The following is a 45,540-nucleotide window of genomic DNA, read 5'->3' as shown; positions in this document are numbered from 1 at the left end:
GATCCTAGAAAAAGCTCTCACTGTTCTGCGTAAGAAAGAAGCATTCATGAATAAATGAGGAAAACTAATGATTTCCCGAAGGGAGAATAAGTTGCCATCGAAAAACTAACATAGGGTTTGGTGTATTGTTTGAAACTACAAAACGATCAGTTTAACTCTGATTAATCATTGACAAAAGTCTCATGCTTGCCGGTTATCATCATCTTGCATAAATCACATAGAACGGATATTTTATTTTTTTCTTGATATGAAATTGTTTAATTATTAATATATAAAAAAATATAAATATATCTTGGGGTAATTTTCTATGGATTTCGAGATAATTGCAAGAACCTTTGACGCTTTAGAAAAAATTTCATCAAGGATCGCTTTAACTAACGCTCTTGTAGACTTATTCAAACAAACTTCTAAAGATGAAGTAAAGATTGTAGTTTATTTAATACAAGGAAGATTATGGCCAGATTGGAAGGGCATGCCAGAAATAGGTGTTGCTGAAAAGCTTTTAATTAAGGCAGCTAGTATAGCACTGAATGTAAAAGAAGAACAAATAAATAAAATTTACAAAGAAGTTGGTGATCTTGGAAAAGCTATTGAGCAGATTAAAGCAAGCAAAGATGCTACTGCAGGTACATTGACATCATTTTTAGGAGTTCAGAAAAAAGAAAAGCTAAGCGTGAAAAAAATATATGAATCATTTGTGAAAATAGCTACTGCGGAAGGGGAAGGCAGCAGAGATATAAAACTTAGAGTTCTTGCTGGGCTTTTGAAAGATGCGCAACCTATTGAAGCTAGATTTATTGTGAGATTTGTTGAAGGTAGATTGAGAATAAATATTGGAGATGCAACAGTTATGGATGCTTTATCGATAGCCTTTACTGGAACTGATGCAAACAGACCCATTATAGAAAGAGCTTATAACTTGAGAGCAGATCTAGGAGATATAGCAGAGATTTTAGTCAAAGATGGCATCAATGCTTTGCAGAATATTACTCCTAAAGTTGGCATACCGATTAGGCCGATGTTAGCAGAAAGACATAATGATCCAAAAGTTATGTTAGAAAAGGTTGGCGGAAAAGCATATGTTGAATATAAATATGATGGAGAAAGGGCACAAATACACAAGTCCAACGATGAAATTACAATCTTTTCTAGAAGACTTGAGAATATAACGCACCAATATCCAGACGTAGTAGAGTACTCAAGGAAATATATTAAGGCTAATGAAGCTATAGTTGAGGGAGAAATAGTTGCCATTGATCCTGATACAAGAGAGCTTAGACCATTCCAAATACTCATGACAAGGAAAAGAAAACATGACATTACAAAAATGATGAAAGAAGTACCAGTGAGTGTTTTCTTGTTTGATGCTATTTATGTTGACGGCAAAGACCTTACTAACTTTCCTCTTCCTGAAAGAAGAAAGTATCTTGAAAGCGTTATTGCTCAGAGTGATGATATGCAAATTGCTCAATACAAATATATAGATAATGCGGAAGATCTTGAAAAGATGTTTTATGAAGCTATCAGTAATGGAGCGGAAGGGGTAATGATAAAATCAATAAGCGAAAAGAGCATTTATCAGGCTGGAAACAGAGGATGGTTGTGGATAAAGTATAAAAGAGATTACAGAAGCGAAATGAGCGATTCAGTCGACTTAGTTGTCGTAGGTGCATTCTATGGCAAAGGAAAAAGGGCTGGTAAGCTCAGTACAATCCTTGTTGCAGGCTACGATCCAGATGCAGATGTTTTTAGGACTGTCTGTAAGGTTGGAACTGGGTTTACAGACGAAGAACTAGATAAAATGACAGAAGAGTTCAAGGGCTACATCATTGATCATAAAGATCCTAGAGTTATAAGCGAGATAACTCCTGATGTATGGCTGATACCGAAAAAAGTCGTCGAAGTCATAGGAGCAGAATTAACTTTGAGTCCATTGCATACTTGTGCAAAGGGAGAAATAAGTAAAGAGGCTGGCTTAAGTATAAGATTCCCTAGATTTATTAATTGGAGACCAGATAAAGGTCCTGAAGATGCTACAACTTGCAAGGAATTGGTTGAAATGTACAGAATGCAACTCAAGCAAGTCGAAGAGGAGCAAAATCCATAAAGTTATTCCGATATTTTATTTATATTTTTATAATAATCTGTAATAAAAAGCTTTAAAGCTTCAGAAATTCCCTTTATCGATAAAGGGGTCAATTTTTTTATTTCAATAGAGATTTCCTTAACAAGGTTCCTATCTTCAATAACAGAAGTTTTCGCATCTTCTGCTATAAGTTCAATATCTTTTTTCAGTTCCTTAAGCATATCTTCGTTTTTTTCTACATCGAATAGCGGTCTTAATTTTATATAAGAAGACGACATAGAAATGATAGCTATAGATTTTTTATTAACTTTTATCTCAACGCTTTCTTCCTTTTCTTCTTGATAATTTTGTTTTTGAGAAGAGATTCCTGATTCAAGAATCGCGAGCAAAAATTCGTAATATTCCTGCTCTTTTTTCAACTGTCCAATTTTTTCTTCTAGAAATTTTTTTAGTTCGCTTTTTTTGTCATTACTCATTATATTCATTCCTTTAAATTTTTAATTATTCAAATCTAAAATATTGAAAATAACTTGTTTAGAATATTAAATAATAACGGATATAAAATTTTAACTATATTGGAGGAATAAAATTGAGGCATTATAGAAATAAGTCAGAAAAGTTTTTCGCTTTATTCTTTACGTCATTGTTCATTCTGTTTTTAGTCGTTTATCCAATAATAACTAATGCATCTGAGATAGCAGGAAAGAGCATTGAAATATTTGTTCCGGCAGTGACTGAAAAAGGCGGAGTCATTTTAAAATTAAAGATATCTCTTATTCCAAATGGTTCTGGCAACATTTACATTAAAGGAGCACTTTTTGCTGGGAACGATACTCTCAATTCTGCTGCAGTAGCATTCTACGTTGGGCTTTTGATGGCGAATAAAAATCCAATGAATTATAATGGAATTATTGAGTTCACAAGTCCCTTAACACAAATTGAGGGGCCAAGTGCAAGCCTAGCTATAGCAGAAGCTTTTTATATGCTCGCTAAAGATATGAACCCAACTTCTCTTTCTTCCAGTGTTATAACTGGTGCAATAAATATCGACGGTCTGTCTGTCATCATAGGTGGAGTAGAGGATAAGCTTAATGCCTCAATAAATAGTGGTGCCTCTTATTTTTACCTTCCATATTCAAACTACAACTTACTTGCTGAAACCAATAGCATCCAAAATATCGGAAATATAAACATAATTGGAGTTGGTGGCATAGCTTCTCTTTCTAACTCTTTAAGAGGCATTAATGCTTTACCTTCAATATATATGAACGCTGTTATGCCAACTGATATTTCAAACTATATGGGAGAAGTGGCTTTATATTTTATGAATAAAACGAAAGAAATTTCTTATAATTTTTCAATAAGCAATTTTACCGATATAACTAATCTCGTAAGTCAAGGCGAAAATTATACAGCATCGAGCTTGTCCTTTACCCTTTACATAGATTCACTGTATTATTACTTGCAGCAATCTTTGAATAATAAAACATTAGTAGAGGAGTACATCAAAAAAGTAAATGAAACTATCAATGAATTAAAAGAGAAAACTTTAGAAGATGAAAATAAATTAACCAATAACGATAAAATACCGATCAGTTTATTTGAAATCTTCTCAACCGAAGAAGAAAGGATATGGGAGGCGCAAGGCTATTTAAATATGGCATCACAATCCCAACAGCAAAATGATACCGCCTATTATTTAGCATATGCTATTGGCAGACTGGAAACAGCGAAAACTTGGTACGATATGAGTAAATTGAATATAAGTGAAGGACAATTATTGAATTTAGAAGCTTTTCAAAATTCTATGAAACAGTATATCGATTTTTTGAGTATAATCTTGAACTATATTAATAGCATTATTTCTCAATCTTCAGATGCATCCGTCCAGAACTATTATAAAGAGCTATTAGATATATATAACAAAATTTGCTCTAATTCAACAGATATATTTCTAAAGTATTCTTTAGCTTCAGTACTTACATACGATGCAACGTCTCTATTATCGTCCATGAATTATATAGATGAATACACAATGCAAGAATATTATAATGAAGATCTTTATAATTTTGAAATCTTTTACTCAAATCTTCTTTCAAATGGCATTTCACTATTTATTCCATTAGCTTATTATCAATATTCTAGTAGCAATTTGCTTACTTATGATAATAGGCTATACCTTTTGGAAAACTCGATATCTTGTATTTTGCCCTTTTTATTCTACTCTTTTAATGCAAATTTATTATATTCAACAAGTCCTTCTTCGCAAGTAAAATTGGTAATACCTAGCCAAAACATAATTTTTGAGACGCTATTATTTTGGGGAGTAGGTAGTGCTATTGCAGCATTTTTCTCCCTCCTTATTTATCATACGAAAAAGAAGATTAATATGTAAGCAAAAGCATTCCTTGCTTCAAATGTTAAGAAATCAGCTTTTTAGGTACATATCTAAATCTTCCTTGAAAACTTCATACAATCGGGGATTTCTCAAAATCATTGCAGGATGATAAGTAGCATAAGTCTGGAAAGTTCTATCATAGGCTTTGAAATTTCCTAATTTCCCTCTGATTTCCGAGATCTTTTTTTCTTTAGGAATTTTCTTATAAGGAAAAGATTCATCGTACAAATATTTTACAGCTGTACTACCTAAAAGGACAATTTTTAAAGGATTTATATACATCAATTGAAATATCAAATAGGGTAAACATGAAAGAACTTCATTTGTTTTTGGCTTTCTGTTTTTTGGCGGCCTGCATTTCACAACGTTTGTAATGTACACATTAATTCTATCAACCTTAATCTCATCTAGGGCTCTGTTTAATACTTTGCCTGCCCTTCCAACAAAAGGCCTACCATAAATGTCCTCATTTTTACCCGGCGCCTCTCCTATTAATACAAACTTAGAATTTAAGTTACCTTCTCCAACCACTGGTTTAGTTCTGCTGAGATAAAGCTCGCATTTTTTACAGTTTTCAATTTGTTTTATAAATTCATCATAGGAAATAAAGCTCATCATACTGGAACCCTCCTTTTACTGAATTGGCTATTTAGTCCAGAATCTTCAATCTTCCAAACATAATGTTCACTCAACAGATAATTTGCTACGAAACCAAAAATTATGCCGACCAAATTTGATATTAAAGGTTCCACTTTCAAAATAGTGCTTAAAAACAGTAATATGACATAGTTAATAGAAATTCCTATTGCAGAAGAAATATGATATCTAAAAAATTTTTTAAAAGTGATGCTTTTTTCAGAGCTTTTAAATGTATAAATAGAATTCAATATGAAATTGTTAATTATGCTTAGTTCTATAGAAAAAGCGCCAGAAATATATAATGGTAGATGGAAAATATAGTGAAATATCCACAAAGCTGCTTCATTAACAGCAGTTCCGGACAATCCCACTAGCATAAACTTAAGAATTCTATATTCATTTAAAGACAGAAGATGGAGAATATAATTGATATACTCTTTTAAACCAAGCTTACTTTTTCCCGCATATCTTTTCTCAAAAACGTATTCTATCTCTCCAATATCATTTTGCTTTACATGGCTTTTTACTATAATTTCTAGAAGTATCTTATATCCCTTAGGATTCAGCTTATCTTTCGTTTCTAAGTACACTTCCCTTTTAAGCGCAAAAAAGCCCGACATAGGATCGCTGACATTTTTTAGTTTTGGCAGTAATAGCTTTGCAAGCCCTCCAGCTATTTTTGAAATTAATCTTCTATATGTAGGCATGTTTTTGTAACCATTTTTCCCCATTCTTGTAGCTATTACAATTTTATAATTTTCAATAGCTATTTTCCTATACAGATCTGGAATTTTCTCAGGAGGATGTTGGAGATCGGCATCCATTACGACAAGAACCTTACCTTTAGCTTCATTCATTCCTCTTAGCACCGCTGTTGATAGCCCCCTTTCATTATTCCTTACAATAACTCTTACGTTTTTTTCAATATCAAGTCTTTTTGCTTCTTGGACAGCTACTTTCGAAGTATTGTCCGGGCTGTTATCATCTACTATGATGACTTCATAATCATAATTAGCTAGAGAGGCTGCTATCCTCTCAAAAAGTGCACCTATGTTTTCCGCTTCATTAAAAGTAGGAATTATAATTGAAATTTCTTTTAATTCTTCCAAAACTTCTCACTTTTAAATATGTATCCCAAAAGATTCTTCAATAGCTTTTAGCGTTGGGAACTCAATAAGGTCTTTATTGTATGTATCAATTATGATTGGGACTATCTCATCGATTATTCCATATTCTCTAATGATCGGTGAAAGATAGTTTTCTCTAATAAGTGAGATTGGGTTTCCTGATTGATAGTAACCTGCAGCGGGAATCACTATTACGTTGCTACCATTTTTTAAGGGAACCTTCAAGAAGCAAGGCATTTTTACAACACTTCCTATTTCGTCTTTTATAGTAAAAGAAGGATGTTCATGCCCTATTATAATATTTTTATAACTAAAGATCTCTTCTGTCAATTTGTGTCCATGTAGCAAAATAGTCATATTTGAAAGCTTATAGCTTTCAACAATGGGTACATTCATTTTTTCAGCAATTATTGAAACATAATTATCATGATTACCCCTTACTAAAATGACTTCATCGTAGAGATCTTTTGACTTCCCAAAAAATCTTATTATTTCTTCTCTCTCTTGAATTGTCAGTCTATTGAAGCTGTTTTTTATGTCTCCATTAATAATGAGTTTTTTAGCTTTAGTTAATTCCTTTAACCTTATTATCAAATCAATTGCTTTTTTCAATTGCATCTTAGGGAGAAAGACTCCACTCTCAGCCGCTTCATCCTCGAATCCTAAATGCAGATCTGCAATTATAATGCTCTGAGAAGCCTCATGGAATATCGCTGGCTCTCCAGCTATTATAGAAAACTCGCCTAAATTGAGCATTTTTGTTCCTCTTAATAATTTATTTGTGGCAAAAAATATAAAATTTAAGAACTCTTGCAACAACTTAAAAATTTTTCGATAAAATTATGAATAAAAGTTTTTCAAGCTCATTTACAGCAAATTTCGTAGCTCGATAGTAATGATAATTTTGTTCACATTAATGTTATATATGCGGATAAAAATTATTTCACAAATATACACAGAGAACTAATTAAGTTTTATAAATAGATCTAGCTTAGAAAGACCGTATTTAACTTTATAATTTGCTATTTTATTAAATCATATAGACGATGATGATGTGGGCAGCCCTTGACCGAATGGAGTGATGCCCCTATCTCACACTGAGTTATTTAAGTAGTGATTATATGACAAGCAAGTTAACATGGGGAAGTATAGTAATTGCAGATTTGGATAACTTTGAAGAAGTAGTTAGAGAAAAAGGTTTAAATGAATACGTTAAAAATTCTATAACAAACGCATTAACAGAGGGTGTAATTTTTTTAGCAATAAAATTCAGAGGAATAATTATTTACGGAGTAAATAAAGAAAGAGGGACAGAAGAAGCAGTTTTAGAGTTTCCTATGATGAGATGCTCAGATTTAGAATCAGATCTGTATTCTATAAAAGAAGAAATAAACAAAAACGGTGCAAATATTACAGTCGTATGCTTAGAAGGCTACGTTTTAGGAAAAAATGCAAATAGTAGAAAGGAAGCATATTATGGAACTCCATGGAGATCATTTGCTAGAAAGATTTTAGAGGAAGCAAAAAGGAAAGGCGGTAATAGGATAATAATTATTTGATTTCTAAACTGGAATTGCGATTAAAATCCCGTCTTTATCATGGATAATTTTGGCATAGACGATATCCCCTATGCTTAAGCTTTCTCTTCTGCTTATCAAAGTAAAAACTCTATCTTTTTTTGGTGGTATAGCAAGATATTCGTTTTTAAGTAAGCCCTTTTCTACTAAAGATAACTTCACAATCTCCCCTTTCTTATATCCGTTCGGTATCCTTTCAGATTTTTCTAGTCCGTAGTCTTTAGGGTCTAATAGGAGCTTTATCTTATATCTATCTTCAAGCTTTCTCATCCATTTTTCAAATTCCTTCCATGATAATGCCATTATTCCTGGGACTTTTCTTCCGTATTTATGAGAAACATACTTTTGAATTCCTAATGGGGGAAACTTTTCACCTAATCCAATTTTTATCGCAAACTCTATTATTTCTTCAATATCCTCATCGTTAACTGTTGGAATCCAAACTGGTGCTAAATGAATAGCAATTCCAAGTTCTTCATGAGCATATTTAATGAGCTCTTTAACTTTTTTTACCGAATAAAAATTATTTCCAGAAAGCAATTTTCCTTTTTCCTCGTTTAAAGTATCTATACTTACATTTAGCCTGTCAATTCCAGCATCTTTTAGTTTTTCCAATGTTTTAATGTTTGCTGGAAATAACCTAGTTTCTACTGTTATCGATTTTACATTTTTCATTTCCCTTACAGCTTTGACAAACTCTGGAAGATCTTTATGAGTAATAGGATCGCCCATCCCGTCAAAAATTAAATGAAAACTACTTTTAAAATTGCCTGCATACTTAATCCATTCGTAAAGCCATTCAGGATCCCTTAGGATAAACTCTCTTTCCCTATTTGATTTTGGACCCGCTGAAACGCTACAGAAAATGCATGATAAACTGCATAACGTTGTAATTCTTACCTGTAAGTTATTGTAGCCTCTATCAATTATTCCAAACGAAATATGACCTATAAGAGGGAAAGGTTTCCTTATTTCTAAAACTTTTCCAACTTTTGTAAGTCCAAGCTTAGATTCTAGGATAACCATAAAACCTTCTTATCCTCCAAGCAGATGGATTAGAAATTCCTATAAAATATAAAAATATACTCCTGATAATACCTTTTTCATCTTCTATTCTTTTCATAAGAATTGGAATCCAGCCTTCTATCGAAAAATCTAACGTTACGATCTTTGTTCCTTCTTTGAGCTCTTTATCGAGCTTTAGCGAAATCTCTCTCAAAAAAGATGGAAACATGTATATGTAAATAAAGTCAAATTCGCTGTAGTCGATCTTTCTCGCATCTTCGCATATGACTGAAAATTTATCGTTTACACTATTATAAATAGCGTTGCTCAATGCCAAAGCGCATAAATCTTCCCTTTTTTCTACGCACGTAGAACTGCAACCGAAATACTTTGAAGCAATTATTGCAACTCTCCCATCTCCACAACCAATATCGCATATTTTAGAATCTTTATTTAGTTTTGCAATCTCAAAAGAAAAAATTATGGGTTTAATGGAGGAGGGTATCCAGGGAGCGTCAACCTTTTCTTCTTTAGGCCATATTGGAATATCTTCCCTCATAGACGACCCTTTTAGAGATGGTTAACTTTATATATAATTCCCTTAGTATTAAATTATAGTGCATACAAATAAATTAATTAGTAAAAAGGTGGAATGTATGGAAAAATTAAAGATTTTTTCTCTCCTTTTAATAATAACATTAGCTTTTGGTATAGCAGCGCCAGGAATCTTGTCTAGCGCACAGACAGCAAACTCGATAACGTTGATTGAATTTAGCTCTTCCGGAGGACTTTTCATGAGTCCATGGAATCCAGTGCTAGGATTTACAGACGTATACAGCTACGATCTTTGGATACACGTTAGAGAGTGGGGAGTGTATCCAAGTCCATCCACAGGAATGCCAGTTCAAACAACAGCAACTTATCAATACATAGGAAATTATACGGTTAATCAAACCACAGGAGTAATAACTCCTTATCTTACCATACCGAGCAATGCTCTAGTATTTGATCCAATTGCTCTTCAATGGGTTCCAATAAATCAAGCTGCTCAAAATTCGACATACGCTTCATTCGTAAATTCTCAGCTTCAAAGCTCAGGAGGAACCCCACCTGGGTTTTATCAGTCGCTAGCATCTTATATTCAGAACAATGGAAAAGCACCTGTTGAAATAATATTCAACTTCGAGCAAGTTCCATGGCATGATGGCATAAACTTTAGTGTTGCAGATGTGCTTGCGTGGCTAGCCTTCATGTGGAGATGGAGTACTGATACAAGCTATATAACAAATCAAACAGATCAGTATTACGACGAGACATTCTCTTCGGAGTATGGACCTACAATAGGAATGTTTGAAGGTGTCCAAATAATTAATGATACGTCCTTAGCGATTTACACAACTTATGTTGATGTTGATCCTTCATTAATTGCTTATACTGTAGATCCATATCCAGGAGTTCCTTATGATTTACTTGCGGCAATGGAGCTTGCAGTAATGAATAGTACTAACTTATGGTGGGAGAGTACAACAACTTCAAAGGGAACAGTCAGCGGAATTGATATGCTCATAAATGCGCAACAAATCAAAGCTGCTGCCTTAGCCCTAACTCCATCTAACGTTTATTACTTTAATGGGTTGTCAAAATATGGATATAATTATGGAAGCGATCTCTCTCAGAGAGTAAATGCTTTGGTGAACTGGATTAACACTCATGGAGTCGCAGCAGTCAGCAACGGACCATTCTATGTAGACTCTTACAATGCTCAATCAAACACTATGGTTCTGAAGAGCAGAACATTCTTAGGACTACCAAAGATTCACTATATATGGAACAATTTAACGGTTCCAAGCCTTGATGAAATATTTGTAGAGTCAGTTACAACGGAAGATGCGGGCATACAAGCTGTAAAGAGCGGTACAGCTGACATATTCTTCTATAGTGAGCCAACAAACAAGATAGGTACAGTTCCCTCAACTGTAACATTAATCCCAACAACAACGAACTATAATGACCTTGGAGTTAACCCAGTTAACAATGTTTACGATCCTTCGCAGCCAGGAACTATTCCACTAAAGGATAGAACTCTCAATGGCACAATTGTTCCAGGATTAGTACTCTACAACCCAAGCTCGACATTAGGAATAGACCTGTCTAAATACGGACATCCTGACTGGGTACCAATCAACTTGATAAACTCTACCGTAATGGAAAGCAATTACTTCCAGTTCAACCCAATGGCTCTTCAGGGAGTGAGATTTGCATTAAACGTTTTGATCAATAGAAACTCTTTGGTACAAAACGTTTACCAGGGTAGCGCGGTGCCATGCTACAGTGCGATAATTCCAGGATCCCCAGCATATAAAGCATTGAATGTCAGTACATATGAGCAGCAACTTGGTCTTTATGGGAATGGAGATCCTACAACTGCGGTAGCAATTTATAACCAGTCAATACAGCAGGCCAACCAGAGCTTGAATAGCTATGGAATGTCACTTAAATATATCACAGATTCAAGCGGAACATGGCTATATCTGATATTACCCGATGGAACACAGAAGAAAGTTACAATATACTTTGAGGTCAGAGGTGACGATCCGTTTAGAAAAGCTATAGGAGATCAGATAACTCAATGGATTGAACAGTATTTCCACATATATGTACAGGAAGATTACATAACTAGACAAGTAGCAAATACAGCTGTTTATGGAACTGATATGGCGTCATTCTCTATGGGGAACCATCCATGGACGATGTATACTGAAGGTTGGGTAGCCAACTACGATGAGCCTATATACTTCGCGAGATATGATGTAGCTCAGATGTATGCTCCGTTTACATACGGATTCCAGCCTACCCCATCGAATAGCCAGCAGTGGTATCCATGGAACCAGACAATCTTTCAGCTAGGTCAGAGTTTGGCATTTGGTATATACACTCCACAACAGGCAAATCAATTACTTAATGACATAGTAAAGCTTGATGTAATGGGAATGCAACAGTCCTGGAGAATATTCTTAACGCAGGGATTGCAGTACTATATGGTTAATGGAGCCAGAGTAGTTATTCCATACTATGGCGTTCAGACAGGATTAGGGAGCATCTGGGCTCTTAATACTGCATATGTGGTCAGCGGAACTACAACATCTCCGTCTACAACTACTACAACAACTCCAACTACTACAACAACTCCAACTACTACAACAACTCCAACTACTACAACAGCACCTTCAGGTACGTCATCTGCATTGCTCTGGGGAATAGTGATTGTAATTATCATAATAATCGTTATATTGGCATACTACCTCACAAGAAGGAAGAAATAAAGTATAATAATTGAATAAAAATAATAATTTTTTTTAAAAAAATTTCATTATTTATTTCATTTTTTAATAAAAATTTGTTCTATGGCATTCTCATTTTTCTTTAATAAACTTTAAATATAACAATATTTTTCATATTTTTAGTTAAGTAAAATTATGTATGGTTGGATTATAATGGCGAGCCTGAGCAGAACTATAACTTTACAAATAATTAGCAATATAGCCGCATTAATCATAATAGTCGCAATCATATCTGCGTTATTGGTTTTTTATAGTCAGACAACTTTACAGGGTATAGTTGTTGAAATGGTGCAGGATTTTGCAAGGCAACTTGCAAAGAATCCAACTATTCCTCCAGATCAAAGACAACAACTTGTTAATATGTATCAGCAATCATTAATGGTACGTTTTGGACTTGTCGGAAATCCGTTAACGAAAGTTTATCATATGATGATAAATATTTTTACGTTGAATTTGGGCAATTCAAGGCAATCATATATGGCAGGCACTACATCAATTTCGGGTCAAGTTATTTTTGCTTTGAAGAATACAGTAATTCTGTTTCTCACAGCAACGTTAATTTCAACCTTATTAGGTTTGGGTCTTGGTATGTACGCTGCTAGAAGACCGCACGGAATAATAGACAGCTTAGTTTCGTTTTTCGCAATACTATCATCGAGTTTGCCGATGTGGTGGGTAGGAATGCTTATGTTGCTGGCTTTCGCTTTTAACTTGCACTGGTTCCCTACACAGAGCCTTCCAGTATATTTTGCTATTCAACAATTGCATGCTCAATATGCTTCTGGAGCAATAGGATTTTTTACTTATGTATTTGACTACATACAAACGTGGCTTTATTATATGACATTGCCGCTTATTACCGTAGTTTTAGTAAGCATCGGAGGATGGGCATATATAGTTAGAAATGTTGTTATAGGAAAAATGGCTGAAGACTTTGTTATGACTGCTAGAGCAAAAGGAGTGCCAGAAAGAAGAGTTTTATTCGGGCACGTCCTCAGAGCAGCAAGTCCTCCAATTGTTACTACAGCTGTTCTGAATATCATAGTAAGCCTAGGAGGAGCTATAATTACTGAAACAGTATTCGGATGGCCTGGAATGGGTCTTTTGTTCTGGATAGCTATAGAAAACAGTGAGCCAATGTTGATTGCAGGGAACGTGTATATTACAGTATTATTGTTTATAATTGCAGTAATTATCCTCAACATACTTTACGTGTTCCTTGATCCGAGAGTGAAGACATCTGGTGGACAACAAATTTTCTAAGGGGGGAATAATTTTGAGTAAGAGATTTTCTACAAAAGGCTTAAAGAGGTTTTTCGGTGAATTAAAAAGATCAAAAGTCGGGATTGCAGGATTTACTTTATTTTTAATTTTTTTATTATTAGCTTTATTATTTCCATATATCGGAAATATGAACGATATAAAAAACTGGGATAATTTGCAATATTGGCAAGACAACCCTAAAGCCGTCCCACCCTGCTGGGCAACAAGTAATCAGTTTTCCACAGTAAGAGTCGTTGGTGAAGAAAAATCTGATAACTTAATCGTGAGAACTGGCGAATTTGAGAACTTTACCTATAAAGAATATTCGTTTATGTATGAATTGAAGAACGTTCCTCCTAACGAAATAATATTTTCATTCAATATAAATTATAACAGTCCAGTATATGTCATGCTGGTGTTGACAAGACCTGACAATAAAACACTGTATTTAACTGGAAATCCAATCAGTGGACAATATACATCAATTACAAATTTATTCGGTGTTAGTCCTAACAGCTATACAGGTTCAATAAGACTTCCTGTTTCCACCTATATAAACAACATGGTAACTGATAACACATACATACTTCCATGGTTGCAAGAGAATAACATAACTCTTCCTATTCAAGATGTATATAGACTACCGAGCCTGGCTTTTAATGCTATTCATGAAGTCCTATCTCCAAACATGCTTGAAACAACAAGTCCTACATACTTGACAGGAACTTATAACTGGACAATAATGTTCTATAGCACAGGCAACTTTACAGTAAATGTCAAAGAAATAACAGCATTAGGTGGGTGCTATGGAATATTTGGAACTGACAATGTGGGCAGAGATTTATTTATGGGTTTAATATACGGAATTAGGTGGGCACTGATAATCGGTTTTAGCGTCAGCGTGATTTCGGTTCTCTTCGGAGGGCTTTATGGAGTAATAGGTGGGTACTTAGGCGGAAAAACTGATGAAATATTGTTAAGAGTAGCTCAGATATTCTACTCTATACCAATTCTACCAATATTGATATTGTTAGCAATAATATTTAGACCTTCAATATGGAACGTAATTAGTATGCTAATTATATTTGGCTGGCCATCAACCGCTATAGTTACAAGAAGTATGGCTTTACAAATTAAAGAGGAAACTTATGTTGAAGCAGCTAAAGCGCTAGGTGCTAGTTCCTCTAGGATCTTGCTAAGATACATCTTTCCACAAGTGCTTCCATATCTATTCGCTAGCATGGCTTTAAGCGTTCCCGGCGCTATACTTACGGAAGCAAGCTTGAGCTTTTTAGGATTAGGCGATCCTAGCATTGTAACTTGGGGGAGAATATTAAATGAGGCGGAAATTGCTGGGGCGACAATAAACGGATATTGGTGGTGGGTAATTCCTCCAGGATTAATGATAACATTGATAGGATTGACATTTATATTGATTGGGCAGGCATTGGATACCATACTTAATCCAAAGCTAAAGAGGTGATCATAATGTCAGTTGTATTAGAAGTTAATGATTTAGAAACTCACTATTATACGTCAAGAGGTACTGTAAAAGCTGTTCACGATGTGAGCTTTAAATTAAATAAAGAGGAAGTGCTTGGAATTGCTGGAGAAAGCGGATGCGGAAAATCTACACTTGGGTGGAGCATAATGGGAATGCCTCCGCCACCAGGGAGAGTTGTAAAAGGTAGCGTGAAAGTCGATGGTATCGATGTTTTAAAACTATCAGATGCCGAAAGAAGAAGAACAGTGTTATGGAAGAAGATTAGCATGGTATTTCAAGGTGCTATAAACGCTTTCAACCCGGTATATACAATAGGAGATCAATTAGCTGAACCACTAATTATTCATGAAAACTATACTAAAAAAGAGGCAATAGAAAAAGTAAAAGAATACTTAAAGATGGTAGGGTTGAATCCAGATGTAGTAAAAAGGTATCCTCATGAATTAAGCGGGGGAATGAAGCAGAGAGCTGTAATTGCGATGGCACTCATATTAGAGCCAACTGTTTTTATTGCCGATGAACCTACAACTGCTTTAGATGTAGTAGTTCAAGCCCAGATATTAAACTTAATGAAGGAGCTGAAGAAGGAGAAAAAACTGAGCTTCATATTAATTACTCATGATATGAGCGTTATTGCAGAACTTGCTGATAAAGTAGCAATAATGTATGCAGGCGAAATCGTCGAGCTTGGAACATCTGAGCAGATCTTTCTAAATCCAATGCATCCTTATACGCAAGCATTGCTGAGGAGTATACCGAGGCTGAAAGGTGATATTAAGAAGCTTGAATATATACCTGGAGAGCCGCCAAATCTAATCTTTCCACTCAAGGGATGTCCGTTCAATCCTAGGTGCACTAAAGCGGTGGATATTTGTACAAAAGAAAGGCCTCACTTTGTTGAAGTAGAAAAGGATCATTATGTGAAGTGTTGGCTTTATGAAAAATGAGTAATGGTGAGAAATAAATGACCGAAATTAAAGAGCTTGAAAAGTTCTTTGAAGATCATCCTGAAAATTTGTTGATAGTCAACAACTTGATGGTATGGTTCCCGATCAAAAGGGGTATAGGGGAGATTTTCAGAAGAAAGCCCCAAAGATACGTGAAAGCAGTAGACAATGTTTCATTTAACATTAAAAAGGAAGAGACATTTTGTCTAGTAGGAGAATCTGGTTGCGGAAAGACAACGACTGGTAAATCATTATTAAGATTGGTTCCAATTACAAGCGGTGTCGGGTTATTCCGACCTAGTGATATAACTATTGAGAGGCTGAAGAAAGAAGGAATAAAAGTCAACAACGGATATGTCAATATCTATGGCTTACCTCCAAAAAAGGTAAAACCAATTAGAAAAGATATACAAATGATTTACCAAGATCCGTTTGGTAGCTTAAATCCGAGATATAAGATAATGGACATTCTTACAGAACCGTTAAAAATACATAATATTGGCTTGAGTGAAGAGGAAGAAAGAGAGTTAGTATATAAAACTTTAGAAAAGGTTAAATTAAAGCCACCTGAAGATTTTGCTGATAGGCATCCTCATCAGCTTAGCGGAGGACAAAGGCAGAGAATTGCTATTGCTAAAGCAATGATAATGAGCCCAAGATTAATAGTTGCAGATGAACCTGTATCTATGTTGGATGTTAGTATCAGGGCCGAAGTACTTGAATTATTGATGAACTTTAAGAACGAGAATAAATTAAGTTATCTTTTTATAACTCATGACCTTGCAGTTGCCCGATACATATGTGATAGAATAGCAGTAATGTATTTGGGAAAAATTGTCGAAATGGGAAAAGCTAGAAACATTATAGAACAGCCGATGCATCCTTATACAAGGGCATTGGTTGCAGCTATACCTGAGCCTGATCCCTCTAATAGATTAAAAGTCAGAAAGCTATTTATAAAAGGAGAGGTACAAAGTGCAGCTAATATTCCCAGTGGATGCCGCTTCCATCCTAGATGCATGGCTTACGATGAAAATAAACCAATATTAGGAGACATATGTGAAAAAGAGGATCCAGGGTACTATATAACTGAAGATGGAAGGCTAGTTAGTTGCTGGTTATATAAAAATCTTAAGAAAGCAGAGAAATTTGAAGATTTCTACATGTAAATTCTTATAAGTTATCTTTTTGAATAGAAATTTTTTCCTTTTTTATTAGTAGGTTAAGCATTTTCTCAATATTTTTGAGTCTTTCATCAAGAATACGAACAGCATTTAAGTTTTTATCTACTTCAGCTTTTACAAAAAATCCATCTTTTCTTATAATAGAGAAATCTTTACCAAAAATCTCATCGTAAATTCCTAGGAGAAAATAATCTTTAGAGATTTTCCCTCCTTTAGGCATATTGTATTTGTTAAATATTCCACCTAAAAATATTCTGTTTAGTTCTGTAGTTAAAAATTTCTTCACATATCCACCTTCTTTTTTCGCATCGTTATATCTGTCTTCACTTGCCTTATTATACCAATTTTTTACATGCGTTTCAATGTCTTTATAATTTATGCACATAGATAAAGTATGTTCAAAACCAGAATTAAACCAAGTTACGTTTATCTTTGATACATCTAATGGACTAATTTTTGAGGCAAGAATAATCCTTTCCTTTTCATCTAATTGGCACAAATAATGATTTTCCATAACATAACTGCTTATACGTTCATTATCTTTTTTTACCTCAAAGAAAATCATAGGAATAATAACGTTTGCATGACTCAATATTTTCACCACTTAATATTATTAGTTAAAACATAGACTTATCTAATTTTTATTTTTGATATAGTCTTTTGTCTAATTTTATTTTAGCAATAGTAAAAAATTTTAATAATAAAAGTTAAAGTTAATTTGGTGAAAATTTTGATAAGGATCTTTCCAGAAAGTAAGGCAGGAATTATTGGATGGGGAGCTTATATTCCAATATATAGAATTAAAGTTGAAGAAATAGCTGGTATGTGGGGCAATGATTTGGAATCGATTAAAGGTCTAAATGTCGAGGAAAAAAGCGTCGCTGGTATAGATGAAGATGCAATTACTATGGGATATGAAGCAGCAAAAAATGCCATCAAGAGGGCATTAATTAATCCAAAACAAATTGAGGCTGTGTTCTTTGGAAGCGAGTCAAAGCCATATGCTGTTAAGCCTAGTGCAACGGTTATTGCAGATGCATTAGGGATAACTCCCACTACTATGGCAAGCGACTTAGAATTTGCGTGCAGGGCTGGCAGCGAGGGAATTCGGGCTTCTATTGGACTAGTCTCTTCACAAATGGTTAATTATGCGCTTGTTATTGGAAGTGATACTGCCCAAGCTAATCCTGGCGATGTACTTGAATATACTGCTAGTAGTGGAGCTGCGGCATTCGTTATAGGTCCAAGTAATGAGGCAGTAGCAGTTTTTGAGGCATCATATACTTATGTAACTGATACAACTGATTTTTGGAGAAGAAGTTTAAGTCCTTACCCTCTGCATGGGGAGGCATTTACGGGGGATCCCGCATATTTTGATCATATTGTAGGTGCTGTAAAAGGCTTGCTAAATAAAACAGGTTTAAAGGTAGAGGATTTCGACTATGCGATTTTTCACCAGCCAAATGGAAAATTTCCATTAAGAGTAGCTGAGAAGCTCGGTTTCCCAAAGGAAAAGGTGTTTCCCAGTATTGTGGTTAACAAGATAGGAAATACGTACAACGGATCTGCTTTACTGGGTCTTAGTAAGATCCTTGATAGTGTAGATCCTGGAAAAAGAATTTTGGTTGCTCCATTCGGAAGCGGTGCGGGAAGTGATGCCTATAGTATTGTAACTACAGATAAGATTAAAAACAAAAGAGACCTAGCTAAAAAAGTCTCAGATTATATTGAAAAAAAGACTTACATAAATTACTCAACATATTCTAGATACAGGAACTTGATAAAAAAGATTGGTGTGTGATTTATATGAGTGCATTTATAACAGGATTTGGTCTGACTAAAATTTCAAGAGACTTTTACAGTACGATTGAAGATATGGTATATAATGCTGTGAAAAAAATGCTTGATCAATTTGGGAATTTATCTTTCGTTGATACAGTTATAGTTGCAAACGCGTTTGGATATTCTATGCAAAGACAAAACATGTTTTCATCTTTAATATCTGAAGAGCTTGGAATAAAAGGTGCAAGAACCTTCAATGTAGAAGCAGGACAAATAAGTGGTCACTCTGGTTTAATCTTAGCTGACAGTTTAATAAAATCCGGTTATTCAAAACATGTCCTTTTGATTGGGTTTGAAAAAATGTCCGATTATAATTCAGAAGTTTATAATTCACTGATTTCTCAACTTACGAACATAGAATATGAAGGAATCTACGGCTCTACTTTAGCATCTAATTTCGGTATAATTGCTAGATATTATCAAGAGAAGTATGGATTGAAGGAGGAAGAATTTGCTAGTTGGCCGATTCTTATGCATGAAAACGCATCTGAAACGTATCATGCTCAGTTGAGGTTTAAAATCTCTACTAAGCAGGTGCTTGAATCAGAAGCGGTTTCTCTTCCAATCAGGATGTTACATTCGCCACCAATTAGCGACGGTGCTGCTGCATTGCTTATTAGTGGAGAGGATCGGGAGTTAGTGGGTAAAGAAAAAAGGGTAGTAGAAATAAGAAAAGGATGCATTAGTTCGGGAACATTTGAGCTTTCTTTAAGAGAAAGTTTGTTGTTTTTTGATTCGTTAGAATATGCAAGACAATGCTATGGGATAAACGCTTTTGCGGAAGATATAGCTAAAACCGAATATATAAGCATGTCTGATGATTATACAATAACTGCTGCTGTTATTGCAGAAACTATAGGTTTATCTAAAAAAGGTCAATTTTTTGCCGATATTTACAGTGGGAAGTTTCGGATCGGAGATAAGCAAATGATAAATATAACTGGAGGTACAAAGGCAAGAGGGTACCCGATTGGTGCATTGGGGGTTTATGAAGCTGCAGAAATTTCCGCTATGATGTCGGGAGAAAAAATAAGAAGTAATCAAATTGATTTAAATGATGCTATTATGATTGGAATAGGAGGAGCGGGCAGCTCTTCTGCTATTTTGCATTTGACAAAAGCCTAAAGGTGAGAAACATGGAAAAACTTTCAATTTCTAAATTTTGGAGGAAAAAATCACAATATTATAATTTAGTAGGAAAAAGATGCAAAAAATGCGGATATGTTTTTTATCCGCCAAAACATGTTTGCCCCAAATGTAACTCAAGTGATTTAGAGGACTACTTCCCCCCTGAAACGGGAACATTGATATCATTTACCAAGCTATATGAAACACCAAATACCTATAAATCTCAGAAGCCAATTTATTTGGGAATAGTCAAATTTGGAGAAATTAACGTTCTTACTCAAATAGTTGATGTGCAAAATGAGGATGAACTAAAGCCAGGAATAACTGTAGAAAGAGTCTTTAGGAAAATCAACGAAGATGGAAATTATGGACTGATATACTATGGGATTAAAGTTAGGCCAGTCGTATAAAAACGATATAGAAATCTTTATGCACAATACAATAGATTTTTTCTATATATAATATAATAAATGTTTATAAGTTCTTTTTATTTAAAAATATTCAAATTAAAAAATTTCAAAAGTGTAAAACTTAGATATATTTTCAATTTGTTTAAGAAAAACATGTAAAACAATGTTCAAAAAGAGGGTGTATATAAATATGAGCAAACCGAAAAAATTAATCTTAGTTTCAGCGGAACATCATCCTTATCATAAAAAATGGCTTCAGCTATCTCAAGAAGTAGCACAAACATTAGGATTAGACTTTGAATTAAAACTCGAAGATTACGTTTTCGCTATCGAACACGGAGTGACAGATGAGCTGGGAATGGCAGGCTTACCTCAGCTTTTTGTAGAGATGGAAGATGGCAGGATAGTGGTAGTCCTTTCGGAAGTACCATTAGATTCAAACTATCAGCCAGATTTTGAGAAGTCAAAAGCTGAAGTTATAGAAAAGATTAAAAATATTGAATAATAATCTCAAAATAATTTTTAAAGCTAATAATTCTTTTATTTATTTAATGATAACATAGTTAAATAAGCATTGAAAATATTTTATACTCAAGGTGAACGGGTTGAGTTTATTTAAATTAGGAAAGCTACCAAACGATATATTTGATAGAATTATCTATCCAAATATAGGTCTACTTAGAGATAATGTTATGGTAAGGCCCAAGCATGGAGTTGATGTTGGAGTTTTCGACATTGGCGAATATTCAATCATCGTAAAGACAGATCCGGTTTTTGTTGTACCAGAATACGGATGGGAAAAAAGCGCATGGTTTGCAGTTCATATACTTGCCAGCGATGTTTCAACAAGCGGGAATCCCGCACAATATATGGCAATAGACCTTAATTTGCCTAAAAAAATTACAAAAGAGCAATTTTCGGTATTATGGAGCAAAATTAGTGATGAATGTAAAAAGCTTGGCATTTCAATTGTAGCCGGTCATACTGGAATATATGACGGTACAGATTATCCTATGATAGGTGGCGCAACAGTACTTTCAGTAGCAAAAAAAGGTAATTATGTCACCACAGAAATGGCTGAAGAAGGAGATTTGATCCTAATGACAAAGGGACCTGCTATAGAAGCAGTAGGGATACTTTCTACTATGTATCCGGAAATTGTTGAAAAAGAAGGAGGAAATGAGCTGAGAAGAAAAGGAGAGAGTTTTTTCTATAAAATGAGCGTTGTAGAAGACGCACTAAGTTTGTCATCATTAGGTTTAAGAACTGCTATAACTAGCATGCATGACGCTACCGAATATGGAGTATGGGGTGCACTACACGATATATCAAGAGCTAGCAATTCTTTAGTAGAAATTCAGGAAGAATCTCTTTTTATTGATGATGATGTTGAAAAAATATTGAGAATTTTCGAAGAAAAAACCAAAATCCCAATAGACCCATATGCTTCAATAAGCGAAGGCACATTGATTGCTACCGTTAAGAAAGAATATGCTGATCAAGCTATTGATGTTCTTTCTAGAAAAGGAATTAAAGCAGGTATAATTGGAAGAATTAGAGAGAAAGGAAAAAGAGGAGTATATATAAAAGGTAAAAATACTATTAAAGAATTAAAATTTCCAGAGGAGGATCCCTTTTGGAAAGTATTTTTTGCTTTAAATAAAAAATAAAATCATCACGCAAAAGAAAGGGTTTAAAATGAGTTCAAAACCTGAAGTTCCTAGAGGGTTCAGAGACTTTCCGCCAGAGGTTATGGAACTAAGATTAAAAGTTATAAATACAGTAAGAAATATTTTTGAAATTAATGATTTTCCGCCAATGGATACTCCTTCAATTGAATATTGGGAAACCTTGGCTGGAAAGTATGGTCCAGAAGCTGAAAACAAGCTAATTTGGAGATTTAAGGATCCTTTTAGTGAAAAAGAGTATGCTTTAAGATACGACTTAACTGTACCATTAGCTAGGTATGTAGCATCACATCCTGAGCTTCAGCTACCTTTTAAAAGGCACCAAATTAGCTATGTATGGAGACATGAAGAACCACAGAGAGGAAGATATAGAGAATTCCTTCAGGCAGATATCGATACAGTAGGTTCAAAATTTGTAGAATCTGATGCCGAAATAATAAATACAATGAGTTTAGTTCTAGAAGAGCTTGGCTTAGACGACTTTATAGTTAAGATTAACCATAGAAAAATCCTTTATATAATATTCGAAAAAAGACTTGGAAGTAACGTGACGTCAGTTTTGAGAGCTATTGATAAACTAGATAAAATAGGAATTGATGGAGTTATATTAGAATTGCAGAAAATTGGGTTGGACGAATCCAGTATAAATTGGATTATAAATCTCATAAGCAACAGAGATTCGATAGATAACTTAGAAAACATAAAAAAGAATCTCGTCGAATTCGATTTTTCGCTCGAAGATCCATTAAATGAGCTAATAGAATTTAGAGAGTTTTTGGCTCATAGAAAACACATAGTGTTCGATTTAAGTCTTGTAAGAGGGTTGGATTATTACACTGGCATTATATTTGAAATTTCTCTGGAAAAGGGAAGCCCTGGTTCGATAGCAGGAGGAGGCAGATATGACAATCTTATTAAGATGTTTAAAGGAAGCGATCTTCCAGCTACAGGGGGTAGTCTGGGCATAGAAAGAATTTTTGATGTACTTGAAGAAAGAAATATAACGAGTAAATTTAAGAAGAAAAATAAGGTTTTTATTATCACTTTAAATGAAGATAGCTATAAATACGCATGGAACTTTTCATATGAGCTAAGAACAAGAGGTATTAAAACTGAAATTGACTTAATGAGAAGGAATGTTGATAAACAGAAGAAGAAAGGTGCTTCTGAAAATATTCTATTCCATGTATATATAGGCAAGAAAGAAAAAGAAGGAAGATACATAACCATTGTAGAAAGAGATACAGGTAAAAGGCTAGAGCTTCCTTATGATAAGGCAATTGATTACATATTGATTCAATTAAAAGAGAGGTAAATGTAAAGATGAAGAGGTTAATAGATGTAAGAGAAGGAGAAAAAGTAAAAATTGTTAGAATTGATGCTGGCGAAGAAGCTGTAAAAAAACTTTTGAGATTGGGAATTATTCCAGGAACCGAGGTTGAAGTTATAAAAAACAATTATGGTCCTTTGCTTGTAAAAATAAGAGATTTAAATATTGCAATCGGTAGGGGGATTTCTCAAAAAATATTGGTTGAAGAAACGCAATGATGTTATTCTTCAAAATTTTAATTAAAAAATTTGTTTATGGATTTTATAATAATTTTTTAATCCATTCAATGTTATTATCTCTCATCCTTTGGATTTCTAAAATCCCTTCTCCGCTTATATTGCTAAATCTTCTTTGGATTTTGATATAATCTTCAATAGGTTTAATTTTTCCTTCTTTTATTACAGGCATGCTAGGACCTGAAACTCTCAACTTGTTATCAAAGTACTCATAGAGTATCCACATGCCAGTCTCTACAGCCAGTCTTGCTACTTCTACGGTTTTCGATGCATCAAATCTCCATCCTACAGGACAAGGAGAATGTAACTGAATAAATCTAAATCCTCTAATTTCTTGAGCTTTTTTAAGTTTTTGATAAAGATCTTGCGGATATGCAATGCTTGCAGTAGCGACATATGGAACATTATGAGCAATCATTATTCTTGCTACATCTTTTTTAGGTTCGCTCTTTCCATATACGGGAGTTGTAGTTGTCCAAGCCTTTATTGGTGTAGAACTGCTTCTTTGTATTCCTGTATTCATATATGCTTCATTATCATACATTATGTATATTATGTCTTCGTTTCTTTCTGCAGCCCCACTTAGTGATGCCATACCAATGTCTGCAGTACCACCATCTCCAGCCCAAACTATAACTTGTGTATCCTCTAAGCCTCTTTGTTTTAGGGCTTCTCTCAAACCGCTGGCTACGCTTGCTGAACTGGCAAATGGTGTATGAACAATATTCATTTTTAAACTGCTATATGGATATGTTCCAACGACAACTGATGTGCAACATGCAGGGATAACCAAGACAGCATTACCGTTAAATGCTGCAGCAACAGTCTTTAGTCCGATGGGTATTGGACATCCAGGGCAAGCTGCATCTCCTGGAAGAACATGCTCTCTCATTTGATACGGTATTGGTGGTTTATTCGAAGCTGAAATTGTTCATCACCCCTTTATGATACCATACAACTTTATTCGATTCATCACCTGATTCATATTGCTTCAAAAATGACCTGAAAATTTCGTAAAAGTCTTTTAATGTCATATCGACTCCTCCTATTCCGGCAATAACATTATGTACAACATTAATTTTGCTAGAAGCTAAATGCAAACTACTTATGACATCTTGATATATTGAGCCAGTACTTCCATAACTGATGCTTCTATCGAATACAATAGTCATTTTTGAATTAAATAGATACTTTTTATAGTCCTCTGTTGGCATCGGTCTGAAGTACCTTACCCTTAACAATCCAACAGGATAACCTTCACTTCTCAAGACATTAACTGCTTCAATAGCATCTCCGCTCCAAGCACCCATAGTTACCATCATATATTTTGCATCCTCACATTTATAACAGGCGGTAAGTCCGCCATAGCTTCTCCCAAAAATCTTTCCATATTCTGAATCAATTTCTTTAGCTTTCTTATATACGTTCATCATCGATTTCTGCATATCCATAAACATTTCTTCAGTACCTTCAGGAAGAGTCATGTTTCCAATAGCTATTGGGTTTTTAGGATCAATAGTGTACGGCTGAGCTCTTTCTCCCACAAAATCTTCAGCTTCTCTCTCGTCTGGCAATATTACAGGCATATAAGTTCCTCCTAGTACAAATCCTTCTAATCCAACTATAACAGGAAGATATATATCTGGATCTTCGCTAAGCTTAAATGCCTGCAAAGTCAAGTCTAAAACTTCCTGATTATCCATTCCAAATGTCATTATCCATCCTGTATCTCTTTGATCCATGTAGTCGGAATGATCAGGCCAAATATTCCAAGGAAGTCCAATTGTTCTTGTTACTATTGCCATTACTACAGGTATTCTGCTTCTTGATACCCAGTGCAACCATTCGTGCATATAAAGCAATCCATGGCTTGAAGTTGCAGTAAAAGCTCTTGCACCTCCTAATGCTGCTCCAAACGTTGCTGCAAGAGCACTGTGCTCAGACTCAACTTTTATTATTCTCGCTTTTAATTCCCCTCTTTCTACAAATTCAGATAGTTTTTCAATTATTGCTGTTTGAGGTGTAATGGGATAGGCCGATATGACAGAAGCTTTTGATAATTTAACTCCATAAGCAACTGAATGATTTCCACTTAAAACTTTTTTATTGATATTTTTAGAACTCATTTTAACACCTCTGAAGATGGTTCTGGAACCATAGTAATTGCTTTTACTGGGCAGACATTCATGCAGATTCCGCATCCCTTGCAATATTCGTAATTTATTGTCGCTCCTGTGTCTTTTTCGACCCTAATAGCGTTTACAGGGCAATAAGTTTCGCAAAGCATGCATCTTGTGCATTTTTTGATATCAACTATTGGTCTTTCAGTCCTCCACTCGCCTGTTTTCCCTGCTGCACCCTCTTTTGGATAGGATATAGGCAATTTGCTCTTTGAAGGAATAATTTTTAAATTACTCATTTTTTATTTCACCCATTTCCTTTAAGCTTTCATAAGCGACTTTTACCGCTTTTTTATTCTTTTCCGCAATCTGACCTTCGAAGTTTTCATCTATTGCATTTAATAGAGAATCTAGTTTTATTATTCTGAGGATTTTTATGAAAGCTCCCAATATGCTTGTATTTACTAGAGGCCACCCTGCCATTACTAAGCCCTCATTTTTTGCTATAGCATTGGCATCAACAGTATAAACTTTAACATTTTCTATAAAGTTCAAGTATTTTTTTAGGTCATTTAGATTGATTAATGAAGCATTAATTAACAGATTTCCATTTTTCCTAATTTTAATATCTTTTAGCTTTGGCAAAACAGCTCTATCTAAAACTACTAGACTATCCACTTCAAAAAACATTCCATGTTTGTATATTACACTATCGCTTATCCTGCTGAAAGCCATTACTGGAGCTCCTCTTCTTTCCGCTCCGTAAAATGCAAAGGCTTGAGAATAGAAGTTTTCATATGATGCTGCAGCCGCTAAAAGTTCAGAAGATGTAACTGCTCCTTGCCCTCCTCTTCCATAAAATATAATTTCTTGCAACAATATTCTCAACCTTTTTTACTTCGAATGATTATTATCATTAATCACTTAAAAATTTTTTGTTAAAACTACTAATTTTTAAAAATTAAATACTAAACGTTGTTTTTATATTAAAAATATCTCTAATTAAGGCGTAAAATTAGTTTACCGAATTTGTTCAGATATTTCTGTTTATCTTAAAAGATATAGTAAGATAATATTTTTGAAAAATTTTAAGTTAATCTTTTCTGAACCCGCAAAGAGAATTTTTCAAATCTTATAAAATCTCAATTGATTAAAAAATATAAGATAGTGATCATTTTCCAAAATATTAAATAACGATCATACATACTCAAGAGATCTTTTAAAATTCTCTTTAAATATACTTCTTAGCTTGACGAAAAACACCATCGAAAAAGCTGCAGGTATTATAGAAACAAAGATATAGGAAAGCCTCCAAATCATCGCGTTTGCAACTCCAGTAGAAATTATCAGTGCATATTCAAAAAAACCGCTTCCTCCAGGTGTGGGATACAATTGTACCGAGTAACTCATAGAGTATGCAAATAATCCATTAATAACGTTTATTAAGCTTAAATCATAACTTGGATCTAGAACTAAAAAGCTAAATACATATATAATAATAATAAAAATTGTATATAATATTGCTCCTTTGTTAATCTCACTGCTTATTCCCTTTTTAACCAAATCTCTAAAATCTTTATATTTTTCTAAAAATATGCCAAATATTTTTGGAGTCAATCTTTTTTTGAAAAGTTTCCCAACAATTTTTACAAGAATATTTTCTTTTAAAACAAAACCTAAAAATATAAACAACCACAAGGAAATTGTAATAAGTGTTGAAATTAAGACTAAAATTGATGTTGGAAAAAAGACAATAGAGCCCACAAATGCAATCGCAGTTAAAATTATTGAGTCATAAAAAGTTTCCAGCAATCCAGATGAAATTGCTATCTGTATCGGAATACCTTCTAATGAGACAATCGTGGCAATTCTAGTCGGTTCAGAACCTATATTAGATACAGTTATCAATCCCATAAAGTCCCCCATAAATCTCGAAAGAAAAAGTGTTTTTAGTGAAACTTTCACCTTTAATTTATTAAATATAAACCTTAGCCTAAAGATCTTCATTGTTTCTGCGATAAATATTAGTAATGTAGAAAGGAGAAAACCTGTAGGATCTTCTAAAATTAGATAAATAAAATTTAAGCGAAACATTTTTATCAAAATAGTATAAATCGCTACAACGACAAAGATGCTGGCAACAGCAACTACCCAAATTATGTTGTTTTTTACTTTTTCCAAGGGATTAACCTCAATTTTTACTTAATTGCTTATTTGCTCTATATTTAGCATAAAATTAAAAATTAAAAAATATTTTGTTTCGAATATACAGCTTTTTTTCAAAATTTATTTAAGAAAATTTTCCAATTGTGAAAAGAGAAGAAATAAGAAGAGAATCGCCTTTAAGCTTTTCACCACGCTCTATGTCTTCTATCTTAAAGTTTAGCTAAATATGTTTACAACTGAAAGCCTTGCCCTTTATGGCAGGGAAGAGGTCAGATTATTGAAATGCTAATTTTTAAATTTTAATAGCTTTTTTCTTTTGTATATGGTATTACCTCCTTTTCCAAAATTAGAATGCTTTCTTCAAATTGGGCAACTTCCCCATTTCCAGACTCAATCAGCATTGGATATCCGATAGCTAACTTCTTTGAAACTAGTGTTGCTATATTTTTTCTGAAGGTATTTTTATCAATGTAATTTTTAAAGTATCTTTCATTAAATGGAAGCTCCTTAAATTCATCAAATATATATCTATAAAAATCTCTTAGGGTAGGTTCTAGCTTTTTCGTTTCATGAGGTGATTTTAAATTTAATGAATAAATAGCAGTGAAGTTACTATCTATAACTATTCCTGCACCATTCGTAGCAAAAGGTTCAATTGCTATTGCAATATTCGGCTTTAATCTTCCGCTTACAAGTAAATTTTTTGTATTTGGAATAACAAGACCACTGTGCAATTTATAATTTTGCAATTCATGACCAGTTAAGTTCCTTATAGGCTTTGCTTCATAACTTATTATTGTTTTTTCTATTATCTCACTTATTTCAGATATCTTTATTCCCGGTCTTATAATATCAATTGCCCTCTCTAATGCTTCTTTTGAAGCCATTAGGAGATTTTCATTTTCACCTGAAAAATCTATGCTAAAAGCAGTATCGGCAATAAATCCATTTACATGCACACCAAGGTCTATTTTCAATATTCCATTTTCCGGTATTATATCTTCAGAATCTAAAAGAGGAGAATAATGCGCCGCTACATGACCAAAGCTAAGATTACAGGGAAAAGCTAATTTTCCTCCTAGCTCTTGGATTTTTCCTTCAATCTTTTCTGCAAGTTCGAAAAAAGTCATCCCCGGCTTAGCTATGCTTCTCGCATATTTTTTCGCTTCTATGGAAATTTTTCCCGCATTAATATATGATTGAATCTCTTCTTCCTCCATAACTCATCACACGCTAGGTTCTTTTTCTTTCTTTTTATTTAGAGCATATGCTCCAGCAATGACAAACACGATAATCACAATAACAATAATCAAAATGATATATGCATTTGGAATCATAGTAGTTGACATCGTTGAAGAACTAGTTTGAGAGCCTGTTGTACTTAAAGTTTGTGGTTGTGTTTGAATTGTTATGTTCGACATGTTAATTCCGCTTAGCATTGAGAATAAGGATGCATAAATAGAACTTTCTACGGCCAGAGATATTGCACTAGTAAGGTAAGAAGAGTCCTTGGTTTGATTATATTGGGAAAGCAGATTTTGAACTTGTTGTAAATATGCAATTGAGATCAAGCTTTTGTATGAAGAATTATTTAATATATTAGCTGCGTTATTAATTTCTGCAATTATATATTCTAACATATCGGTATCAAAAATCACATGAATATCTTTAGTGCTAGTGGCAATTACTTCTATACTGTAGTAGATCGCAGCTGGATAGTCGCCACTATAAAAGTAGTTCAAAGCATTATTGCACTCGTTAGAAATTAAATCAAGATCGGTAGATACACCAACATCATTAGCTAAGCTTTGATAGTATGTATATACCGATTTTGCATATTGAGTATAATAGTCAGCAACATAATATAAAGTTGAAGAAGTAATAGGTTCAGATGATACATTTGAAAGACTTAACCAATTCCTCGCTGAAATTACACTCATATTTGCAATTGCTAAATCAAAAGGATCTTGCAAAGTATACACATAGGTCATTTGAGATGGATTATAGTAAGAAACTACCGAACTAGCAGCTGCATTAAGAGATTGATTAGCAGTGTTTAATCTATCAAGCGATGCGATATAGCCTTCCATTCCAGTAATTGTAGTAATATTCACTTTTTTAATTTCAGAAAGGAGTGAATTATACGTTTGATTTATCTGGGTAATATAAGTAAAAATGTTCGTCTGATTTGTAGAAGTAGTGAGAATAATATAAAGCCCATCTAAGATTATGTCACTCTGATATATATTAGAAAGTGCACTATAGTATTGTTTATTGCTCCAAAGTATTTGAGCGTTGCTATAAAGAGATGTGCTAGTATTTATGTACTGATTTACATAACTTATCAAATTGCTAGAATAAACTCCGCTTTTTAATAAATCGGTCACCTGTTTCATCGTTATATTGTAAATTTGCTCAAGTTGAGCTTTCCAATTATAAAAATATTGGACAACTTCTGGAGGGAAAGTTAAATTAAAGCCAAAATATCCTGGTTGTAAAGTAACATTGTTAAAGAAATAAGTCATAGCCTGTTGTATAGTTGATACTTCTATAACCTTTACACCAAGTTTCTCGCCTAGTTCTGTAACATTAATTTGCTGAGGCACATATCTTATTATCGTCCCAAAAGGAGTTGATTGCTCTACGGTCTTTTCCTCAGTTACAATTTCCTGCCCTACTGGAATCAAAAAGATCTTGTATCCAGCCTCCGCTGCAGCTTGTAATTTTTCTGGTATACCGCCTACTGGACCAATTGTCCCATCAGGGTTTATCATTCCCGTCATTGCAACATTGGTATTAGGAGTAAGATTTAATAAAGCCGATATTATTCCAATCGTCATAATAGCACCTGCACTAGGTCCTCCTACAATATAGCTGGGAGATTTTATTGAAATGAAGTAATCATATTTTTTATAGTCAATTCCCAAAATGCTTGTTGCCACGAGAACAGCGATCCTTGCTGCAGATTGTGTGTCTATTTCAGTCGCAGGATCTGCGGAAAAGTATACTTCTCCTGTTCCAGGGTATGCCACAGTTACAGTTAGATTTGTGACTACTCCAGTATTGCTAGAAGTTACTGCTAATGCTGGCAGTGACACTTTAGTTAAATAATTATAATTAAACGTTTCTATAGAGCTTGCGTTGGGAATTAAAATGCTGGAGTTAAGAGAAATAAATAAAAGAATCACGATCCCGAAAGCTTTTTCAAAAAAATTCAAAAAATCACCCTCGTCATTTTAATTTATATATATATGTATGAGCTTCTCTGATTCCAACAATTGCAGTTATATTTTCTTTTTTGCTTATATATGTTTTTGCTCTTATTTTAAATAGATTGAATTTTTTTAGAATGTTGAAGAATAATGATTCATAGACTATTAGCTTGCAATTTTTTCCTTCAATACTTTTACTTCCCTTTATAACTTTTTTTATTGTTAAGTCGACTACATGAGGATAAAAATAACTTAGTTCACTTATTTTGGCAGATTCTGCGATAAAATCAAAAATTCCTGCATATTTTCCATCAACTTTAAAGATACCTTCCGGCATATTTCTATTGACCGGTATTAAAGAAACATCATATCCTTTATATTTTCCCCTTCTTTTCGGTTCATATGAATCATAAATATATTTAACAGGTACTGACAAACGAACTGAATTTTTTATAAACCAATTTTCAAGCTCATTATTTTTATAAGGTTCTATAATATTGGATTGTTCAATGACTTTGAGACTTTTAGAATCATATATAATTACATCTATATCACTTACATTTGGGTTGTGAATACCAAGTGCTATGCTTCCTCCTATGCCTATAGAATCTAATTTTATTCCATTTTCTTCAAGTTTTAATATTAATTCTAAAGCAGTTTTTTCTAAGCTATCTCTGGTTTTTCTCAATAACCTTTCGATGCTCTTACCCGGATCAATATGAAATTTTATATCAATAAAGTTTACATACGGAAGGAATGTCTTAAGGTTCGGATCGTATATAGTTTTAAACCCTTTATGTGCGATTTTCGGGGAATATTCCCTAAATATTCTCATATAGAAATTTGGTTCACTTCCCCATATTGAAGGAAATGCACTTAATTTGTATTTTTTAAACGCATAAATGATTCCTATCGGATGATAGTAGCCCATTACTTGATAAATAGTTCCATACTTATCGATTATTAGGTCATGGTCTATAAACATTTTACCTCGCCATTGTAAAGAAAATTTAATTAAAGAATCGAGATTTTATCTGTAATCTTATAAACTTCTAAGAGATCTTTTTGAAAAGCTCATCGGTAAGAGGTCTTTAATTCGTGCTGATTTAAATATTCCATCTTTATTAGCAATAACTACTAAAGCGTTTGGATTAAATTCTAAAATCACCTGTCTGCAAGCGCCGCATGGATATATGTGTTGTTTGGTAGGTGTGTATACTAATAAAATCTCTATTTCCCTATCTCCTTCGGAAACAGCTTTAAATATTGCAACTCTTTCAGCACAAATGGAAAGTCCGTAGCTTGCGTTTTCTATATTTACACCTGTATAAATGTTTCCTTTTTTAGTTTTTACCACTGCGGCAACTGGAAAATGAGAATAAGGAGAATACGAGTTTTTAATTATATCTTTTGCTATAGCTAATAGCTTTTCTAAATTAATTTTCTCGGAAATGGCTTTCACCTTATTTAATAATAATTAAGACCGAATAAAAATTTTATTTCCATTATATAAATTTTATATGAACATTTAAAATGTATAAATAATCAATTATGCAACGGTAAAATTTATATTGAGGGGGTATTACCATATAGCTAAATTAACATATTTATTTATTGAGTTTTCGCTAGAACTGAGGGGTTATATTTAAATTTTCCTTTTTCGCATTATATATCGGTGTTTTAGCTATGGAGTCTGGATTATTAATCAAAGAAAATATAAGAGAAAATGTAAGCGTAAAAGTATATGGAAGCCATATATATGGAAACCTTAAGAATTGCAACAGGGCTAAGCTCTCCGATGAAGGAGAGCTTAAAAACATAGTAGCAAATGCTGCTAAGATTGGGAAGATGACGATGTTGGACTTAAGATCATGGAAAATAGACGAAGGAGTTTCTGTAGTTGCAGTTATACTAGAAAGCCATATCACCGTACATACATGGCCAGAATATAATTTTGCAACTGTAGATGTTTACAGCTGTGGAATGCATACAAATCCGAAAGCTGCTTTTGAATATATAGCAAGAGAACTAGAAGCAGAAGAAGTTGAATACGGAGAAGCAGACAGAAGTCTTGCATAGTTTTAACTTTTTTTATTTTTTGTGATTTTTATGATAAATAGAAAAGATCTACCTAATTTGGTCACAGTCATTAATGGATTAGTTGGATCCTTTGCATTATTGTTAGCGATTAGAGGAGAAACTGAATTATCTATTAGATTAATTTTTCTATCATTGTCTTTGGATGTACTTGACGGTCTTCTAGCAAGAAAACTTAATGCTATGAGCGAAAGCGGCGAGCTTTTAGATAGAGTTTTTGATAGGGTTTACCAAGTAATTGCTCCGTCGATAATTTATTGCTACATGCAAAATTGGAATGTAGGGAGCATGTTCTACTCAGCCTCTATAATTACGCTCAGCTTTTGGAGGATCATACGACGAACACCAAGTAAGGAATATTTTTTAGGTCTTCCTCTTTTTGTTCACACATTTGTCATTTTATCCAGCTATTTATCGGGCATTGCGTTGCCTTATTATCTCATGCTTGTTTTGGTCATTGCTTCATTATTTCCAATAAAATATTTTAGAAGAATAAGAAGATTATCTCCAAATGAAACAAAAGGAACTTTTTGGCAAATAAGGATTATAGTTCCGTTATTTCTTTCAATCATTCCATATTCTAAATTAGAAATTTTGTTCGAATTATTATTTTATATTTTTATTATATATGCACTTTTTGGTTGGATACCTTTGCTTCGTAATAAAAATTTCTTTTTAAGAGAGAAATAATTTAAAGGTCTAAAAGATGGAAGAAATTCTTTTTAAAAATATAAAAGGAATTGTTGGAGTATACGAAAAGAAACCTACATTGTTGCGAACTAGTGAAATATTTATTGATGAACAGGGAAGCTTACATTATGAAAAAATAAAAAAGACAGGAAGAGTAATAGATTGCAAAAATGGTGTAGTTATGCAGTCTTTTTTTAATGGCGGATTAGATTTAAACATATATATGAAAAATTCCGAGAACATTATTGATAACATATATTTTGATAACTCTTATTTGTTAAGAGGAGAATCAAAGATTTCTAAAGAATTATTAGAGTTAGCAATAAGAAGAAATATTATTGAATCCCTTCTAGGAGCTGTAACAGGAACTATACACATCGGATTGAAATGTTCCCATGTAATAGAACATTCTAGCAAATTTGGCTTTAAGACACTTTGTGGTCCTATTATATATGGAGAAAACATAATTGATAAAAATGAAATTAATAATTATGCATATTTAAAGAACATAGTTTTGAATGTCTACTTAAATAAGAATTTAAAGTTAGAACATCTAAAAAATTTTATAGAAAATTATGATAACAAAGTAACAATAAATTATAGACTTCCCAATTCTCATTTGGAATATCTAAGTATGTTAAAAACTACAGGGAATACTCCTATACTGTCTCTAGCGAAAATGAATCTAATAAAAGGAAAAATAATTATATCAAATGTAAATTGGATTACCAATACAGAAATTGAGCTTATGAAAGAAAAAGATATCTTCTTAGAAAATTCTCCTGTAATGTCATCATATCTAGGAATAGGAAGCGTATTGCCGATTGCGGAATTTATGAAAGATAAACTAACTGATAAAATAATTATTGGGACTGATTACTTTTTTGAAGGCCTTTTTCAAAATTTAGTGACAAATTTATTTATATTTTTTATTCTTCAAAGGTTCTTCTATTCTTCACGGGCAATAAAATGGAATGATGTTATAAATATGTTATGGAATGGTTGGCAATTAATATCTAGTGAAAAATATTGTATAAAAGATGGATGCGAGCCAGATTTAGTGCTCATTGACAATATAAATTGGGGAGATTTAAATTTCGAAAGAGCAATTTTTAATAGCAACCTTTTCAATATAAAAGGGATATATATAAATAAAAAAAGTTACTTGAATTCGAGAGATTTAGATAAACTGAGAAAAGAAAAACATTCAATTGAAGGTGAACTTATTTCAAAAATGGACATCTATTGACAAAGGTTTAGAATATCTTTTCTTATTTCACTATCGAACTCTTTTAGTATTTCATCGACTTCTCTTTTTGTATTGACAATGATGTCTTTAACATTTTCATATCCATTATCATAAAAACGTTGAGCTTGAATACAAGTAGATAACCGGTCAGATAATTTTACAATTTTTGCTTCTAAGGTTTTGCCAATCGAATATTCTTCATAGATCTCTAATATTTTGTTATATCCTTTAAAAATATCTGAAAATATTTGCAGTTCTAATGCTTTCTTCTTTTCATCTCCTGATAAGTTCTCTTTTGCAAACAAAGTTATATCTCCAATTATGCATTCTGAGAAATCGTGAAATAAACTCATTGATATAGTTTTTTCCATATTGATATTGTAACCATGATTAATTAAGATATTTGATATAACTCCTGCAATCGTAGCGCTTTCAAATGAATGGGATGCAACCGTTTCTGTAATCGATGGGGGGATTCCCCTTTGCATCCAGCCTGTCCTTGCAAGTTTTTTTAAAGCATCTATGCAATTGTTGATTCGTGAAAAATTGCTATTTTTGTTCATATTTTTCAGCCTTAATTTAAAATTAATTTAAAATAAATATTTTTTATTAAGCGATAATTTTCATTGTTATTAAATTTATTTAGAGTTAAATTTTTAAAAATATTGGAATTATCCAGAAAAGCGTTCATTTTAAAACTTAAAAATGCTTTGAATATAGGGTGGGTAGAAATTTTTAAAGATCTAAGCAAAAAGATAAGAATGGATCCTTTTTACGTTGTAATGTTTATCGAAGGACTTGCTTTTGGAACATATATAGTAACAATAAGAACTAATATTGGAATGGAAAATTACAATGCTTATTCTTTTTTAACTTTAATAGCAGCTATGGAAACAATTCCCGGAATTTTTTCTGTATTCGTAGGAGGAATTAGTGATAAAATAGGCAGAAAAAAGATAATCTTTTTTTCTGGACTAATGTCGTCAATTTTTCTTATTTTATTGAGCAAAGTTCAACTATCACAGTTACCAATCTTTGTATTTTTGTTTATGAGCTTTTATACGATGTTTTATCCAATAATTTTTGGCATTTCAATAAGCAAAAGTAAGGGCTCAGGCTATTCCCTTAGCAAGTTTTTGTTTTTTAATTCTTTTGGATGGAGCTTGGGAGGGATACTTCCTGGTCTAATATTAAACTTATGGAATTTAAATATTCTTTATATAATAGCTGCTATTTTAATAATTATTGCATCAGTAATTACCGTAATATCTTATAATGAAAAAGAATATCAAGATCCAACTGTAACTTTGACTGACTTCAAAAATGAAATTAAAAAGGCCATACCTTTTTTGTTTCCTCTTATATTAGGATCTGCCGGATTTTATATGCTTAACAGTATTATGTCGCTAAGGCTTTTTATTTCAGTTAATAACATTTTACTATATGGAATATTTTATAATACGATAACAGGTCTCTTGAGTAGTATAGCTAGACTGATTGCTGGTAAAGCAATAGAGAAAATTCATCCTTATAAAGTAACTTTTTCATCTTTCTTTTCATATTTGATATTAGCGTTATTAATGGAAAAAGCCAATAGCACTTTGACTATATTACTGTGGTTACTGCCCATATATCCATTTTTTGAAACGTCTAGTTACTATGTTTTAGGTAGAATGATAAAAACTACTTTTCATTCGACAGCATCCGGACTTTTTACGACTGCTGTTTCATTAGGGGGAATAATTAATCTTTCATTATCTTTAGTTTTTTATCATTCGAGCTATCAAACGCTATTAATCATAGATTCTATATTATTATTAATTCCTTCCATATACTTAATTTTTCTAGTCAAAAGTTCAAACCGTAACTAGCTTTATTGTGTGGACTTCCCCTTCCTTAAATCTATAAGTTTCAATTAACGTATCTCCTTTGGATAGTTTTCCTTCTGAAATTAAGACTTTACGGATTTTTTCAAGGCCATTTTCATAACTATCAGCAGCCAAGACGTAAGGTTCAACTCCCCATATAATTGATAGTTTTCTTGCTGTATGCATATCTGGGACCCCAGCGTATATGATTCCATAAGGTCTATATAACGATATATTCTGAGCTGTTAGTCCAGATTTTGTATAGACGGAAATCTTTGCATTTAATTGCCTAGAAAATTCCGAAATTCCCAAAGCAAATCTATGGGCTAAAGAATTTTCAATAGGCTTTACTGGGTAGACTATAGCGGAGTTTTTTTCGGCTTCTATAATGACTTTTTTTAACCATCTGACAGCATCGATAGGATAATTTCCAATAGAAGTTTCATTTGTAAGCATTAAAGCATTTGCACTTTCTTGGACAGCATTATAGATATCGACAATTTCACTTCTAGTTGGTATAGGAGAATTGAGCATAGATGATAAAAGTTGAGTTGCAACAATTGATGGCTTGCCTTGTACAATAGATTTGCTTATTAAATCTTTTTGGATAGTTGGCAAAGTTTCCATTGGAAAATGTGTCCCAAGATCACCTCTTGCTACAACTATTCCGTCGGCCACTTTTAGTATTTCCTCTACATTATATACTCCTCTTTTCGTCTCGATTTTTGCTAATATGCTTAGTTGTTTATTGCACTTTTTCTTAAGGAGTTCTTTTAACTGAAAAATATTATCTTTTGATTCAACAAAGCTTGCCATCAAATGTGAAAAATCATTGTTACATGCAAATTCTATATCTCTTTCATCTTTTTCTGTAACATATGGAATTTCTATATCTTTATCTTTTATAGAAATTGATTTCCTGGAAGTTATAACTCCTCCAGCTATAGTCTTAGCAATAAAAGATTTGGGAGAAGTTTCTAAAACAATTAGTTGTATAGCACCATCAGCCAGCTGAATCACATCTCCCCTTTCAACTGTCTTGAAGAACTCCTCATATGGTAGTGGGATATCGTTCGTTTCGGATTTGTTTCCATAAAAGAATTGGACAATATCATCTTTTTTTAAATTAATCTGATTTATAAGTTGCCCAATTCTAATATTTGGTCCTTGAAGGTCTCCAATTATACCAAGTGGAATGCTTAATTCTTTTTCGACGCTTTTCAAGTTATTTATGTAATTATACCATTGGCTAGGATCCCCATGACTGAAGTTAATTCTAAAACCTCTTGCACCTTCTTTGACTAATGACAAAAGAACTTCATATTTTTCGATCGAAGGTCCCATAGTAACAATTATTTTTGTTTTGTTTTCCAAACTGACCACCTGGATAATCAGAGTCGCTCCACTTCTTCATTGCAATACTGCTCTGTGTCGTTATATCATCATATTAAAATCTTATTATAATTAAAAAAACTTTTAAGTTTTTATAAAACTTATTCGAGAACTTCACTTATTTATCTTGATTTACTTTTCAGATTTTATACTTTTTTCATCAGAACGCATGCTATTTTAATTACTCATTCTCAATCAAAAAAATGAGGCAAGAAGAGCTTAAAAACCATTCCTGCCTTATACAGTAAAGCTTTCAGATATTAATTTCAAAGAAACTAACGATATGTATATACGTCAAGGACCACTTGTGCCTTTCTAGGTCCTACAGTTCTTACAATCCTTCCGAAAATTAGCTCTGACTTCCACCCTAAGCTTAAAAATTTTTCTTTTACTTTTTCGTAAGCTTTATTTATTGCGCACTCTTTTTTACCATCATATTTTTCGAATTCATAAATGTGTAGAAAGCCATACGGATTTCTTAAAGATGTCAGTGCAGCATTATAAAAGCTACTGTCAATATTTGGAAGAGGCAAAAGAACTCTATCGGCGGTATTTTTTAGATCTCTTGTCATAATCTCTCTTGCATCTCCGAGCAATACTATTATTTTTTCAGTTAAGTTGTTCAATTCCACATTTTTCTTTTGTAATTCAACAGAAAAAGGATTAATATCAATCGAATATATTATTTTTGGATTTGAATACTTGGCAATTACAATACTAAAACCTCCTATGCCCGAAAACATATTTATTATTATTTCGTTGTCCTTTACAAGCTTTGCAATACGGATATGTTCATAGCTTAACCTTGGAGAAATATAACTTTTTTCTATATCAACATAAAAAGAGCAATCATGTTCTTTATATATAGTTACTGTTTTCCTTTCGCCATAAAGATGAATATATTTCCTTGTCCGTTCAATGCCATATATAGGCGTTTCGGTGAGCCATATACTCTTAACATATGGCATTCTTGATGCCAATTTTTCTGCAATCTTTTTAAAAATTTCTAGCTCATAATTTTTAATCCAGACCGGAGATTTTATCACTGCTATATCTCCTATCAAATCAATAGAAGCTTCAATTTTTTCATTGATATTCAATTCTTTCAAAATATCACTTATGACATCATTCCTCAAAAAAATCCACCTGATAATATTAACAATAACAAGAATGGTAAAAATTTATGTTAGAAAAACTTTTCTATCTTAATTATCAGTTTTTCTGTTCCATCAACTTTTGACACGCTAATTTGCTGGTCATTTACTTTGTAGTTACAGACTGGACATTTATAGAAGCTTTTTATTCTCTTCGTTCCATCTGTAAATTTTTCTGTCTCTATCGAATATTCCATTATGGTTTTACATTTCGGACATTGTATTCCTTCCCCAGTCTGCATTTTCATATCGCATCTCCTACTTTTTCTAGAAGTCTATAATAATATTAAATTCTTTTGATTAAAACCTTAATCGTTAGTAGAATTAAAAAATAAAAGCTTATAAAGATTTTTTATTTTTTATTGCAGCGTGCGCGGCAGCAAGTCTTGCAACCAATATTCTAAATGGAGATGCACTGACGTAATCTATTCCTCCTATTTTATGGAAGAATTCTATCGATGTAGGATCGCCTCCATGCTCACCGCAGACGCCAATTTCAATGTTTGGGTTAACACTCCTTCCTTTTTGCACAGCTATTTTAACGAGCTCTCCTACTCCTTTTTCGTCTATTACTTCGAATGGATTGTTCTTGAGTATTTCCAGCTCAAGATACTTTGGCAAGAATTTATTCTCAACATCGTCTCTGCTGAAGCTGAAAGTTGCCTGCGTTAAGTCATTCGTGCCAAAGCTAAAGAATTCAACATTCTTTGCAATTTCGTCTGCAGTTATTGCTCCCCTAACTGTTTCGATCATCGTTCCTATTTTGAAGTTTAATTTTATTTCATATTTTTTCTGAATTTCCTCAGCAGTAGGCAATATGGCTTTTTCTTTTACAAACTTTATTTCATCTGCTATTGCTACCTGAGGGATCATTATTTGGACAATTGGGTTCTTGCCTTCCTTTATCAATTCTGCCTGTGCTTCAAGTATGGCCCTAGTTAATCCCCTATAAACTTCTGGGAATGTTATACCTACTCTAACACCTCTATGTCCCATCATTGGATTCGCTTCAACAAGAGCTTCTACCTTCTTGTAAAGCTTCTCCAAGTCCTTAATCTTATCTTCGCTCGCACCAGACATTTTAGCTTCATAAATTTGTCTTAGTAATTCTTCTGGCTTTGGCAAAAATTCATGTAATGGAGGATCTATTAGTCTTATCGTGACTGGTAACCCATCCATTATGCTCAACATTTCCTTGAAGTCTTTCTTTATCATTTCGGAAAGTTCTTCCATTGCCGCTGTTCTTTCTTCCGTAGTTTCAGATAGTATGACCTTCCTTAGTTTTTCTAATCTTTCAGGTCTTCTGAACATTCTTTCGATTCTGAGCAATCCTATACCCTCCGCGCCATATTCTCTCGCGATTCTTGCATCTTCAGGTACATCAGCATTTGCCTTAACCTTCAATACTCTTACCTGGTCTGCCCAAGTCAAAAGCTCTTGTAACTCCCCACCAACCTTTGGTTGGACTGTTGGAACTTTTCCTAAGTAAACGTTACCTGTATTACCATCTATTGTGATTATGTCTCCTTCTTTTATCACTACTCCATTAACTCTGAATTCTTTCTTTTCATAGTCTATCTGAATTTCTTCTGCACCAACAACTGCGGTCTTCCCAATTCCTCTTGCTACGACAGCTGCATGACTGGTCATCCCTCCTCTGCTAGTAAGAATGCCTTTAGCGGCGTAAAATCCGTGAACATCATCAGGTTTAGTTTCGACCCTAACCAAAATTACTTCTTTTCCTCTCTTAGCCCATTCTACAGCATCGTCAGGATCAAATACTACCTGTCCATATACTGCACCTGGAGAAGCAGCAAGACCTTTAGCGATAGGCTTTGGAGCATTAGTTTCATCTACTTTAGGATACAGTAATTGCAGGACGTGTTCAGGCTTAACTTTAAGTATAGCTTCTTCTTTTGTTAAAATCCCCTCTTTTGCCATATCGACCGCGGTCTTCACTCTCGCAAGAGGAGTCATTTTTGCATCTCTAGTTTGTAGGAAGAATAGCTTCCCTTTTTCTACGGTAAATTCCACATCTTGAACATCTTTATTAACTTTTTCAAGCATTTTTAAATTCTTATAAAGATCCTGATAAAGGGAGGGAAATCTTTCCTTTAGGTCGCTAATATGCATAGGTGTTCTGATTCCAGCTACTACATCTTCTCCTTGAGCATTAGGTAAGAACTCTCCGTATATCTCGTTTTCTCCAGTAGCGACGTTTCTAGAGAAGACGACACCCGTACCTGAATCCATTCCCATATTACCAAATACCATAGATTGAACTGTTACTGCCGTACAACCTGCAATTTCTGGTGTTATTTTATTTGCAATTCTATAAAATATAGCTCTCGGGTTCATCCAGGACCTGAATACTGCTTTAATAGCCATTTCTAATTGGTACCAGTAGTCTTGGATAAATTCACCTTTCTCCTCACGAATAATCTTCTTATATTCTTCAACTAATTCTTTAAGGGCATTGGTGTCCAAGTCTATATCATTTTTTGCATTGTATTTTTGCTTAATTTTATTGAGAGTCTCATCAAACTTTTTATCATCTATTCCAAGGACAATTTTTCCATACAGCTGGAGGAATCTTCTATAAGAATCATAAGCAAATCTTTCGTTATTTGTCTGTTGTGCTAATCCCTTTACAGTTTCATCGTTAAGACCCAGGTTTAAAACGGTATCCATCATACCTGGCATTGAAACCGGAGCGCCGCTTCTCACCGAAACAAGTAACGGATTATTTTTATCTCCAAACTTTCTTCCTCTTTTCATTTCGAGCTTCTTCATATGTTCCCTAACTTCATCCATTAATCCCGCCGGAAGTGAAAGAGTATCTATAATTCCCCAGAGCTTTTTTATAAGCTCATCCCTAACTTGAGGAGGCACGCCTTTCTCTAATTGCTTCACAATTTCATCAATTTCTTGCTTTCTTTGCTGGAAGAAATCTCTACAAGCATCGGTAGTAATGGTAAATCCGGGAGGAACTGGTAATCCAGCTTGAGTCATCAGTGCTAGTCCTGCTCCTTTGCCTCCAAAGAGCGCCTTATTTTTTGGATCTCCTTCTTCAAAGTCATATACATATTTCTTACTCATTTTATTAATCACCTAACTATTCTGATTTATTTCTTTTGTAATTATAAATAACTTTATTTATAAAAATTATTCTCGTTTTTTGCTATGAAATTATTATTAAGTGTATATATAAAATTCTCATCATTTAAATTTTTAGAAGTATAACAGATATTTTTAAATGGACAGCCATCGCAAAAGCTCTTAGATCTTTTTTGAGGAATTAATACGTTTTTTATAATCAATAAGTCTAGAATTTTTTTAATTTTAGATTTATCTAAACTTGTTTCTTTTTCTAAGATTTGTTCATCTATATGTCCATATTTTTGTAATATTTTAAGAACAAGAATCTCCTCATTATTCAAAGTTACAGTTTTTTTGATTTTTTCTAGATCAATATTCACTATTCCATCCTTCAGGGCAACCTTTTCCGAATCTTATCGGCTTATCAAGTTTGGAGAGTAACACTATCCTGCTAGGTTTGCTTTCGCTTCTTATAGGATATCCAGTCGCTTTAGAGAGCTCCTCCGCAAATTTTCTTACTTCGTCATGTGTTGGCATATTGTCTCTGCTCAGTCTGAGCATGCTGGCACCTACATACATGTATCCTTTAGGCTCTATATAGGTAGGTTGCATTATTTCTACAATTTTAGCGAATCCATTAATAGCTTTTTCATCCATGTTTATTCCCTTCATCAAAGTTATTCGAAGCACCGTCGGTCTTCCATATTCAGGTAAACCTTTTAGAGTTTCCATGGTTAATTCCCATGCGTTAGGAACTAAGGGCTGGTTCAGCCATTCGTACATTTCTTTATTGTATGCTTCCATACTTATATATAATTGAGATGGCTTTTCTTTTAGGTTAAGTATAACATCCGGTCTTACGCCTCTTGTCACTAAGAAAGTAGTCATACCTCTTCTATGAAATTCCATTATAAGATCTTCAAGTTTATTGTATAAAGTAGGCTCTCCTGTTAGACTTATTGCAACATGTTTTGGATCCATCGCTTCTTCAAACATTTTTTTATCAACGTTTTTATGATCTTTGTAACCACTGAGCATCTTTCTCTGTTCTTCTATTAACCTATCGACAACTATTTTGACATCATCATTATAATCAGGCATTTTCACCTCATTCCATTTTAATCCAGTATCAGAAGGCCTAAGCCTCCAGCAGTGAACGCATGCATTCCAGCACCAAAATGCAGCTGGGGACATTTGAATGCATCTATGGCTTTCAATTCCATAGAATTTGCATTTATAGCAAAATCTTCTCTGGGTAAGCGCATTTCTCGTCCAGCTACAAGTTTTCAAAGTAGTATGTGAATCAACAAAATGATACCCTTGCTTCTTCATTACTTCTGAAAGTATATCATAGACGTTTTCTTTCTTTTCGATAACGTTCATTTTTTCCACCTTTCTTTCCAGTTGATTTATAATAATAGTAAAGAAAAATTAATAAAAGTAACACAATTATCATAGCATAATCTAAAATTTTTGAGTATCCAAGGATTATTTCCCAGTTATCTTTCAATATAATTCCTATATAAATTAATATTAAATTCCATAGGATCGATCCTATAAGCGTATAAATCGAGAATTTTTTAAAATTCATCTTTGCTAAACCTGCAGGAAGAGATATCACAGTTCTGATAGCTGGCAACATTCTTCCGATGAGTATAATTTTTGATCCATGATTCATAAAAAGTCTATTTGCTCTATCTAAATCGCTATCATCTATAAGAAAATATTTTCCATAGTATTTCAGAAACTCTAAACCAATTTTTTCTCCAACGAGATATAATATAATAGAGCCGAGCAGGTTTCCCATAGTACCTGATATTAAAACAAAATATACATTTAATACATTGCTCCCTACTAAGAAACCGGAAAATGTCATAACTACTTCACTCGGAATAGGAATCAAAGCGCTCTCCAAAGTCATCAAAAAGAAAATTCCAAGATATCCTATTTTTGAGATAATTGTTACAGAATAGTTGGTAACTAACTGTAAAATAGAATTAGAACTTAAAGAATGGTAAAAATAGACGGAAGTTAAAATAATCAGAAATGATAAAGCAAATATGATAAAAAAACTTTGCTTTTTCATCTGAGCACCTCAAAATCACTTTGATGTTATTTTTTTCACAAATTGTGATTTCTGCGCTATTGTCATTGAAGATATTGTTTTTGGAATAATCACTTCATCAGATACTTTTATAGCTCTTACCTTATTCTTTATGAGCTCTTCTGTTACGTTATCCGCGAAAACGATCCTTTTTACATTGACAAATATTAGTGGTTTTTCCGAAGATTCTAAATCGTTTTTTGATACGGTTATTTCACCTATGTTAGAAATTATAATGTAATCCTGTGTAGTAATACTTGACTTTAATTCGCTTAATGGAGTCTTTATTGCTTCAGAAGCTGCTTTGATAGTTGTATCGACTATTTTTGAAGTTTTTTCTATACCTATATCTATACTTGCTAGTAAATTTCCTATAGCCTCATTGACGAGAGAGCCAACCGTTGTATTAAGTTGTTTTGCCTTATTAGATATTTTTTCATAGAGATCTTTATCAATACCTCTAATTGTTATCGTTATTTTTTTCTCTTCATTTTCATTAGATTTATTTTCTGTCATACATGTCACCATTGTATTACTATTAGATTAAATAGTTTATTAATTTTGCTTTTAGTTTAATTTGGATCAGATACTCTAATAGGGGTTCAGGTCTCATATAAGTTCATAGATTAATCTCATCCCCTCATTTTTAATTTCCTGCATCCCTTCTTGGTTCTGCATATGGCT

At 33.3% G+C, this 45,540-nt stretch carries 44 protein-coding genes; 19 read left to right on the top strand and 25 right to left on the bottom strand.

What is annotated here, in order from left to right; genetic code table 11:
* The first annotated feature begins 307 nt into the window (after positions 1-307).
* On the top strand, positions 308-2,107 hold the full coding sequence (locus tag ACP5SL_RS02605) for an ATP-dependent DNA ligase (protein ID WP_014557443.1): 1,800 nt from the start codon (positions 308-310) through the stop codon (positions 2,105-2,107).
* A gap of 2 nt (positions 2,108-2,109) precedes the next feature.
* Here ACP5SL_RS02605 and ACP5SL_RS02600 read toward each other — a convergent pair whose 3' ends face one another.
* Positions 2,110-2,562 (bottom strand): hypothetical protein, encoded by a 453-nt coding sequence (locus ACP5SL_RS02600; protein ID WP_148683492.1) that lies wholly within the window; start codon positions 2,560-2,562, stop codon positions 2,110-2,112.
* 113 nt (positions 2,563-2,675) lie between these two features.
* Between ACP5SL_RS02600 and ACP5SL_RS02595 the strand changes: the two genes are divergently transcribed.
* A complete protein-coding gene (locus tag ACP5SL_RS02595) occupies positions 2,676-4,481 on the top strand; it encodes a S16 family serine protease (RefSeq protein WP_014557445.1) in 1,806 nt (601 codons plus the stop codon).
* A 33-nt stretch (positions 4,482-4,514) separates the two neighbouring features.
* Here the strand turns inward: ACP5SL_RS02595 and ACP5SL_RS02590 are convergent, their stop codons facing one another.
* From ACP5SL_RS02590 to ACP5SL_RS02580, 3 genes are read right to left on the bottom strand one after another with little or no spacing between them, the layout of a single operon-like run.
* Positions 4,515-5,102, bottom strand: a complete 588-nt coding sequence (locus ACP5SL_RS02590) for a uracil-DNA glycosylase (protein WP_272985847.1) — start codon at positions 5,100-5,102, stop codon at positions 4,515-4,517.
* Entirely contained in the window at positions 5,099-6,232 is a 1,134-nt protein-coding gene (locus ACP5SL_RS02585) for a glycosyltransferase (protein WP_014557447.1), read from the bottom strand. Before ACP5SL_RS02585 ends, ACP5SL_RS02590 begins: the two co-directional genes overlap by 4 nt.
* 12 nt (positions 6,233-6,244) lie before the next feature.
* Positions 6,245-7,006, bottom strand: coding sequence for a metallophosphoesterase (locus ACP5SL_RS02580; protein ID WP_148683494.1), 762 nt, complete (start codon positions 7,004-7,006; stop codon positions 6,245-6,247).
* A gap of 365 nt (positions 7,007-7,371) precedes the next feature.
* Between ACP5SL_RS02580 and ACP5SL_RS02575 the strand changes: the two genes are divergently transcribed.
* Entirely contained in the window at positions 7,372-7,809 is a 438-nt protein-coding gene (locus tag ACP5SL_RS02575) for a hypothetical protein (protein ID WP_014557449.1), read from the top strand.
* Between the two features lie 3 nt (positions 7,810-7,812).
* Here the strand turns inward: ACP5SL_RS02575 and ACP5SL_RS02570 are convergent, their stop codons facing one another.
* Together ACP5SL_RS02570 and ACP5SL_RS02565 are read right to left on the bottom strand one after the other, a co-directional pair.
* Positions 7,813-8,853 carry a radical SAM protein gene (locus ACP5SL_RS02570; RefSeq protein ID WP_272985852.1) on the bottom strand — a complete coding sequence of 347 codons (1,041 nt, stop codon included), beginning with the start codon at positions 8,851-8,853 and terminating at the stop codon, positions 7,813-7,815.
* Positions 8,834-9,391, bottom strand: a complete 558-nt coding sequence (locus ACP5SL_RS02565; protein WP_193804127.1) for a class I SAM-dependent methyltransferase — start codon at positions 9,389-9,391, stop codon at positions 8,834-8,836. Before ACP5SL_RS02565 ends, ACP5SL_RS02570 begins: the two co-directional genes overlap by 20 nt.
* Positions 9,392-9,488: 97 nt before the next feature.
* Between ACP5SL_RS02565 and ACP5SL_RS02560 the strand changes: the two genes are divergently transcribed.
* The 5 genes from ACP5SL_RS02560 to ACP5SL_RS02540 all read left to right on the top strand — a co-directional run bounded on the left by ACP5SL_RS02560 (position 9,489) and on the right by ACP5SL_RS02540 (position 17,056).
* On the top strand, positions 9,489-12,155 hold the full coding sequence (locus ACP5SL_RS02560; RefSeq protein WP_428228144.1) for an ABC transporter substrate-binding protein: 2,667 nt from the start codon (positions 9,489-9,491) through the stop codon (positions 12,153-12,155).
* Between the two features lie 171 nt (positions 12,156-12,326).
* A complete protein-coding gene (locus tag ACP5SL_RS02555; protein WP_428228143.1) occupies positions 12,327-13,436 on the top strand; it encodes an ABC transporter permease in 1,110 nt (369 codons plus the stop codon).
* 13 nt (positions 13,437-13,449) lie between these two features.
* Positions 13,450-14,919 (top strand): ABC transporter permease, encoded by a 1,470-nt coding sequence (locus tag ACP5SL_RS02550; RefSeq protein WP_428228142.1) that lies wholly within the window; start codon positions 13,450-13,452, stop codon positions 14,917-14,919.
* A 5-nt stretch (positions 14,920-14,924) separates the two neighbouring features.
* Positions 14,925-15,887, top strand: coding sequence for an ABC transporter ATP-binding protein (locus tag ACP5SL_RS02545; protein ID WP_014557455.1), 963 nt, complete (start codon positions 14,925-14,927; stop codon positions 15,885-15,887).
* Between the two features lie 17 nt (positions 15,888-15,904).
* A complete protein-coding gene (locus tag ACP5SL_RS02540) occupies positions 15,905-17,056 on the top strand; it encodes an ABC transporter ATP-binding protein (protein WP_428228141.1) in 1,152 nt (383 codons plus the stop codon).
* Between the two features lie 4 nt (positions 17,057-17,060).
* On the opposite strand, the gene ACP5SL_RS02535 is transcribed toward ACP5SL_RS02540, so the two are convergent.
* The gene (locus tag ACP5SL_RS02535; RefSeq protein WP_272985860.1) at positions 17,061-17,663 is read right to left on the bottom strand and encodes a hypothetical protein; all 603 of its coding nucleotides are present in this window, start codon (positions 17,661-17,663) and stop codon (positions 17,061-17,063) included.
* Positions 17,664-17,810: 147 nt separating this feature from the next.
* Between ACP5SL_RS02535 and ACP5SL_RS02530 the strand changes: the two genes are divergently transcribed.
* The 7 genes from ACP5SL_RS02530 to ACP5SL_RS02500 all read left to right on the top strand — a co-directional run bounded on the left by ACP5SL_RS02530 (position 17,811) and on the right by ACP5SL_RS02500 (position 23,687).
* Complete coding sequence (locus ACP5SL_RS02530) at positions 17,811-18,872, top strand: hydroxymethylglutaryl-CoA synthase (RefSeq protein ID WP_148683817.1); 1,062 nt, start codon at positions 17,811-17,813, stop codon at positions 18,870-18,872.
* 5 nt (positions 18,873-18,877) lie between these two features.
* Positions 18,878-20,038, top strand: coding sequence for a thiolase family protein (locus ACP5SL_RS02525; RefSeq protein ID WP_272985862.1), 1,161 nt, complete (start codon positions 18,878-18,880; stop codon positions 20,036-20,038).
* An 11-nt stretch (positions 20,039-20,049) separates the two neighbouring features.
* Positions 20,050-20,451, top strand: a complete 402-nt coding sequence (locus ACP5SL_RS02520) for a Zn-ribbon domain-containing OB-fold protein (RefSeq protein ID WP_272985864.1) — start codon at positions 20,050-20,052, stop codon at positions 20,449-20,451.
* 190 nt (positions 20,452-20,641) lie between these two features.
* Positions 20,642-20,956 (top strand): hypothetical protein, encoded by a 315-nt coding sequence (locus ACP5SL_RS02515; protein ID WP_228009442.1) that lies wholly within the window; start codon positions 20,642-20,644, stop codon positions 20,954-20,956.
* 91 nt (positions 20,957-21,047) lie between these two features.
* Entirely contained in the window at positions 21,048-22,121 is a 1,074-nt protein-coding gene (locus tag ACP5SL_RS02510) for an AIR synthase family protein (protein ID WP_014557462.1), read from the top strand.
* Positions 22,122-22,149: 28 nt separating this feature from the next.
* Positions 22,150-23,454, top strand: a complete 1,305-nt coding sequence (gene hisS, locus ACP5SL_RS02505; RefSeq protein ID WP_014557463.1) for a histidine--tRNA ligase — start codon at positions 22,150-22,152, stop codon at positions 23,452-23,454.
* Positions 23,455-23,462: 8 nt separating this feature from the next.
* Positions 23,463-23,687 (top strand): FeoA family protein, encoded by a 225-nt coding sequence (locus ACP5SL_RS02500; protein WP_014557464.1) that lies wholly within the window; start codon positions 23,463-23,465, stop codon positions 23,685-23,687.
* Positions 23,688-23,730: 43 nt separating this feature from the next.
* Here the strand turns inward: ACP5SL_RS02500 and ACP5SL_RS02495 are convergent, their stop codons facing one another.
* The 9 genes from ACP5SL_RS02495 to cdd form a co-directional block, all read right to left on the bottom strand.
* Positions 23,731-24,597 (bottom strand): 3-methyl-2-oxobutanoate dehydrogenase subunit beta, encoded by an 867-nt coding sequence (locus ACP5SL_RS02495; RefSeq protein WP_193804143.1) that lies wholly within the window; start codon positions 24,595-24,597, stop codon positions 23,731-23,733.
* A 19-nt stretch (positions 24,598-24,616) separates the two neighbouring features.
* The gene (locus tag ACP5SL_RS02490) at positions 24,617-25,831 is read right to left on the bottom strand and encodes a pyruvate ferredoxin oxidoreductase (protein WP_014557466.1); all 1,215 of its coding nucleotides are present in this window, start codon (positions 25,829-25,831) and stop codon (positions 24,617-24,619) included.
* Complete coding sequence (locus ACP5SL_RS02485) at positions 25,828-26,124, bottom strand: 4Fe-4S binding protein (protein ID WP_428228140.1); 297 nt, start codon at positions 26,122-26,124, stop codon at positions 25,828-25,830. The genes ACP5SL_RS02490 and ACP5SL_RS02485 overlap by 4 nt, the downstream gene beginning before the upstream one ends.
* On the bottom strand, positions 26,117-26,701 hold the full coding sequence (locus ACP5SL_RS02480) for a 2-oxoacid:acceptor oxidoreductase family protein (RefSeq protein WP_428228139.1): 585 nt from the start codon (positions 26,699-26,701) through the stop codon (positions 26,117-26,119). Before ACP5SL_RS02480 ends, ACP5SL_RS02485 begins: the two co-directional genes overlap by 8 nt.
* A 321-nt stretch (positions 26,702-27,022) precedes the next feature.
* Positions 27,023-28,006, bottom strand: a complete 984-nt coding sequence (locus ACP5SL_RS02475) for a flippase-like domain-containing protein (RefSeq protein ID WP_193804145.1) — start codon at positions 28,004-28,006, stop codon at positions 27,023-27,025.
* 284 nt (positions 28,007-28,290) lie between these two features.
* Entirely contained in the window at positions 28,291-29,211 is a 921-nt protein-coding gene (gene map, locus ACP5SL_RS02470; protein WP_428228138.1) for a type II methionyl aminopeptidase, read from the bottom strand.
* Between the two features lie 6 nt (positions 29,212-29,217).
* A complete protein-coding gene (locus ACP5SL_RS02465; protein WP_428228137.1) occupies positions 29,218-31,209 on the bottom strand; it encodes a S16 family serine protease in 1,992 nt (663 codons plus the stop codon).
* A gap of 13 nt (positions 31,210-31,222) precedes the next feature.
* Positions 31,223-32,188 (bottom strand): nucleotidyltransferase domain-containing protein, encoded by a 966-nt coding sequence (locus ACP5SL_RS02460; RefSeq protein WP_428228136.1) that lies wholly within the window; start codon positions 32,186-32,188, stop codon positions 31,223-31,225.
* 57 nt (positions 32,189-32,245) lie between these two features.
* Complete coding sequence (gene cdd / locus ACP5SL_RS02455) at positions 32,246-32,665, bottom strand: cytidine deaminase (protein ID WP_272985877.1); 420 nt, start codon at positions 32,663-32,665, stop codon at positions 32,246-32,248.
* A 224-nt stretch (positions 32,666-32,889) separates the two neighbouring features.
* On the opposite strand from cdd, the gene speD reads away from it, so the two are divergent.
* The 3 genes from speD to ACP5SL_RS02440 are packed head-to-tail and all read left to right on the top strand — an operon-like array spanning position 32,890 to position 35,239.
* Positions 32,890-33,282: an adenosylmethionine decarboxylase gene (speD, locus tag ACP5SL_RS02450; RefSeq protein WP_428228135.1), complete on the top strand. Its 393-nt coding sequence runs from the start codon at positions 32,890-32,892 to the stop codon at positions 33,280-33,282.
* A 30-nt stretch (positions 33,283-33,312) separates the two neighbouring features.
* Complete coding sequence (locus ACP5SL_RS02445; RefSeq protein ID WP_193804156.1) at positions 33,313-33,990, top strand: CDP-alcohol phosphatidyltransferase family protein; 678 nt, start codon at positions 33,313-33,315, stop codon at positions 33,988-33,990.
* Positions 33,991-34,006: 16 nt separating this feature from the next.
* Complete coding sequence (locus tag ACP5SL_RS02440) at positions 34,007-35,239, top strand: hypothetical protein (protein ID WP_428228134.1); 1,233 nt, start codon at positions 34,007-34,009, stop codon at positions 35,237-35,239.
* Here ACP5SL_RS02440 and ACP5SL_RS02435 read toward each other — a convergent pair.
* Entirely contained in the window at positions 35,233-35,802 is a 570-nt protein-coding gene (locus ACP5SL_RS02435; protein WP_193804117.1) for an HD domain-containing protein, read from the bottom strand. The two genes, ACP5SL_RS02440 and ACP5SL_RS02435, sit on opposite strands and share 7 nt — an antisense overlap.
* Before the next feature lie 147 nt (positions 35,803-35,949).
* Here ACP5SL_RS02435 and ACP5SL_RS02430 point away from each other — a divergent pair, with 147 nt between their 5' ends.
* The gene (locus ACP5SL_RS02430) at positions 35,950-37,110 is read left to right on the top strand and encodes an MFS transporter (protein ID WP_428228133.1); all 1,161 of its coding nucleotides are present in this window, start codon (positions 35,950-35,952) and stop codon (positions 37,108-37,110) included.
* Here the strand turns inward: ACP5SL_RS02430 and pyk are convergent.
* The 8 genes from pyk to ACP5SL_RS02390 all read right to left on the bottom strand — a co-directional run bounded on the left by pyk (position 37,096) and on the right by ACP5SL_RS02390 (position 45,372).
* Positions 37,096-38,481 (bottom strand): pyruvate kinase, encoded by a 1,386-nt coding sequence (gene pyk / locus ACP5SL_RS02425; protein ID WP_272984902.1) that lies wholly within the window; start codon positions 38,479-38,481, stop codon positions 37,096-37,098. The genes ACP5SL_RS02430 and pyk overlap by 15 nt on opposite strands.
* Before the next feature lie 293 nt (positions 38,482-38,774).
* Positions 38,775-39,635, bottom strand: coding sequence for a class I SAM-dependent methyltransferase (locus ACP5SL_RS02420; RefSeq protein WP_014557480.1), 861 nt, complete (start codon positions 39,633-39,635; stop codon positions 38,775-38,777).
* Between the two features lie 50 nt (positions 39,636-39,685).
* Complete coding sequence (locus tag ACP5SL_RS02415) at positions 39,686-39,901, bottom strand: hypothetical protein (protein ID WP_428228132.1); 216 nt, start codon at positions 39,899-39,901, stop codon at positions 39,686-39,688.
* 91 nt (positions 39,902-39,992) lie between these two features.
* The gene (gene ppdK / locus ACP5SL_RS02410; RefSeq protein ID WP_428228131.1) at positions 39,993-42,752 is read right to left on the bottom strand and encodes a pyruvate, phosphate dikinase; all 2,760 of its coding nucleotides are present in this window, start codon (positions 42,750-42,752) and stop codon (positions 39,993-39,995) included.
* Positions 42,753-42,805: 53 nt separating this feature from the next.
* Positions 42,806-43,132 (bottom strand): hypothetical protein, encoded by a 327-nt coding sequence (locus tag ACP5SL_RS02405; RefSeq protein WP_428228130.1) that lies wholly within the window; start codon positions 43,130-43,132, stop codon positions 42,806-42,808.
* On the bottom strand, positions 43,122-44,135 hold the full coding sequence (gene twy1 / locus ACP5SL_RS02400) for a 4-demethylwyosine synthase TYW1 (protein WP_428228129.1): 1,014 nt from the start codon (positions 44,133-44,135) through the stop codon (positions 43,122-43,124). Before twy1 ends, ACP5SL_RS02405 begins: the two co-directional genes overlap by 11 nt.
* Positions 44,101-44,838 (bottom strand): DedA family protein, encoded by a 738-nt coding sequence (locus ACP5SL_RS02395; protein ID WP_428228128.1) that lies wholly within the window; start codon positions 44,836-44,838, stop codon positions 44,101-44,103. Before ACP5SL_RS02395 ends, twy1 begins: the two co-directional genes overlap by 35 nt.
* 15 nt (positions 44,839-44,853) lie before the next feature.
* Positions 44,854-45,372 (bottom strand): hypothetical protein, encoded by a 519-nt coding sequence (locus ACP5SL_RS02390; RefSeq protein ID WP_014557486.1) that lies wholly within the window; start codon positions 45,370-45,372, stop codon positions 44,854-44,856.
* Positions 45,373-45,540: the final 168 nt, after the last annotated feature.

Origin of the sequence: Fervidicoccus sp. (assembly GCF_049967375.1) — an archaeon.
Lineage (GTDB): Archaea > Thermoproteota > Thermoprotei_A > Sulfolobales > Fervidicoccaceae > Fervidicoccus > Fervidicoccus fontis.
The sequence above is the reverse complement of the archived record's forward strand: the minus strand, read 5'-3'. Positions and strand labels throughout refer to the sequence as shown.

Excerpts from the sequence above, each read along its gene's own strand:
- ACP5SL_RS02605 (WP_014557443.1), top strand. The coding sequence starts at position 308 with ATGGATTTCGAGATAATTGCAAGAACCTTTGACGCTTTAGAAAAAATT.
- ACP5SL_RS02600 (WP_148683492.1), bottom strand. The coding sequence starts at position 2,562 with ATGAGTAATGACAAAAAAAGCGAACTAAAAAAATTTCTAGAAGAAAAA.
- ACP5SL_RS02590 (WP_272985847.1), bottom strand. The coding sequence starts at position 5,102 with ATGATGAGCTTTATTTCCTATGATGAATTTATAAAACAAATTGAAAAC.
- ACP5SL_RS02580 (WP_148683494.1), bottom strand. The coding sequence starts at position 7,006 with ATGCTCAATTTAGGCGAGTTTTCTATAATAGCTGGAGAGCCAGCGATA.
- ACP5SL_RS02575 (WP_014557449.1), top strand. The coding sequence starts at position 7,372 with ATGACAAGCAAGTTAACATGGGGAAGTATAGTAATTGCAGATTTGGAT.
- ACP5SL_RS02570 (WP_272985852.1), bottom strand. The coding sequence starts at position 8,853 with ATGGTTATCCTAGAATCTAAGCTTGGACTTACAAAAGTTGGAAAAGTT.
- ACP5SL_RS02565 (WP_193804127.1), bottom strand. The coding sequence starts at position 9,391 with ATGAGGGAAGATATTCCAATATGGCCTAAAGAAGAAAAGGTTGACGCT.
- ACP5SL_RS02560 (WP_428228144.1), top strand. The coding sequence starts at position 9,489 with ATGGAAAAATTAAAGATTTTTTCTCTCCTTTTAATAATAACATTAGCT.
- ACP5SL_RS02555 (WP_428228143.1), top strand. The coding sequence starts at position 12,327 with ATGGCGAGCCTGAGCAGAACTATAACTTTACAAATAATTAGCAATATA.
- ACP5SL_RS02545 (WP_014557455.1), top strand. The coding sequence starts at position 14,925 with ATGTCAGTTGTATTAGAAGTTAATGATTTAGAAACTCACTATTATACG.
- ACP5SL_RS02540 (WP_428228141.1), top strand. The coding sequence starts at position 15,905 with ATGACCGAAATTAAAGAGCTTGAAAAGTTCTTTGAAGATCATCCTGAA.
- ACP5SL_RS02525 (WP_272985862.1), top strand. The coding sequence starts at position 18,878 with ATGAGTGCATTTATAACAGGATTTGGTCTGACTAAAATTTCAAGAGAC.
- ACP5SL_RS02520 (WP_272985864.1), top strand. The coding sequence starts at position 20,050 with ATGGAAAAACTTTCAATTTCTAAATTTTGGAGGAAAAAATCACAATAT.
- ACP5SL_RS02515 (WP_228009442.1), top strand. The coding sequence starts at position 20,642 with ATGAGCAAACCGAAAAAATTAATCTTAGTTTCAGCGGAACATCATCCT.
- hisS (WP_014557463.1), top strand. The coding sequence starts at position 22,150 with ATGAGTTCAAAACCTGAAGTTCCTAGAGGGTTCAGAGACTTTCCGCCA.
- ACP5SL_RS02500 (WP_014557464.1), top strand. The coding sequence starts at position 23,463 with ATGAAGAGGTTAATAGATGTAAGAGAAGGAGAAAAAGTAAAAATTGTT.
- ACP5SL_RS02495 (WP_193804143.1), bottom strand. The coding sequence starts at position 24,597 with ATGAGAGAGCATGTTCTTCCAGGAGATGCAGCTTGCCCTGGATGTCCA.
- ACP5SL_RS02490 (WP_014557466.1), bottom strand. The coding sequence starts at position 25,831 with ATGAGTTCTAAAAATATCAATAAAAAAGTTTTAAGTGGAAATCATTCA.
- ACP5SL_RS02485 (WP_428228140.1), bottom strand. The coding sequence starts at position 26,124 with ATGAGTAATTTAAAAATTATTCCTTCAAAGAGCAAATTGCCTATATCC.
- map (WP_428228138.1), bottom strand. The coding sequence starts at position 29,211 with ATGGAGGAAGAAGAGATTCAATCATATATTAATGCGGGAAAAATTTCC.
- ACP5SL_RS02460 (WP_428228136.1), bottom strand. The coding sequence starts at position 32,188 with ATGTTTATAGACCATGACCTAATAATCGATAAGTATGGAACTATTTAT.
- speD (WP_428228135.1), top strand. The coding sequence starts at position 32,890 with ATGGAGTCTGGATTATTAATCAAAGAAAATATAAGAGAAAATGTAAGC.
- ACP5SL_RS02445 (WP_193804156.1), top strand. The coding sequence starts at position 33,313 with ATGATAAATAGAAAAGATCTACCTAATTTGGTCACAGTCATTAATGGA.
- ACP5SL_RS02440 (WP_428228134.1), top strand. The coding sequence starts at position 34,007 with ATGGAAGAAATTCTTTTTAAAAATATAAAAGGAATTGTTGGAGTATAC.
- ACP5SL_RS02435 (WP_193804117.1), bottom strand. The coding sequence starts at position 35,802 with ATGAACAAAAATAGCAATTTTTCACGAATCAACAATTGCATAGATGCT.
- ACP5SL_RS02415 (WP_428228132.1), bottom strand. The coding sequence starts at position 39,901 with ATGAAAATGCAGACTGGGGAAGGAATACAATGTCCGAAATGTAAAACC.
- ppdK (WP_428228131.1), bottom strand. The coding sequence starts at position 42,752 with ATGAGTAAGAAATATGTATATGACTTTGAAGAAGGAGATCCAAAAAAT.
- twy1 (WP_428228129.1), bottom strand. The coding sequence starts at position 44,135 with ATGAACGTTATCGAAAAGAAAGAAAACGTCTATGATATACTTTCAGAA.
- ACP5SL_RS02395 (WP_428228128.1), bottom strand. The coding sequence starts at position 44,838 with ATGAAAAAGCAAAGTTTTTTTATCATATTTGCTTTATCATTTCTGATT.
- ACP5SL_RS02390 (WP_014557486.1), bottom strand. The coding sequence starts at position 45,372 with ATGACAGAAAATAAATCTAATGAAAATGAAGAGAAAAAAATAACGATA.